This is a genomic window from Burkholderia sp. Tr-20390, from assembly GCF_017104595.1.
Classification (GTDB): Bacteria; Pseudomonadota; Gammaproteobacteria; order Burkholderiales; family Burkholderiaceae; genus Burkholderia.
The window spans coordinates 1-45,382 of the sequence record NZ_JAAGPC010000063.1 but is presented as its reverse complement, the minus strand read 5'-3'; the positions used below and the strand labels follow the sequence as shown (position 1 = coordinate 45,382).

General features: G+C 63.7%; 36 protein-coding genes and 2 pseudogenes. 13 read left to right on the top strand and 25 right to left on the bottom strand.

From position 1 onward, the window contains the following. The 4 genes and pseudogenes from G3N98_RS18940 to G3N98_RS18925 all read right to left on the bottom strand — a co-directional run. Positions 1–239 (bottom strand): annotated as a pseudogene (locus G3N98_RS18940) (multidrug transporter); the annotation flags it as partial. A 2-nt stretch (positions 240–241) separates the two neighbouring features. Further along, positions 242–3,433 carry an efflux RND transporter permease subunit gene (locus tag G3N98_RS18935; RefSeq protein ID WP_206148899.1) on the bottom strand — a complete coding sequence of 1,064 codons (3,192 nt, stop codon included), beginning with the start codon at positions 3,431–3,433 and terminating at the stop codon, positions 242–244. Positions 3,434–3,448: 15 nt separating this feature from the next. Next, positions 3,449–4,705 (bottom strand): efflux RND transporter periplasmic adaptor subunit, encoded by a 1,257-nt coding sequence (locus tag G3N98_RS18930; protein ID WP_206148898.1) that lies wholly within the window; start codon positions 4,703–4,705, stop codon positions 3,449–3,451. A gap of 229 nt (positions 4,706–4,934) precedes the next feature. After that, entirely contained in the window at positions 4,935–5,819 is an 885-nt protein-coding gene (locus tag G3N98_RS18925; RefSeq protein ID WP_175239072.1) for a LysR family transcriptional regulator, read from the bottom strand. A 596-nt stretch (positions 5,820–6,415) separates the two neighbouring features. On the opposite strand from G3N98_RS18925, the gene G3N98_RS18920 reads away from it, so the two are divergent. Further along, complete coding sequence (locus tag G3N98_RS18920) at positions 6,416–7,396, top strand: AraC family transcriptional regulator (protein ID WP_206148897.1); 981 nt, start codon at positions 6,416–6,418, stop codon at positions 7,394–7,396. 9 nt (positions 7,397–7,405) lie between these two features. Here the strand turns inward: G3N98_RS18920 and G3N98_RS18915 are convergent, their stop codons facing one another. From G3N98_RS18915 to G3N98_RS18890, 6 genes are all read right to left on the bottom strand, one after another. Further along, on the bottom strand, positions 7,406–8,353 hold the full coding sequence (locus G3N98_RS18915) for a LysR substrate-binding domain-containing protein (protein WP_206148896.1): 948 nt from the start codon (positions 8,351–8,353) through the stop codon (positions 7,406–7,408). A gap of 772 nt (positions 8,354–9,125) precedes the next feature. After that, complete coding sequence (locus G3N98_RS18910) at positions 9,126–10,169, bottom strand: SMP-30/gluconolactonase/LRE family protein (protein WP_089476483.1); 1,044 nt, start codon at positions 10,167–10,169, stop codon at positions 9,126–9,128. A gap of 245 nt (positions 10,170–10,414) precedes the next feature. Then, positions 10,415–11,341 (bottom strand): 3-keto-5-aminohexanoate cleavage protein, encoded by a 927-nt coding sequence (locus tag G3N98_RS18905; protein WP_206148895.1) that lies wholly within the window; start codon positions 11,339–11,341, stop codon positions 10,415–10,417. 39 nt (positions 11,342–11,380) lie between these two features. Continuing rightward, positions 11,381–12,187 (bottom strand): cyclase family protein, encoded by an 807-nt coding sequence (locus G3N98_RS18900; protein ID WP_089476481.1) that lies wholly within the window; start codon positions 12,185–12,187, stop codon positions 11,381–11,383. A 41-nt stretch (positions 12,188–12,228) separates the two neighbouring features. Further along, entirely contained in the window at positions 12,229–13,464 is a 1,236-nt protein-coding gene (locus G3N98_RS18895; protein WP_206148894.1) for an MFS transporter, read from the bottom strand. A 445-nt stretch (positions 13,465–13,909) separates the two neighbouring features. Beyond that, the gene (locus G3N98_RS18890) at positions 13,910–14,920 is read right to left on the bottom strand and encodes a porin (protein WP_089476479.1); all 1,011 of its coding nucleotides are present in this window, start codon (positions 14,918–14,920) and stop codon (positions 13,910–13,912) included. A 507-nt stretch (positions 14,921–15,427) separates the two neighbouring features. Here G3N98_RS18890 and G3N98_RS18885 point away from each other — a divergent pair. Then, positions 15,428–16,108, top strand: a complete 681-nt coding sequence (locus G3N98_RS18885) for a TetR/AcrR family transcriptional regulator (protein ID WP_241025972.1) — start codon at positions 15,428–15,430, stop codon at positions 16,106–16,108. A gap of 249 nt (positions 16,109–16,357) precedes the next feature. Here G3N98_RS18885 and G3N98_RS18880 read toward each other — a convergent pair whose 3' ends face one another. Further along, positions 16,358–16,693 (bottom strand): HNH endonuclease signature motif containing protein, encoded by a 336-nt coding sequence (locus G3N98_RS18880; protein ID WP_089476477.1) that lies wholly within the window; start codon positions 16,691–16,693, stop codon positions 16,358–16,360. Between the two features lie 451 nt (positions 16,694–17,144). Here G3N98_RS18880 and G3N98_RS18875 point away from each other — a divergent pair, with 451 nt between their 5' ends. From G3N98_RS18875 to G3N98_RS18865, 3 genes are all read left to right on the top strand, one after another. Next, positions 17,145–18,461 carry an MFS transporter gene (locus G3N98_RS18875; protein WP_241025971.1) on the top strand — a complete coding sequence of 439 codons (1,317 nt, stop codon included), beginning with the start codon at positions 17,145–17,147 and terminating at the stop codon, positions 18,459–18,461. 149 nt (positions 18,462–18,610) lie between these two features. After that, positions 18,611–19,666 carry a porin gene (locus G3N98_RS18870; protein ID WP_206148892.1) on the top strand — a complete coding sequence of 352 codons (1,056 nt, stop codon included), beginning with the start codon at positions 18,611–18,613 and terminating at the stop codon, positions 19,664–19,666. A 29-nt stretch (positions 19,667–19,695) separates the two neighbouring features. Further along, positions 19,696–21,114, top strand: a complete 1,419-nt coding sequence (locus G3N98_RS18865; protein ID WP_206148891.1) for a M20 family metallopeptidase — start codon at positions 19,696–19,698, stop codon at positions 21,112–21,114. 27 nt (positions 21,115–21,141) lie between these two features. Here G3N98_RS18865 and G3N98_RS18860 read toward each other — a convergent pair whose 3' ends face one another. From G3N98_RS18860 to G3N98_RS18850, 3 genes are all read right to left on the bottom strand, one after another. Continuing rightward, positions 21,142–22,113 carry an aliphatic sulfonate ABC transporter substrate-binding protein gene (locus G3N98_RS18860; RefSeq protein WP_089430039.1) on the bottom strand — a complete coding sequence of 324 codons (972 nt, stop codon included), beginning with the start codon at positions 22,111–22,113 and terminating at the stop codon, positions 21,142–21,144. Positions 22,114–22,380: 267 nt separating this feature from the next. Next, a complete protein-coding gene (locus tag G3N98_RS18855) occupies positions 22,381–23,322 on the bottom strand; it encodes a LysR family transcriptional regulator (protein ID WP_089430038.1) in 942 nt (313 codons plus the stop codon). Positions 23,323–23,621: 299 nt separating this feature from the next. Then, a complete protein-coding gene (locus G3N98_RS18850) occupies positions 23,622–24,920 on the bottom strand; it encodes an adenylosuccinate synthase (RefSeq protein WP_206148890.1) in 1,299 nt (432 codons plus the stop codon). A gap of 139 nt (positions 24,921–25,059) precedes the next feature. Between G3N98_RS18850 and gcvA the strand changes: the two genes are divergently transcribed. Continuing rightward, positions 25,060–25,965 (top strand): transcriptional regulator GcvA, encoded by a 906-nt coding sequence (gene gcvA, locus G3N98_RS18845; RefSeq protein WP_089476471.1) that lies wholly within the window; start codon positions 25,060–25,062, stop codon positions 25,963–25,965. A 179-nt stretch (positions 25,966–26,144) separates the two neighbouring features. On the opposite strand, the gene G3N98_RS18840 is transcribed toward gcvA, so the two are convergent. Beyond that, the gene (locus G3N98_RS18840; protein ID WP_046547226.1) at positions 26,145–26,453 is read right to left on the bottom strand and encodes a hypothetical protein; all 309 of its coding nucleotides are present in this window, start codon (positions 26,451–26,453) and stop codon (positions 26,145–26,147) included. A 2,290-nt stretch (positions 26,454–28,743) separates the two neighbouring features. On the opposite strand from G3N98_RS18840, the gene G3N98_RS18835 reads away from it, so the two are divergent. Next, on the top strand, positions 28,744–28,929 hold the full coding sequence (locus G3N98_RS18835; RefSeq protein WP_175239065.1) for a hypothetical protein: 186 nt from the start codon (positions 28,744–28,746) through the stop codon (positions 28,927–28,929). A gap of 131 nt (positions 28,930–29,060) precedes the next feature. Continuing rightward, on the top strand, positions 29,061–30,377 hold the full coding sequence (locus G3N98_RS18830; RefSeq protein ID WP_039369202.1) for a replication initiation protein: 1,317 nt from the start codon (positions 29,061–29,063) through the stop codon (positions 30,375–30,377). A 95-nt stretch (positions 30,378–30,472) separates the two neighbouring features. On the opposite strand, the gene G3N98_RS18825 is transcribed toward G3N98_RS18830, so the two are convergent. The 4 genes from G3N98_RS18825 to G3N98_RS18810 form a co-directional block, all read right to left on the bottom strand. Beyond that, positions 30,473–31,504, bottom strand: a complete 1,032-nt coding sequence (locus tag G3N98_RS18825; protein WP_175239064.1) for a ParB/RepB/Spo0J family partition protein — start codon at positions 31,502–31,504, stop codon at positions 30,473–30,475. Beyond that, positions 31,497–32,192, bottom strand: a complete 696-nt coding sequence (locus G3N98_RS18820) for a ParA family protein (protein WP_011350423.1) — start codon at positions 32,190–32,192, stop codon at positions 31,497–31,499. Before G3N98_RS18820 ends, G3N98_RS18825 begins: the two co-directional genes overlap by 8 nt. Before the next feature lie 1,796 nt (positions 32,193–33,988). Continuing rightward, positions 33,989–35,005: an AraC family transcriptional regulator gene (locus G3N98_RS18815; protein ID WP_206148889.1), complete on the bottom strand. Its 1,017-nt coding sequence runs from the start codon at positions 35,003–35,005 to the stop codon at positions 33,989–33,991. A 123-nt stretch (positions 35,006–35,128) separates the two neighbouring features. Further along, positions 35,129–36,253, bottom strand: a complete 1,125-nt coding sequence (locus G3N98_RS18810; RefSeq protein WP_206148888.1) for an MBL fold metallo-hydrolase — start codon at positions 36,251–36,253, stop codon at positions 35,129–35,131. Between the two features lie 83 nt (positions 36,254–36,336). Here G3N98_RS18810 and G3N98_RS18805 point away from each other — a divergent pair, with 83 nt between their 5' ends. Both G3N98_RS18805 and G3N98_RS18800 read left to right on the top strand, forming a co-directional pair. Then, positions 36,337–36,990: a TetR/AcrR family transcriptional regulator gene (locus tag G3N98_RS18805; RefSeq protein WP_089433973.1), complete on the top strand. Its 654-nt coding sequence runs from the start codon at positions 36,337–36,339 to the stop codon at positions 36,988–36,990. A gap of 207 nt (positions 36,991–37,197) precedes the next feature. After that, positions 37,198–37,689: an NAD(P)H-dependent oxidoreductase gene (locus tag G3N98_RS18800; protein ID WP_124578689.1), complete on the top strand. Its 492-nt coding sequence runs from the start codon at positions 37,198–37,200 to the stop codon at positions 37,687–37,689. 112 nt (positions 37,690–37,801) lie between these two features. On the opposite strand, the gene G3N98_RS18795 is transcribed toward G3N98_RS18800, so the two are convergent. Continuing rightward, positions 37,802–38,386: a DUF2889 domain-containing protein gene (locus G3N98_RS18795; protein ID WP_089476465.1), complete on the bottom strand. Its 585-nt coding sequence runs from the start codon at positions 38,384–38,386 to the stop codon at positions 37,802–37,804. A gap of 729 nt (positions 38,387–39,115) precedes the next feature. Between G3N98_RS18795 and G3N98_RS18790 the strand changes: the two genes are divergently transcribed. Further along, complete coding sequence (locus G3N98_RS18790; protein ID WP_089476464.1) at positions 39,116–39,781, top strand: ProQ/FinO family protein; 666 nt, start codon at positions 39,116–39,118, stop codon at positions 39,779–39,781. 489 nt (positions 39,782–40,270) lie between these two features. Next, a complete protein-coding gene (locus G3N98_RS18785) occupies positions 40,271–41,227 on the top strand; it encodes a DMT family transporter (protein ID WP_206148887.1) in 957 nt (318 codons plus the stop codon). A gap of 108 nt (positions 41,228–41,335) precedes the next feature. Here the strand turns inward: G3N98_RS18785 and G3N98_RS18780 are convergent, their stop codons facing one another. From G3N98_RS18780 to G3N98_RS18760, 5 genes are all read right to left on the bottom strand, one after another. Then, a complete protein-coding gene (locus tag G3N98_RS18780; protein ID WP_206148886.1) occupies positions 41,336–41,926 on the bottom strand; it encodes a nitrogen fixation protein NifQ in 591 nt (196 codons plus the stop codon). 84 nt (positions 41,927–42,010) lie between these two features. Then, positions 42,011–42,436: a TOBE domain-containing protein gene (locus G3N98_RS18775; protein ID WP_069249909.1), complete on the bottom strand. Its 426-nt coding sequence runs from the start codon at positions 42,434–42,436 to the stop codon at positions 42,011–42,013. Positions 42,437–42,625: 189 nt separating this feature from the next. After that, a complete protein-coding gene (locus tag G3N98_RS18770; protein WP_206148885.1) occupies positions 42,626–44,125 on the bottom strand; it encodes an efflux transporter outer membrane subunit in 1,500 nt (499 codons plus the stop codon). Beyond that, positions 44,122–45,081 carry an HlyD family secretion protein gene (locus G3N98_RS18765; protein ID WP_206148884.1) on the bottom strand — a complete coding sequence of 320 codons (960 nt, stop codon included), beginning with the start codon at positions 45,079–45,081 and terminating at the stop codon, positions 44,122–44,124. The genes G3N98_RS18770 and G3N98_RS18765 overlap by 4 nt, the downstream gene beginning before the upstream one ends. 1 nt (position 45,082) lies before the next feature. Next, on the bottom strand, positions 45,083–45,241 hold the full coding sequence (locus G3N98_RS18760; protein WP_206148900.1) for a DUF1656 domain-containing protein: 159 nt from the start codon (positions 45,239–45,241) through the stop codon (positions 45,083–45,085). Positions 45,242–45,250: 9 nt separating this feature from the next. Here G3N98_RS18760 and G3N98_RS39840 point away from each other — a divergent pair. Then, positions 45,251–45,382 (top strand): annotated as a pseudogene (locus G3N98_RS39840) (AraC family transcriptional regulator); the annotation flags it as partial.

Sequence of the window (45,382 nt, the reverse complement as noted above, 5' to 3'; positions counted from 1 at the left end):
ATCAGCCGCTGCAGGCGCGGATCGACGAAGAACTCGCGCCAGCCGATGGCGGTCGCAGCTTGCCCGTTCGCGCTGCGCGCGCCGGCCGCACCCGGCTGCGTCGCGTAGACGCCGCCGGCCGGGTACGCCTGCGCGACGGGTGCGTCGGGCCGCTTGTAATGCGGCGCCATCGTGCAGCCCGTGGCGAACAACGCGGCAGCCAGGGCAGCCGCGGTCGTAGTCAAAGCGTGTTTTTGCATCGTTACTGCCCCTTCGAATCGTGTGCGTCGTCGTGACCGCGCTGCAGGTCGCCCTGCACGAGACGCCATGCGTCGTCGACGTTTTCCGTCTCGCCGCTGAAGATCGCGCGAACCCGCACGAAGAACATGGGGATCATGAAGATCGCGAGGAACGTCGCCGTGATCATCCCGCCGATCACGCCCGTACCGATTGCGTGCTGGCTCGCCGAGCCCGCGCCGTTGCTGATCGCGAGCGGCAGCACGCCGAGCATGAACGCGAGCGACGTCATCAGGATCGGACGCAGCCGCAGGCGCGCCGCCTCGATCGCCGCGCGCACCGGCCCCATGTTTCCGCCAGCCTGCAACTCGCGCGCGAACTCGACGATCAGGATCGCGTTCTTCGCGGACAGGCCCACGGTCGTCAGCAGGCCGACCTGGAAGAACACGTCGTTCTCGAGACCGCGCAGCATCGTCGCGAGCAGCGCGCCGACCACGCCGAGCGGCACCACCATGATCACCGAGAACGGGATCGACCAGCTTTCATACAGCGCCGCGAGACACAGGAACACGACGAGGATCGAGATCGCGTACAGGATCGGCGCCTGCGAGCCGGACTGGATTTCCTGGAACGACAGGCCCGTCCACGAATAGCCGATCCCTTCCGGCAGCTTGCTCGCGAGCGCTTCCATCGCCGCCATCGCCTGCCCGGTCGACTTGCCTTGCGCGGCCTGCCCCTGGATCTCGATCGACGACACGCCGTTGTAGCGTTCGAGCTTCGGCGAACCGTAGCTCCAGTGGCCGGTCGCGAACGCGCTGAACGGCACCATGCCGCCCGTGCTGTTGCGCACGTACCAGATGTTCATGTCTTCCGGCGTCATCCGGAACGGCGCATCCGACTGCACATACACCTTCTTGATCCGGCCATCCGTATCCAGGAAGTTGTTCACGTACTGCGACGCCCACGCGATCGAGAACGTCTGGTCGATCGCAGCGGCCGTCACGCCGAGCGCATTCGCCTTCTCGCGGTCGATGTCGACCTTGTACTGCGGCGTATCGTTCAGGCCGTTCGGGCGCACGAGTGCCAGCGCGGGATCCTTCGCGGCCATCCCGAGCAGCTGCCCGCGCGCGGCCATCAGCGCTTCGTGGCCGAGACCGGCGTTGTCCGTCAGCTCGAAGTCGAAGCCGGCAGCGGTGCCGAGCTCGGGAATCGACGGCGGGTTGAACGGGATCACCATCGCGTCCTTGTACTGCGCGTAGTGCGCGAACGTCCGGCCGATCAGCGCCTGCACCTTCTGGTCCGAACGCTGGCGATGCTCGTACGGTTTCAGCTTCACGAACACGAGACCGGCGTTCTGGCCGCGGCCCGCAAAGCTGAAGCCGTTAACGGTGAACACCGAGTCGACCACATCCTTCTCGGTGGTGGTCAGGTACGTGTTGATGTTGTCTAGCGTCTTGCCGGTCGTTTCCTGCGTGGAGCCGGACGGCGTCTGCACGATCATGAACATGTAGCCCTGGTCTTCATCCGGCAGGAACGATTTCGGCAGGCGCACGAACATCACGCCGACCGCGATGAACACGGCCAGGTAGATCACGAGCCAGCGGCCCGAGCGCCGGATCACGTGGTGCACGCCGCTCGTGTAGCGATCGCGACTGCGGTCGAACGTCCGGTTGAACCAGCCGAAGAAGCCCTTCTTCTCTTCGTGATGCCCTTGCGGGATCGGCTTGAGGATCGTCGCACACAGGGCCGGCGTCAGAATCAACGCGACGAGCACCGACAGCACCATCGCCGACACGATCGTCAGCGAGAACTGACGATAGATCGCGCCGACCGACCCGCCGGAGAATGCCACCGGCACGAACACCGCCGACAGTACGAGCGCCACACCGACGAGTGCGCCGGTGATCTGGCCCATCGCCTTGCGGGTCGCCTCCTTCGGCGACAAGCCCTCCTCCGCCATCACGCGCTCGACGTTCTCCACCACCACGATCGCATCGTCCACCAGCAGGCCGATCGCGAGCACGAGGCCGAACATCGACAGCGTGTTGATCGAGAAACCGGCGACGCCCATGATCGCGAACGTGCCGAGCAGCACGACCGGCACCGCGATCGTCGGGATGATCGTCGCCCGCAGGTTCTGCAGGAACAGGTACATCACGAGGAACACGAGCACGATACCTTCGAGCAGCGTCTTGACCACTTCCTCGATCGACAGGCGCACGAACGGCGTCGTGTCGTACGGGTAGTGCACGACGAGACCGTGCGGAAAGTACTTCGACAGCTCCTGGACCTTGGCCCGCAGCGCGGTGGCGGTCGCCAGCGCGTTCGCGCCGGTCGCGAGCTGGATACCGAGGCCGGCCGTCGGCTGCCCCATGTACTTCGTGTCGAACGTGTAGTTCTCCGAACCCAGCGCCGCGCGGCCGACGTCCTTCAGGCGCACCTGTGAACCGTCCTGGTTGACCTTCAGCAGGATGTTGCCGAATTGCTCGGGCGTGCGCAGCAGCGTCGATTCGGTGATCGTCGCCTGCAGCATCGTGCCCGGCTTCGCCGGCGTGCCGCCGATCTGGCCGCCCGCGATCTGCACGTTCTGCTGCGTGATCGCGGCCGACACGTCGGTCGGCGTGAGGCTGTAGTTGGTCAGCTTGACCGGGTCGAGCCAGATGCGCATCGAGAACTGCGAACCGAGCAGCAGCGTCTGGCCGACGCCGTTCACGCGGCTGAGCGGATCGAGCACGTGCGACGCCACGTAGTTCGTCAGGTCCTCCTTCGACATGCTGCCGTCGTCGGAGTTGAACGCGAACCACATCAGCCAGTTGCTGCTCGACTTCGTGACCTGCATGCCGAGCTGCTGCACGACCTGCGGCAGGTTCGGCGTCGCGAGCGACAGCTTGTTCTGCACCTGCACCTGCGCGACGTCCGGATTCGTGCCCGGCGAGAAGGTCAGCGTGATCGTCGCGTTACCCGAGTCATCGCTCGTCGACGACATGTACAGGAAGTTGTCGAGACCGCTCATCTGCTGCTCGATCACCTGCGTCACCGTGTCTTCCACCGTTTTCGCGGAAGCGCCCGGATAGTTCGCCTGGATCTGGATCGTCGGCGGTGCGATCGTCGGATACTGCGCGATCGGCATCTTGAAGATCGATGCGACGCCGGCCAGCATCAGCACGATCGCGATCACCCACGCAAAGATCGGGCGATCGATAAAGAACTTGGCCATGAAACGGACTCCTTGTTATTGCGCGGACGACGCAGCGGTCGAACGCACGGCAGCATGGGCGACGGTGCTAGCCGGCGCGGCGCCGGACGCATTCGCGGCGCTTGCCGGTGTGCCGGACGCAGCGTCCGGCGCCGGTGCGAGCTGGGCCGCGACGGTCTTCACGGTCGCACCCGGGCGCACCTTGTCGACGCCCTGCACGATCACGTGATCGCCCGCTTGAAGACCGCCTTCGACGATCCAGTCCTGGCCGTACGTGCCGGCCGTCGTCAACGGACGTGTCTCGACCTTGTTGGCCGCGTTCACGACCAGTGCGATCGCCTGGCCCTTCTGGTCATGCGTGACGCCGATCTGCGGCACCAGGAACGCGTTCTCGTTCACGCCTTCCTCGATCCGCGCGCGCACGAACATGCCCGGCAGCAGCACGCGGCCCGGATTCCGGAAGATCGCGCGAATCGTCACCGAGCCGGTGGTCTGGTCGACCGTCACGTCCGAGAACTGCAGCTTGCCGGCTTCCGAATAGGTCTTGCCGTCCTCCAGGATCAGCGACACCTTCGCGGCGCCCGGGCCGCTCGTCTTCAGCTTGCCGCTCTGCACGTCCTGGCGCAGCTTCAGCCCGTCGAGGCTCGACTGCGTGAGGTCGACGTACACCGGATCGAGCTGCTGCACCGTCGACATCAGCGTCGCCTGGCTCGCCTGCACATACGCGCCCGGCGTCACCTGCGAGATGCCGACTCGGCCTGAAACCGGCGAGACGACATCGGTATAGCCGAGGTTGATCTGCGCGGTATCGACCGCCGCCTTGCCGGCCGCGACGTCCGCCGCGGCCTGGCCTTGCGTGGCCACCGCGTTGTCGTAGTCCTGCTTGCTGACCGCGTTCGCCGCCACCAGCACCTTGTAGCGTGCGACCAGCGCGTTCTGCGTGACGAGGTTCGCCTGTGCCCGCGCGAGCGTCGCTTTCGCGCTGTTCAGCGCGGCGACGTACGGTGCCGGGTCGATCTTGTACAGACGCTGGCCGGCCTTGACGTCGGTGCCTTCGGTGAATTCACGACGCAGCACGATGCCGTCGACCCGCGCGCGCACCTGCGCGACCAGAAACGCGCTGGTGCGGCCCGGCAGTTCGGTTACCGCCGGCACGGCCTGCGGCTGGACGGTGACGATGCCGACTTCCGGCGTTTGCGGCGGCGGTGCCGATTCTTTTTTTCCGCACGCGGCCAGGAAAACGGCAGCCGTTGCAGCAGTGATTAAGCGGTATGGAACCCGTTCGACGCGCATGGAGCGACCTCTCGCAAATAGACGACCTTCAATGGGAATCACCAGATCTCCTCGTGACCTGCACGCGCGGCCGGAATGCTGTCGCTTCCTGTTTGCCGCGAATGAGGTCACGTATTTCGGGCGTGCGTTGCGCCCTGCGGAGCGTTCGTTCGTCGAACTGCTTCCGTGGAAAAAACCATGAGCCCGCTGCCCTGGCGGGCGGGCATTGCCGCGGCTATCAACCGGGCCGCTAGCTCGCCGGCTGGAACGCGGCGCCGGCGAATTCGATGAATGCCCGTGCAGCGGCCGGCAGATGCGCGGTGCGCGCATGCGCGAGCTTCAGCGTGACGGGCGCGAGCGGACGAATCGGCGCGACGCGCACCAGCGTGCCGGCCACCAGATCGGCGTCGACGAGATACGCGGGCAGCACCGCAGCGCCCATGCCGGCCACAGCCAGCCGCCGTGCCATCTCGAGATGGCCGACACCCAAACTGCCGCCGGGCGCCGTGTCGGGTCGAAACGCAACCGCATCGTCATCGCCGGTCGCCGGCAGATCGAGCCGCACGGCCGTGATGTCCGGCCAGTCGCCCGACGCAGCCGCGCCGCCATGCGCGTCGACATAAGTCGGCGCCGCGACGCGCACGGATTCGTAGGCGGCCAGCGTGTGCAGCGCATGCGCACCTGTCACCGGCATGCCGTCGGTCAGAAACGCGACATCGATGTCTTCGGATGTCAGGTCGACATGGGCATCGGTCAGCGTGACGGTCGGCCGCACGTCCGGAAACCGGTTGACGAAACGATCGAGCAACGCGCTCAACTGGCTGAGCCCGAACGCGACCGGCGCAGCAATGCGCAACGCGCCTTCCGGCTTGCTGCCCATCGCGACGACGCGACCGTCGATCTCGTCGATCGCACCGAGAATCCGCTCGACGCGCGCGAGGTACAGCTCGCCGATTTCCGTCAGCGACTGGTGGCAGGTGCTGCGTTGAAGCAGGCGTGCGCCAAGGCGCGTCTCGAGCGCATCGACCAGCCGGCTCGCCATCGCCGTCGACACGCGCAGCCGGGTCGCCGCCCGGCGAAAGCCGCCTTCCCTTGCCACCGTCACGAATGCCCGAATCGATTGAAGTTGGTCCATTTGTCCGGATTCCCCTGCGCGGTCGACTGCGTTGACGCGCACCTCCGTCGCCGCATCGCGACCGACATGCAACGGCCCGGCCAATGCGGCTGCACCGACGCCAGCCACGCCGGGTCGGTCGGCACGCTCGCGCCAGACGCGAGCCGGCATGCAACGGACGCAAGCCGGCCTCGGCTGGCCCGATGCATGACTATTCGAATAGCAGTCCTGAGTCTTTTCCAGTGGTTCGCTGCGGCAATGCCGGCGGTATCCCCCGGCCATGCGACGGTCATACCCGTATCGCCGGAGTGCACTGGATCACGTTTGTTTCAGCAGGTGCAATGGTATGAAAACGGCCGGAAAATGGCTTGCCCGATCCTGCGATTGTTTTGCCTTAATTTCCGAATTTGTGCGCTGCACACCGCGCAGCGGCGAGCGATGCGGCCACCGGCCATGCAGATCCGGATGATCGGGCTAATTTCCCACAGGTTTAGGCAATCACGTGCAGGCGACTCGCCGTACGATGTGACCGCCGTGCCGGCACCCCTGCCGGGACACCAACCCGGAATCGCAGCCGCGCACCTTGCACTGACCACTCCGCCATCCGCTCACGCACCATGGAAATCGACGCCCGAACGCCGCCGCTACAGCGCATCACGCCCGATCACGACCCTCGGTTGCCGGCCCTGTTGCCCACGGCCCGGCTCGCCGCGCTGATCGCCGCTTATGCACCGCACGACGGCACGTTCGAGCTTCCGGTACGTGGCATGCGCATCGGACGGGCGTCCGCGTCACCGCCGCCCTGGAACCATGGCGTGCACCACGCGTGCCTGAGCATCGTCGGGCAAGGTGCGAAATCGACGCGGGTCGGCGATGAAACCTACGTGACCGACGAATCGCGGATGATGGTCGCGACAGCGGACCTGCCCGTCACCGGCCGCGTGATACGCGCGAACCCGGCCGAGCCGTTCCTTTACGTGCAACTCGATCTCGCCCCGGACCGCATCGCGGCACTCACGCCGCGCGTGTTTCCGCACGGGCTGCCGAAAGCCGCCGACTACAGCGCGCTCGACACGCACGATACGCCGCCTGAAATCGTCGACGCCGTCGTGCGCCTGATGCAATTGATCGCGCACCCCGACGACATCGACCTGCTCGCGCCGCTGATCGTCGACGAAATCCTCATCCGGCTGCTGCGGGGCCCGTCGGGCGCACGCGTCGCGCAGGTCGGCCAGGCCGATTCGACGACGCAGCGCATCTCGCGCGCCGTCGCCTGGATACGCGACCACTACCTCGACCCGATGACGGTCGAATCGCTTGCGCGGCAGGTGGACATGAGCCCGTCGACCTTCCATTACCACTTCCGTGCGGTCACGTCGATGAGCCCGTTGCAATGCCAGAAGGTGTTGCGGCTGCAGGAGGCACGCCGCCTGATGTGCCTGTCGGCGATGGATGCGCGGCAGGCGTGCCGCAGTGTCGGCTATGTGAGCGCGTCGCAGTTCAGCCGCGAATACGCGCGCCTGTTCGGCGATGCGCCGGGCCGCGATGTGCTGAAGCTGCGCGACGAAGCGGTGCCGTTATCGCGCGTCGCACCGTAGGCCGGCACCTCACGCGTGCGACGCACGCGAGCGCGTACCGCGTTTCTTCCCGCCGGCATTCGCACGCTCGGCCTGCACGGCTTCATCGATGCAGCGGACGAAGTACTCGGCCGACGACGTGAGCACCGCGCTGTCGCGGAACAACAGATAGAGGTTGCGCGCGGGCGGCTGCCCGACGAGATCGAGCGTCTTCAGCGTATCGGACGCATCTTCGCTGCGCAGTGCGAGCTGCGTCCACGCCGTCACCACGTCGCTGTTGACGGCCAGTGCGTAGAACAGCGTCTGCGATGCGCAGCGCGTCACGCGGCGCGGCACCGGCAGGCCGGCCTGCGCGAACAGCTCCGCGAGAAACGCGCGGAATTCGGCGGATGGCCCCGTATGCAGCCATTCCGCATCCTGCAGATCGGCCAGCGAAGTCGCGCCGGCCAGCTTGCCCTTGCGGCTCACCGCGAACCACATCGGAAAGGTGTCGAGATGCTCGCAGCGCACGGACGTGAAGTCCTGCGCATCCGCACCCGCACCGAGCGCGAAATCGAGCGCGCCGTTCTTCAACTGCTCGACCAGTTGCGACGGGCTGCCCTCGACGAATTCGAGCTGGACGTCGGGCATCGCGCGGCGAAAGCGGTTGTACGCAGCCGGCAGCACCGTGATGCCCGCCAGCGGTGTCATCCCGATGGCGAGCCGGCCCTGCCGGTTCTCGCGCAACTGCGCCATTTCCTCCTCGGTGCGCGCAACCTCATTGACGACCAGTTCGGCCCGCTGCAACATCGCGCGCCCCGCATCGGTCAGCGTCACGCCCGACGAACTGCGTGCGACCAGCATCAGCCCGAGTTCGTCCTCGAGATCGCGCAGCGAGCGCGTGACGGCCGGTTGCGTGAGGTGCAGGGTACGCGCGGCTTCATGGATGCTGCCCGAGCGGGCAACGGCCACGAGCGCGCGGAGCTGGTGAAGTTTCATGCGACGAATGCGGGCTATCACAAAAGGGGGCTTTCACCCGCTAGCCAGATCAAGGACTTGGACATCTTTCCGAGAAGACTGCCTGCCTTTCGCCTCGGAGAAGATGTCCTTGGTTACGGATATCCCCGGAAAAGTTGTCTTTGGGAATGTCGCAAGCCCTGCCTGCGTGTCTCCACGAAATTTGGCGACAAGCGGTGCCGTTGAAATGCGTTTCAGCGTCCAGCGGCATCCACGACGCTTGTGCCATCAATGTGCAAATCGTGTGCGCGGGCTAATCTACCATGGAACCCGAGCAGGCCCGCGGTTCAACGCCGCGTCGCGGTTTCGACCAGTTCATGGCACCTCTGAGGGAGCCGGAAAGCGCCACGCCCACCCTCCCTGCGCGACGCTTCGCTGCCGCCCTGCATATCGATATGCAAACGCTTGCTTGCCTGGCTCCGAAAGTGCGCAAAATTACCTTGGAGACGCAATCCGGATCATCCGGGCGGCGACCGACATTTCCGGAGACGTAAATAGCGCGTTCTATTGGCATCGCAATGGACCTGCTTCGCTACGTGGGTTCGCTCAACGCTGGTGCAGGAGGGTAAAGCGCGAAGTCCACGTTGCGAGCCTGCAACGCAGCGGTCATTCTCAAGTCAAAGCCGATCTATGGCCGGCGACAGAAAACAGGGAGCGGATCTTGCTGGACGTCGTCCACGGCAAGCTCCCTGCCCCACCTCTTCAAATGCCCGTTCGATGAGCGGGCATTTCCATTTTTCGCACGACGATACGATCATCGATTACACACGGCTTGGCGCCAGTGAATCATCGGCAGACCCGCGACCGGCGACCTGAAACTCGGAATCGTCGTACCCTTCAGGCTGCCGATATATACAGTCTTCAGATCCGGACCGCCGAACGTCACGCTGGCCATCCAGGGCGCGACAGTGCCGCCGCACGCGGAGAGCGTGTCATAACTCACGGCGCGGCCGGAGTGGAATTCGGACTCGAAGCGTTCGATCGCCGGCACGTTGCAATCGTCGAACAGTGTCATCAACTCGCCTTCGGGCGTGATCGCGATCAGTCGATCCGCGAATACCATTGCGCCCCACAGGTTGCCGTGCGCGTCAAACGCGATGCCGTCGATCAGGCCACGCCCGAGATCGCGTGGCCCGAAGACTTCGCGTCCGCTCAGTGAGCCGTCGTCGGCGACGCGCAATCGACTCACGCGATTGGCCGTTGTTTCCGCGACGTACAGATACGTCTCGCTTGCATTGAAACGAATCTCGTTGGTGAACGCGAAACCGTCCGCAACGACGCGCAGCCCCTTTTCATCCAGCAATGCGATGTAGCCGTCGGCAAGGTCAGTACGGATGGCGTCGGTCCACGGATTGATGCGGGTAGAGACGGTCAGCCAGACGCGATTCTTCGAATCGCGTAGCACGAAGTTCACCTTCCCGAGCGGCATGCCGTCGATCGAATTCCGCAGAATGCGTGTGTGGCCATCGCGCGTCATTGTCTCGAGCGCATCAGTGCCGAAGTTCGCGATGAGCAAATCGCCGTTGTGTGCGAATGCGAGACCGTTCGGCAGCGTACCTCCGAGAAGGCTGGATTGCTCGCCAGCACTGAAATCGAAACGCGCACCATGCTGCTCCGTGACGAGTGTCTGCCCGCCATCGGCGCCAATGCGCATCACGCCGCCGCGCGCATCGGCGCTCCATAACGTGCCGTCGCTCTCGGCGAGAACGCATTCCGGTCGGCGCAAATCCCGGCCAACCTGCCGGATGTCAGCGCGATCCAGCGTCCAGCCGGAAAGGGGATTCGCGGCGCGGCTCATGTTCGTTCTCCGTGTGCATGCTGCTCGGTACCGCTCTCTGTTTTCGGGGTGAATTTCCATTCACCGGAACCGCGCCAAGCGGAAACAGATTCATGTGATGCATGGCCGTCGCCGATCCGAGCCGCTACGACGAACTCGCGACCGATTCCATCGATTTCACTTCGATTGGCACTCCGTCCCGACACGAAGCTGACGGACGGATTCCAAACAGGGTCAGTCGGGAAAAATTCGTTCACTGCTGCCTCTCAAAAATTGACCTTGTCCCGCCCTTTCAGGCCCAACATCGCACGCGCCTCGTCCGGCGTGGCAATTTCCAGCCCCAGTTCGGTCAGGATGCGGCTGATCTTCGCTACCTGCTCGGCGTTCGACGTGGCGAGCCGGCCTCGTCCCATGAACAGGTTGTCCTCCAGGCCGACGCGCACGTTGGCGCCCATGACCGCGCCCATCGTCACGAACGGCATTTGCTGGCGGCCTGCGGCGAACAGCGACCAGACGTAGTCTTTGCCGAAAAGGCGATCGGCCGTCTGCTTCATCAGCAGCACGTTTTCCGGGTCGGCACCGATGCCGCCCATCACGCCGAACACAGACTGGATGAGGAATGGCGGCTTGACCAGGCCAATCTCGACGAAATAGGCCAGGTTATACAGGTGGCCAATGTCGTAGCACTCGAACTCGAACCTGGTGCCATGCGTCTTACCCAGCGTTTCCAGGATGTAGCGGATGTCACGAAAGGTGTTGCGGAAGATCCCGTCCTCCGTATTCTTCAGATAGGGCACCTCCCAGTCATGCTTCCACTCGCGGCTTTTTTCGGCCATGCGGAACATCGCGAAGTTGATCGACCCCATGTTCAGCGAAGCCATCTCCGACGAGGCGCGCAGTGCGCCTTCGAGTCGCTGCTCGAGCGTCATCGTCACGCTGCCGCCCGTGGTGATGTTGAGCACGGCATCCGTCTGCTCGGCGATGCGCGGCAGGAACTGCATGTATACGTCGGCCGACGATGAAGGGCTGCCGTCGACGGGGTTGCGCGCGTGCAGGTGAATGATGGCTGCGCCCGCCTGCGCGGCGGCGATGCTGTGCTCGGTGATCTGGTCCGGCGTGCAGGGCAGGTACGGCGACATCGTGGGCGTGTGCACGGAGCCGGTGATCGCGCAACTGATGATGGTCTTGCTCATGAGTGTTCCTCGTCGTGTGGTGGAGGGAAGGTGAATGGATCAGGCGGCTGCGGTCAGCCTGTCGTCGAAGATTGCGACTGCGCGCGTCCAACCGGCCGAGGCGTTACGGATCTTGTGTGGGAAGCAACTGATGAAGAAGCCGTCCGGTGGCAGCGCCTCCAGGTTGTGCAACTTCTCCAGGTGGCAGTAGCCGATGTCGCGGCCCGCCTTGTGGCCCTCCCAGATCAATCCGGCGTCGCGGCTCTCGGCATATTTTTCGGCGGTATGGACGAAGGGCGCGTCCCAACTCCACGCGTCGGTGCCGGTCAGGCGTACGCCGCGCTCGAGCAAATACATGGTGGCGTCGTAGCCCATGCCGCAGCCGGCCGACACGTAGTCGTTGTTGCCATAGCGACTGCCGGCACGAGTGTTGACGACCACGATCTCCAGCGGCTGCAACGTGTGGCCGATGCGCTTGAGTTCCGCATCGACGTCGGCGGCGTTGACCACGTAGCCATCGGCGAAGTGGCAAAAGTCCAGCTTCACGCCGGGCTGGAAGCACCACTCCAGCGGCACTTCGTCGATGGTCCACGCGCGTTTCTTCTCGCCCAGCGCCTTGTCCATCGTGCTGTGGAAGTGAAAGGGTGCGTCCAGGTGCGTGCCGTTGTGGGTGGAAAGCGTGACCTTCTCCACGGCCCAGCCCTCGCCGTCGGGCAGGTCCTCCTTCTTCAAGCCCGGAAAGAACGGTTCGATCTGGTCGACCGTGTGCTCATGGGTGAAGTACTGAATCTCGGGCCTGAAGGCCGGCGGATCGGAGACGATGTCATTTTCCAGGTAGATGGACAGATCAACGAATCGACGTGTCATAAAGATCCCTGTTCTTGAAGTACAAGTAGATTCGGCAGGATTCAATGCGCGGTGACGGCTTCTTCCGCGGAAAGCGCTTCTCCGGTCGGCAGCATCAGGACGGCCACGGCAGCCACCACGAACACGCCACCGCACACGGCAATGCTCGGGCCAAAGCCGAAGGCGCTGGACATCGAGCCCAACAGCAGAGGCGCGAATGCAGAAAAGCCGCGTCCCACGTTGAAGCAGAATCCCGTGCCTGTAGCGCGTACCTGGGTCGGAAACAGTTCCGCGAAATACGAGCCCATCAGCCCCGCGAAGGCCATGAAGAAGGCGAACACCGGGCCCAGCAACAGCAGGACCGTCCGGTCGGTGGCCTGGACATAGAAGGGCAGCAGCAGGCCGGTGCAGATCAGAGAAACTAGCAAGGCCTTTTTCTTGCCGATGCGGTCCGCGATGTAGCCGAAAACGTTGTAGCCAATGAACATGCCGACGTTGAGCAGGGCCAGGAAACGCGCCATCGTGCCCATTTCCAGTCCGCGCTCCTTCACCAGGAAAGTCGGCAGCCACGTGCTGGCGCCCCAGTACGCGGCAAGCGCGAGCGCCGACGTCAACGTTCCCAGTAACGTCACCCGCAGAAGGCCCGGGGCGAACAGTGACGCCACGCCACTGCCGTTGCCAGGGTGGTTCGGGCCGCTACCCTTGTGCTGCTGCTTCGCCTTCCACGCTTCGGACTCGGGCACTCGCAACCAAACGTAGGCCATGGCGATCGAGACTGCTGCACCGCAGACGAAGAACAGCACGCGCCAGCCGTGGGTCGGGATGACATAGGCAGCCGCGGCCGAGGCGACGACTGCGCCGATGGAAAACGAACTCAGCACAAAGGATGTGGCTCGCGCGCGTTGGTCCGTCGGCCATGTCTCGTTCACGTGCGATGCGGCAAGGCTCCAGACGCTGCCCAGACCCAATCCTGAGAGAAAGCGCAGTACGAGCACTTCGCGCCAATCTGTCGCTGCGGCAATCGCCATCGTGAGCAAGCCGAAGCTCCCGAGCGACAGCAACAGCACGCTGCGGCGCCCCCACCGGTCGGCCACGGGGCCCATGACCAGGCCGCTAATGCCGACACCGAGCAAGGTTGCAGTGACCAGCATCCCAGCTTGTGCCGGGCCGATCTGTAGCGATGCCCTGATTGCCGGCATCGCAATCGCCAGGATGATGATGTCCACGGCGTCGAACATGTAGCTCAAAAAGTATCCGATCAGCACGCGCCATTTCAGGTTGGGTGCGGAGTGAAGCATGGTGGTTGTCTCCTGGAGCCGCCGCCTTACGGCGTTGACTGTACAGTCGTACAGTTTTGTTTACGCCACGAACTATACGTCCAGTCAGTCGGTAATTTTCCTAGGGGAAACCACGAGATGCTGCCGCTCTCTAGGCCCCCCTCTCTTTGATAAATGGTCATGCCCGCACGACGTCAGATGAGCCCCGTTGCGACAAGGACGTGTGATCCGATGTCAGGCACGGCAAAATCGCTGCTTTCGAACGCCCGCGACAATGACCTGCCCGTGTGTCTGCCCAAGACATCGTTGTGCGGCATCGGCGTTGCAGCCCGGTTCGCTCACGTACAATCCGCGCCCGCATCGGACATCCAGGCGCAGGAAGGTCCACGCTTCACATTCGACAGCAACGCTTAAAATCAGTAATGCGAAATATATCGAGTGCAACCACTCGACATCAGCGCGCCTGTCAGAAGCGGTGACGAAGCCCGACTCCGAAGGTGTTGCCGGTGCCTGCGGTGCTGAGCTTGTCGTACAGGTAGCTCAGATAGGTGTCGGTGCGCTTGGAAAGTGGATAGTTGTAAGTCAGGCCAGCGGTGTCGCGGTGCTGATGCGTCGTCGCCGCGGACAAGTCCGTACGAGCCCAGGAGGCACCGATGCTCGAGACGCCAATTGGAATTGAGAAACCGGTTTGCCATGTTTTGGTTGAGCGCCCCGAGGGATAAGTCAGCGTGCGGTCGAACGACGCAGACAGCGACAGGTATTGGAACTTGTAGGTGACACCGACAAAGTAGACGTTCTGATGCGAGGTCACCGGGGTGAAGCCGGGCCCATACCCCGTCCGCTGCGCAACGGCGGACGCATAAAGCGGCCCCTGATCGTAGACAACGGCCGCGGAGATATCGTGCGCGCCACTCCCGGGGATGCCGTATTGCACCGTGACCTTCGTGCCGGCTATGGCGGGCGACTCATAGGAAACAGCGCTGTCCCAACTGGTATCACCGGCCACTGCTCGCCCGAAGTCGGCTATCCAAGTCTGGACCATGAGCGGGCTAAAGCGCGTGGACCCACCCAATGAATTCGTTCGGGCAGTGATGAAGAAAAGAGGATTGATTAGCCGCCCCGCTCGGATTTCACCCCATTGACCCGACAGCCCGACATAGGTGTTTCGTGAATATGCGTTGTCCCCTGCGAACCGACCGGACTGCCCGGAATTCAAGAGCAGGTAGCCCTCTACGGCAAAGTTGGCGCGGAGACCGCCGCCGAGATCTTCAGAGCCCCGGATGCCGTAGAAGGAGGTCGTTTGACCGCCACTCAGCATCGCCAGACTGCTACCGCTTGCGCCACTTGGTTTGAAGGATCCGACGACAGCATCGAGAATCCCGTAGAGCTGCACCGAAGACTGCTGTGCTATCGCCGCAGTAGAAATGCAGCTGCCAAGAAGGAATGCGGCTCTCTTAAATTTCGCAATCCTGATCATAATGTTGTCTCCTATTCCAATATGTCCGTTGAGTCAGACTATGGCGCCCGGGCGGCTGTCGATTGTTTTGTTGGTCAATCCCGGCCCACTATCGCAATGGTTTGCTTGAAGCCAGCGGCCGTCACCCGAAGCTTGGGAGACGGGCGGGGGAAGGTCTTCGCGCCACGCTTCTCGGGGGCTTTGAAATTCCCACGGTCGCCTTGCGCGCTTTCGAGCGCTGGCTTGATACCCGTCACGAATGGAAAGGCACGAGCCGGGTACGGATCGCACCGGATGTCGGGCACGAGTCAAAGACCTTGCTTCTCGTGAAAGCACCGGCCAAAAAGAATGCTGCGTCGGGAAATTCATCGTCCCATGATCAGCACGGAGCTGACTGTACGTATGTCTAGTTTTTAGTGTCACGTAGGATTAATACCTATGTGGCGGGTGTGCCCACCGCCTGACTGAGCGTTCGTTTTCTACGCTGCAGTACAATCGAAGCCGATAGCAATAATGGGACAAATACGTATGACTCAGACGACGTCGCGCGATACGCAACGTGGGCGTGGCAAATCCGACAAGAAGCCGGAAATAGACAAGCGGGAACGCGCGATTCTTGCGGCCGAGCGGCTTTTCGCTCGCGAGGGATATCACGGAGTTTCAATGCGTGATATAGCAAAGGAAGCAGAAGTAGGTCTTCCGCTTATTGTCTACCACTTCGAAACGAAGCTTGGACTGTATAAATCAATTTTTGAATACAGAAAGGGACTGGTTGAAGAGCGTCTGGCTCAGCTTGAGCAAATCTCCGATTTCGATCAACCCGACATCTTGCTGAAAATCGCGATGGCCTGGGTATCGCCGATCGTTATGAGCTATGCAACTCCAGAGGGCCGGGAGTATGCGCAACTCGTTGCGCGAGAGGCATCTGATCCGCAGGAGGCAACGCGCGGCATCGTTGAAGAATATTACGACCCACTTGCCAAAGCATACATCTCGGCACTGCGACGAGCGTTGCCAAAGGCCTCGGAAGAGTACCTGTGCTGGAGTTACTTGTTTGCGGTTGGCGCGCTTGTTATGGGCGCATTCGATCATCGAATTGGACGGCTTTCTGAAAATAAAATTGAAGAAACCGATGTTGAGACAAAGACAAAAATGCTTGCCACATTCATTTCCAATGGAATTGGAGGCGGCGCAGATCAGTTCAAATGATTGGCAGCCTATGAATTGGTTGGAAACGTCGGTCGTACTGCACTACTCGCGCAGCATGCTCGTGCCGTCACACTTTCGGCGCGAGCGACTGTCTTAAAAGGCGAGATTGGGAATATGCCGCTGTCGTATCCGGACGCTCGACCGGTAAGAGGCCGACCTCAGTCCGCCATCGCCGAAAACCCTGAAGACGGCGGTACTTGGCCTGATATTTCCTCATACCCTTCGTGATCTTTTTCGAGTCCGCGATCTTCATACCCGCTTGACTGCGACCACCTGCTTCGTCCGTAGCGCCAGATCGTTACTCGTAAGCATCATCCCATCGTCGGCGAACGAGATTAGGCCTTGGTCGAAGAGCCTGTCGATGGGGGAGGACAGCAGCAGACCGTGACCAACGTCCGTCTTTGCCGTCGGGTTGGACCGTGCCCGCCGGTAGATGTGTGACGCAATCAACAGTCCACGGCGGCCATCGCAGTCGTGATCCGCGACGGCGCACTTGCCTTCGCAATGCTGATCCACGGGGTCACGGAATTCGACGTGATTCTTCCGCACCCAGACGAGGCGTTCCACCATCATGCCTTCCGGCATGGATATAACGGTGGCGTTCGGCCCGTTCGATACGGACTCCCGATCGTCGGGAGCTCCCGCCCTTGCCTCGCCAGTTCTCCGATTCTGCACCCACGCCTGCCCTGCTTCTCAAGTTCCTACATGGCTTTGCCGACGACATCATGAGGCCGGTCGCGCGGGACGAGCAGGTTCATATCGACTATCTGACGTCCGCGCAGTTCGCCCGGGACCTGCGACACGCCACGTCTTCTTCAAAGACGACTGATTGAGACTGCGGACATCTTTTCTGCAAGACAACGACCCGAATGGAACGAGGCAGACGAAAGGCATCAGGGGATAAGCAAATGTTATCAGGATAAAAATTTGCGCGTATCGCGATGTTTTGCCCGGTTTTAACATGCGGCCAGCTCTCGCAGGATGCCTGACGATCCATGCGGCGCTCACGATACCGATACCCATGGAGACAACCCCGATGCAAGACGCCGCCACGCCGCTCATCGACGCGCCGCCGGCCCCGCGCCGCCGCTCGGCGCAGACCCGGACGATCATCGCCACCTCGGCCGGCAACGCGCTCGAGATGTTCGACTTCACCGTGTTCAGCTACTTCGCCGCGCTGATCGGCAAGACCTTCTTTCCGGTCGATTCGGGCGCCGGCCCGTTGCTGCTCGCGATGGCGACGTTCGGCGTCGGCTTCGTGATGCGCCCGCTCGGTGGCGTGCTGATCGGCAACTACGCCGATCGCGCGGGCCGGCGCGCGGCGCTGACGCTGACGATCCAGCTGATGATCGCGGGCACCGCGCTGATCGCGCTGACGCCGTCCTATGCACGCATCGGCGTCATCGCACCGGTACTGGTCGTGATCGGCCGGCTGCTGCAGGGCCTGTCGGCCGGCGGTGAAATCGGTGCGTCGACCACGTTCCTGATGGAATCGGGCCCGCTGTCCGGCCGCGGATTCATGGTGAGCTGGCAAATGATCAGCCAGGGCGTCGCGGCGCTGCTCGGCGCGCTCAGCGGTGCGCTGCTGTCGGCCGTGCTGTCGGCGGACGCGCTCGAAAGCTGGGGCTGGCGCGTGCCGTTCCTGCTCGGCCTGCTGCTCGGCCCGGTCGGCTTCTACATCCGCCGGCATCTCGACGAAACGCATGTGTCGATGCGTGACGCCGACGGCAGCGCGGTACGCGAAGTGTTCACGCGCTACCTCGGCCGCGTCGTGCTCGGCACGCTGATGATCATCGGCGGCACGTCGACGCTCTACATCTTCGTGTTCTACATGCCGGCCTATGCGGTACGCACGCTTCACCTGCCGATGGCGACGTCGCTGCTGGCGGGCTGCGCGTCGGGGCTGGCGATGATCGTCGCCGCGCTCGTGTCGGGCCTGTGGATCATCGATCGCCTGCCGCGCCGCAAGCCGCTGATCGCCGTCACGTGGCTGCTGTCGCTCGCGTGCGTGTATCCCGCCTTCCGGCTGCTGATCGCCGCGCCGTCGGCGGGGCTGATGGTCGCGATCGTCACTGTCGTGATGGCCTTCGCCACTGCAGGCAGTTCCGCATTCCTGCTGCTGATCATGGAGGCGTTCCCGCCGCGCGTGCGCGCCACCGCGCTCGCGACGATCTACAGCTTCGGCGTGACGATCTTCGGCGGCTTCGCGCAGTTCAACGTCACGTGGCTGCTGCATCGCACCGGCGACCCGATGTCGCCCGCTTGGTACGTGCTCGCGTGCGGCGCCGTCAGCATGATCGCGCTGTGGCGCTTCCGCGAACGCCCGGCCGATTCGCATCACGACGGCCGCTGAGCGGCGCACCGCTTCATTCACGGCGACGCCGGACACCGGCCGCGCCCCCCTCAATCAGACAACAGAATCCGCGACGTCGACGCGTGCGCGGGCGGGCCCCTGCAAGCCTGCGATTCGCGCGCCGACGATCGCGACATCACGAGACAAACGTGCGCAATTCAACCCTGATGGCCGCGTGCTGCGCGGCAACCTGCATGTGGGCCGCGCCGGCCCGCGCCAACGTACAGATCTACGGCGCGCTCGACAGCTTCCTGCAATACGCGCGCATCGGCAGCCAGACGAGCGTCGGCCTGATGAGCGGCGGTGCATCGACGTCGCGCTTCGGCTTCATCGGCAGCGAGGATCTCGGCGGCGGCCTGCGCGCGAGCTTCCGCCTCGAAAGCGGCTTCGACCTGATGTCCGGCCGCCCGCAAAGCGCGGCATCGTTCTACAACCGCGAAGCCAACGTGGCGATCGGCTCCGCGGACTGGGGGACGATCAAGCTCGGCAAGCAGTATCCGGCGATCGTGCCGGAAGCGGCCGATCCGTTTTATCTCGTCGGCCAGTTGTCGCCGTTCGCCAGCACCGCGCTGATCGGCAGCGATCTCGGGCGCGGTGCCGCTTCGCTGCCCGGGCGCATCGAGAACGCGATCAGCTACAAGACGCCGACCTACGGCGGGCTCGACGTCACCGTGCTCTACGCGTTCCGCAACGCGGCAGGCGCGAGCCCGATCGCCAGCAACGCAGGTGCCGTCGCCAATTTCGCGCGTGGCCCGGTAATGCTGAGCGGTGCGTACAACGCGATGTGGGCCGCCACGTCGTCAACGCCGGGCGGCGCTCCGGACGGTGCGCGCACCGACTCGGTGATGGCCAGCGCGTCGTATGCGTTCGGCCCGACGCTCGCGTCGTTCGCGTACACGCTGATGCGCCCCACCGCGCCCGGCACGCTCGTCGCGCAGGTCTATTCGCTCGGCGCGATCTGGCAGCGCGGCCCGCACGCGATCCGCGCCGACCTCGCGTATCGCACGATCGCCGGCCAGGCGAGCCATGCGCTCGGTGCGCTGCTCGGCTACGACTACCAGTTTTCGAAACTCACCGGTGTGTACATACGGCTCGGCGGCTTCAGGAACACCGGACAGTCAGCGCTGTCGTTCGGCTCCGCGCCCATATTCGCGCCCGGCATGAGCAGCACCGTCTTCGCCCTTGGCCTCCGGCAGAAATTCTGACCGCGCCAGTCTCTTCACAGGAGCAATTCATGACTTCACTCGCCCTCGATTTCATCGACAGCCAGCGTGCGCAATTCACCGAGCTGTCCGACCGGATCTGGAACCTCGCCGAGTTGCGCTACGAGGAATTCGCGTCGACCGACCTGCACATCCGGATGCTGGAAGAAGCCGGCTTTCGCGTGACGCGCGGCGTGGCCGACATTCCGACCGCGTTCATCGCCGAAGCCGGTCACGGCGGCCCCGTGATCGGCATCCTCGGTGAATACGATGCGCTGTCCGGACTCAGCCAGGAAGCCGGTGCATTCACCTGCCAGCCGTCGGGCGAGATCTCGAACGGCAACGGCCACGGCTGCGGCCACCATCTGCTTGGCACCGCAGCGCATCTCGCCGCGGCAGCGGTGAAGTCGCATCTCGAACGCACGGGCCAGCCCGGCACCGTGCGCTTCTACGGCTGCCCGGCCGAGGAAGGCGGATCCGGCAAGACGTTCATGGCACGTGCCGGCGTGTTCGACGATCTCGACGCCGCACTGTCGTGGCACCCGCACGTGTACACGGGCATCTTTCCGGCCGGTTCGCTCGCGAACATCCAGGCGTACTTCCGCTTCACGGGCAAGGCATCACACGCCGCCGCGTCGCCGCACCTCGGCCGCAGTGCACTGGATGCCGTGGAGCTGATGAACGTCGGCGTCAACTACCTGCGCGAACACATGCTGCCCGAAGCGCGCGTGCACTACGCAGTGACAAGCACGGGCGGCCTGTCGCCGAACGTGGTGCAGGCCAATGCGGAAGTGCTGTACCTCGTGCGCGCGGCCCGCAACGATCAGGCGGCCGAGCTGTTCGAGCGCGTGAAGAACGTCGCGCGCGGTGCGGCGATGATGACCGATTGCCGGCTCGAGATCGTGTTCGACAAAGCCTGCTCGAACCTGCTGGAAAATGCCGTGCTGAACCAGGTCATGTACCGGCATCTGCAGTCGATCGGCACCGCCGGCTTCGACGCGGACGACGCAGCGCTCGCCGATGCGTATCAGCGCCAGACGCTCACTGCTCAGGATATCGAAACGTCGTCACGTTCGCTGAACCAGGCGTGGCGCGATCCGAAGGCGTTGTTCGACGGGATCGATCCGTACGAGCCCGGCAAGGGCCGCCCGATCTGCGGATCGACCGACGTCGGCGACGTGAGCTGGGTCACGCCGACCGCGCAATGCCATACGAGCTGCTACGCATTCGGCACGCCGCCGCACTCGTGGCAGTGGGTCGCGCAAGGCAAGACACCGCTTGCACACAAGGGGATGCTGCTGGCAGCGAAGACGATGGCCGCGACCGCGATCGACCTGTTCGGCGCGCCGGACACGCTTGCGCAGGCGAAGGCGGAACTGCTCGAGCGGCGTGGCGGCCGGCCGTACGTGTGCCCGATTCCGGACGATGTGGCGCTGCCGTTCCGCCGCTGAGCCCGACATTCCGGGCCGGCTGCGCGGTCACGCGAGTGCAGGTGGCGCGGCCAGACTGACGTCGACGCGCTTCGGCAGGACGCCAGTCTGGTAGAACACATCGGCGATGCGCTGCTGATACGCGAGCGTGTCACGCGTGACGGGCTCGACACCGAAGCGCGCGCGGCGAAATGCGAGCGCCACCGCAGGCTCCGGAATCCCCCACAGCTTCGAGAACTCGGCCGCACCCTGCGCGCGGTTCGCATCAAGCCATCGCTGGACCGTCGTCAACTCCGACACGGCCGCGTCCAGCACGTCGGCATTACGCTGCGCATAGGTGCGCGACGCAAAGTAATAGCTGCGATTCTCGACGAGCCCGGTGCCGTCCGCGACGATGCGCGCGCCGAACGCCTGCTGGACCACCGCGAGAAACGGATCCCAGATGATCCATGCATCGACCGAGCGGTTCTCGAACGCGGCCCGCGCGTCGGACGGCGACAACCAGACTGGCGAAATGTCGGTGTAATTGAGCTTCGCGGACTGCAGCAGCCGGACCAGCAGGAAGTGCGTGTTCGATCCCTTCACCAGCGCGATGCGCTTGCCACGCAGGTCCGCGAAGGTCTTCACCGGCGAATCCTTCGCAACTATCAATGCCTCGGCCGCGGGGCCGGCCGGCGTTTGCGCGTAATAGACGAGCGGCGCGCCGGCCGCGAGCGCGAAGATCGGCGGTGCCTCACCGACATCGCCGAAGTCGATCGATCCCGCGTTCAGTGCCTCGAGCTGCGGCGGCCCCGACGGAAACTCGGTCCACGTGACGGTCACGCCGAGTGTCGCAAGCTTGCTCTGCAGCGTACCGCGTGCCTTCAACAGGCTGAGCGGCCCTTTCTGATAGCCGATGCGCAACGTACGCGCTCCGGCGGTGCTCGCCAGCGCGAAGCCCGGATGCGCGGCGGCGCCCGCCGCGATCGCCAGGCCGGCATGCAGGAGCCGGCGGCGGGTTGTCGAGTGTTGGTCTGCCATGTCGTATCGGGTTCGATGAAGAGGATGCAGCTTCGCGCACGCATGCGATGAAGCCGGTCGAACCGATTCTAGGGGGTTGGCACCACGCACCGAACCAACGATGTTCGATATCGAAAGCAAGCGCTTTCATAAGGGCACGCCGGTCACCCGGACGTCATTGCCCGGGTCGGTCGTGGGGATGCGGCCGATATCCGCGTCAAATACAGGACTGCGTATTATTTGCGCGATCGAAGCACAACGTCGTACTCACATGCGGAAGGTTCGACTTCAGGACTTGCAGGAAGCGGCCAGCGCAGCCTCGTCGGCAGCCAGCAACTCTGGCACGCATTCGCGCAGGAAATCGACGAACGTGCGGATCTTCGCGTCGAGATACTGACGCGACGCGTACAGCGTATAGACCGTCAGCTTCTGCAACCGGTAGTCGGGCAGCACGCGCACCAGCGCGCCGCTCGCGAGCCCGGGCAGGGCGGCCGACATCGGCAGCGAACCGATGCCGAGTCCGGCACGCAGCGCGGCGCCGAGCGCATCGGCGATGTTCACCTGGAAATCCGGCAATGGCAGTTCGAACGTTTCGCGTCCGTTGGGGCCATCGAGATGCCAACGGTCGCGCGGAAAGAGCGGCGTGACGATCTGCAGGCACGCATGCCCGTCGAGGTCGCTCACCGTGTGCGGCGTGCCGCGCGCCTTCAGGTATGCGGGTGACGCGCACAGCACGCTGCCCACTTCGCCGAGCCGCTGCGACACGAGCCCGGAATCGGGCAACTCGGTCGTGCTCAACTGCAGCGATACGTCGTAGCCTTCGTCGATGATGTCTGGCACATGCTGCGACAGCGTCAGTTCGACCGCAACCGACGGATAGCGCTCACGGTAGCGCACGACTGCGGGCACCACGTAGGACTGGCCAAAACTCGTCGTCGCGTGAACGTGCAGCCGTCCCGACGGCTTTGCCTGTGCGTCGGCCGCCTCGGCTTCCGCTTCGTCGATATAACCGAGGATGCGCTGGCAGCGGTCGAGATAGCGCTGCCCGGCGTCGGTCAGCGCGATGCGGCGCGTGCTGCGGTTGAGCAGGCGCGTGCGCAGGTGCGTTTCGAGCTGCGCGACCGACCGCGATGCGTAAGCCGTCGTGATATCCAGGCGCTGGGCTGCGCTCGTGAAGCTGCCCTCTTCCGCCACCCGGACGAAAATGCGCATCATCTGTAACGTGTCCATCGACCTGTCCCCGGGATTGAGATCACGTCGCGCCACCGCACGGCCATGGTGCCGGCAGCGCCGGCGCAGGCCGGTCTGGCGCGAATTGTGCGGAACAGTACAGCAGCAGTGCAGACGTGTCCAGTTCGCCGTATGCGGCGTGATCCGGACGCCGAATCGTGTCGCCGAGCCGCCGTGCGCACGGTGTATGGACCGCGCGCATACGCGCCCCGTCGCACCGGCACACGACCGGCATCGGATCGGCAAAAACTACCCGGCAACCCCGATGCCGCCGCGCGATTCACGGCATGTCCGACGTATCAGGCGCCGGCGGCCGCATCGAACGGATTACGCAACACGATCGTGTCGTCGCGCTCCGCGCCGGTCGTGATCATCGATACCGGTGCGCCGGCGACCGCTTCGACGCGCGCAATGAAATCCTGCGCGGCGCGCGGCAGCGCCGCACGTTCACGTACCCCCTTCACGGTGCCGCGCCAGCCGTCGAACCGCTCGTACACGGGGTTCGCGCGCGACTGCGCATCGAGGCTCGCCGGCAGATGATCGACCCGCACGCCATCGAGTTCGTAGCCGACGCACAGCTCGATCGACTCGAAACCGTCGAGCACGTCGAGCTTGGTGAGCGCCAGCGAATCGATGCCCGAGATCCTGACGGCCTGACGCAACTGCGCGGCGTCGAGCCATCCGCAGCGGCGCGGCCGGCCGGTATTCACGCCGAACTCCTGCCCGCGCGCACGCAGCGTTTCGCCGGTCGCGTCGGACAGCTCGGTGAGGAACGGGCCGCCGCCCACCCGCGTCGCATACGCCTTCGTGACGCCCAGCACGTGGCCGAGCTTCGACGCACCGAGCCCTGTACCGGCCGCCGCCGCCGAGGCAACGGTGCCGGACGACGTCACGAACGGGTACGTGCCCCAGTCGATATCCAGCATCACGGCTTGAGACCCTTCGAACAGGATGCGCTCACCGCGGTCGGTCGCGTCGTTGAGATCGGCCCAGACGGGGCGCACGAACGGCAGGATCCGCGGCGCAAGGTCGACCAGCGTCGCCAGCATCGCGTCGCGGGAATATTCGTCGAGCCCCAGGCCGCGGAACCACGCGTTGTGATGGTCGACGAGCACATCCAGTTTGGCGGCGAGCTGGCCCGGTTCCGCGAGATCGCCGACCCGCAGCCCGCGACGCCCGACCTTGTCCTCGTAGGCCGGCCCGATCCCGCGCAGCGTGGTGCCGATCGGCTCGCGGCGCAGACGCTCCTGAGCCTGGTCGATCGCGCGGTGGATCGGCAGCACCAACGTTGCGTTCTCGGCAATCGACAGGTTATCCGGCGTCACCGGCAGCCCGAGCTCGGCCATCCGCCCGATTTCCGCGAGCAGCGCTTCCGGATCGAGCGCCACGCCGTTGCCGATCACGCCGCGCTTGCCGCGCACGACACCGCTCGGCAGCAGCGCGAGCTTGTACGTCTTGCCGCCCACGACCAGCGTATGACCCGCGTTGTGGCCACCGTTGTAGCGTGCAACGAGATCGGCCTGTGCCGCCAGCCAGTCCACGACGCGCCCCTTACCTTCGTCGCCCCATTGGGCGCCCACGACCACCACGTTCGGCATGCTCCGCACTCCATGTGAGAAATTCAGACAACCGTTCGGCCGAGCCGGACGTTTGTGTGCCATATTGGCGGAGCTTGAGTACCCGATCAAACGATTAAACCTGAACCATCGTGTGAGCAAATATCACACGAACGATGCAATGGCCCGACGACTCCCTCCGCTGAATTCGCTGCGTGCGTTCGAAGCCGCCGCGCGCCTCGGCAGCTTCACGCTGGCCGCGGACGAACTGTGCGTGACCCACGGCGCGATCAGCCGGCACGTGCAACAGCTGGAAGCCTGGCTCGGGCGGCCGCTGTTCGAACGCCATAACCGGCGGGTCGAGCTGACCGATTCGGGCCGCGCGTATCTCGCCGAGGTCGGCGCGTCGTTCGACCGAATCGCGCTCGCCACCGCGCAGCATTTCGGCCACGCGCAGCAGCGCGTGTTGCGCGTAAGCGCACCCGCGACGTTTTCGTTGCGCTGGCTGGTGCCGAAGCTGTCGTCGTTCCAGGTCGCCCATCCGGCCATCGAGGTGCGGCTGTCGACGTCGAACGAGCCGATCGACAAACTGCGCGACAAGGTCGACCTGATCGTTCGCGGCGGCCCGCAGGCCATCGACGGTTACGTTGCCGAGGAATTCCTGTCCGAAGTCCGGCTGCCGGTGTGTGCGCCGAAGCTGCTGGAGGGCCGGCCGTTGCATACGCCTGCCGACCTGGCCGGCTTCACGCTGCTGCACGCTGCCACCTATCCCGGCATGTGGCCTGAATGGCTTGCGGCAGCCGGACAGCCGAATCTCGTGCCGCGCCACTCGCTCACGCTCGAGCATTTCTACCTGACGCTGCAAGGCGCGCTCGACGGGCTCGGCGTCGCGATGGGACCGATCGCGCTCGTCGCGGACGACATCGCAGAAGGTCGGCTGGTACAGCCGTTCAGCGAACCGGCACTGCCGCCGTGGCGCTACTTCACGTACGTGGCCTCGGCACGCGCGAACGACGAAGCGGTGCGGGCATTCAAGGATTGGTTGAAGGTGGCGGGAAATACGGCCGCGCCGGGCGTGCGGAACTGACTGCGTCGGTGTGCGGAGCGCGCGCGCCGAGACATACAGGAATGCGAAACAAATAACGCAAGCGCCTGGATCGCGTTTGCCTTCGTCGGTGCCGGGAATGCTGTTTTCGATGTGCGCCGCGGAGCCGCGACGCACGTGGCAAGCCGCGGATCGAACCGTGGCTTGCCGCCGGACGGCGCTTACTGACTAGCGCCGGCGGCTTTCTTCTCCGCGTTCTGCAGGTTCTGCGGATAGTTCGGATCATTGGCCGCGGGCTTGTAACCGGCGTCTTCGAGTTTCTTCAGCTCGGCGTTGTTCTTCGCACGCGCTGCCTTGTGCTCTGCCTTGCGTTGGGCCCGGGCCGCCTTGCGTGCCTGGCTCTTCGCTGCCTTCGCGTCCTGTGCCGCGGGTGCGCTGGCGTCGGTCTGCGCAAACGCAGGAACTGCCGAGCCGAACAGGAACGCGGCTGCGGTAGCAGCCAGCGTGAGTTTTCTGATCTGGATTTGCATCGCTGAACTCTCTTATCTGGTTTATCACGGATTGAAAGACCATCGAGATACCGCCCCTGCCCCGATCGGTTGTCATGCCGCGTTCGGGACCTGTGCATCATAACCGCGCCGCGAAAAATGTGGCGCCAACGTGAGAACGGAATTGGGGATACACGTATGGGAGAAAACGTGGATGCCGGCCGACGGTCACGGACAGGACGACCTGTGTCGCACGTATCGTTGCGTGTGCCGATCGCGCTGCGGCGGCGACAGGAAGCGGTCGATGTACCCGCGATTCAGCGACGAGGATGGGCGATGTACGCGCGGCACAGTGCGAGGTGAAATAGCCAGGACTGTTTCATAGGTGGTGTCGCCGGCATGCTCACGTCTGATGTGACTGTTATCAGGCCAGTCGCGATCACAGCATCAGCAGTCGAACTGTGTGCCGCGTTGCCGGTCGACGCGGCTCAAGCGGCGGTTCCTCCCATAAACGACCACGATTCGGTTTTGCAGCGATCAAGGCATGCACGATTGCATCGCCACGGCGCGCAGCATTCGATCCGGCAACCCATCGCCGCACTGTGATGCCGAGCGTCACCTGAACCGGTACAACGCGTCACCGCGTAGGCCTGTGGTCCGTATGACGAATGGTGTGAACACATTGCGTGCGGTGAAGACATCGGAGGCATTTACTTCACGGCTGCGCCGACGGTGCCGCACTGATGTCGCGGCGCTCGTCTGGTGACCGTGGCACGTTGGGTTGCGGTGTCGCGGCCACGCTTGTGAACCGTCCGATTCTGCTCAGGAACGCATCGCGCGACGTGCGCGAGTCACGGGCTTTTCATTTCGCAGCCTGGGTTGCCCGGCATCCCAGGCGGGTGTCGGTGCCTGCACAGCACGCCGATTCCCGGTGCCTTGCCCGGTTGGTGAGCTTTTACAGGATTCGAAACTGTCGGAAGGTGAGCATGTTCGGGATCATCGCTCGAATTCGATTACGGTGAGCTTCGTGGCCTCCCGCATCTTCACGTTGGTTCGCGGTGTGCCCTAGATCGACCCAGGAGCCGACGATGCGTGCCGGCAGTGCGGGCCAACCAATTCGTCTGCGGGAAGCCGTTCTAGGGCCTCTCCTTGCGACCGTGGCGCACAGCATCGAAATTCGGTTGCTGGCTCCAAAGGTAGAAAGTTGGACGACCACAGAGACAGCCAAGCGAACGGCATCGATTTCCTCTGTACACAGTCCACAGGCTAAATTTGACGAGAGACGCGCGCGGGCGAACGGAAAAACTTGTCCATGGACAGCGAAGCATGAGTGCAAAAAAACCCTTCGGCTGCCGTCCGGGATGATTTGAAACTGCTGTGAACGAAGCCAGAGAGATTCATGTTTCCGGATCGTTCGTCTGCTTTGCAAGTCGACAACCGGCGCCGTCGAGGTCACTGAGCTGCTTTTTTGATCCCATAAATGGGAACCTGTGCCTGGAAGCGGGGCTTTCTTCCCGTTTTTCTCCCATAGGTTTCTACTTTTCAGGCTCATGTGAGTGGGTACTCACCTCTTTCGGAAGCCTTGTCGAGCCTGGAGCCTGTGTAGAACAGGGCGCCAAGTCACTGTTTCCAGGTGTGAATCGATGGTTTGAGATGCCGGCAACACCATAGACGGCTCCCATTGGTAGCGGTTTATGGGGTTCGTCTTTCTGCGGAGACGCACGTGTGTTTACATCTTTTGTAAACCACGTTTACTTCTTTAACTACTTTTAGACGGCTCTCAGCCTTACCTGACAAGGGTTTGATGGGTGTTCGGTACCCATTTATGGGAGCACAGGTGTAAGGGATTGGGAGTAAAGGTCTGTGGATTTGGGGATTCGGGTACCCCGTTGTGGGGAAGCGGGGTTGTGGATATGGGGCAAGCGTACCCGGTTATGGGAAATCGGCCCGGAAACGCATTGGGTAGCCGTCTATGGGGATGCTGGTAGGTAGCCTTTTATGGGGCGCCTTTCGGGATCCGTGGACCGCCGCGTCGCACAGTGATTTTTCTCGGGTAGCCGGTTATGGGGCACCTCAAAGGTAGCCAGTTATGGGTCACATTTGGGACTGCTCGATTGCCTTTCTCCAGGATTTCCCGGGGCTGGCTCCCATGGACAGGATCGACGGGATCGACAGGTAACCTTTTATGGGGAAAGCAATGGGTTGCCGTTTATGGGGGCGATGGTTGCCTTCAGCGCTGAAATCAGCGCTGCCAACGCGGCCGGAGCCTGTCGAAAGGTACCCTCCTGTGGGAATCGGTGAAGGTAGCAAGTTATGGGAGGAAAGCCGGTCTGTGCTGCAGGGCACCACGAATTTCCCCAATGATCCCGATTCTCCTCATTTGCTTCCCATGGATGGTTACCTTGCCAAGGGCAAATCCCATGCCGGGTTTCCACGTCCGGGCATGAAAGGTAGCGGCTTGTGGGAAGCATTTTTGTCGAAAGGTAGCTGGATATGGGGTTCCGCACCGATCTTCTGATTGTGAATTTTCCTTTTATATCTGCAGGTTAGCGGAGATAGTGCAAGTAAAGCCGGAACAAGAACGTTGCTCCGCGGCGCGAAAAGGTATAAAGTCCGCTCTCAACAAGGTCACCTTATCCGGACATTACGATGCCGCGCAAGCCCGCAAGCAAAGGCTCAGACAAACAGGTTTCACTGTTTCAGACACCCGAGCCTCCCGACTTGCTGCGCAAGGCGGTCCAGGCGATTCATATCGCGCCGAAGTCCGGAAAGATCGGCCTGCAGCAGCGCAAGATGTTCAGCTCGCTGATCAAGAACGCGCTTCGACAGGAGGCGTTCGAGCCAGGCCGGACGAGCTTCTCGATTTCGCTTGCGTCGCTTTCGCACGAGAGCGGGTTGAACAGCAACAATACGAAGTACGTGAAGGACACGGTCAACTCGCTGATCAGTACCGTCGTCAACTGGGACTATCTGGCCGCGGATCGGTCGACCGTCTGGAAAGCGTCGGGCCTGCTCGCCGGCGCGGAGCTCGAGCAATCGGTGCTGAAGTACAGCTTCTCCGACCAGATTCGCAGCGAGTTGCTCAACCCCGAGATCTACGCACTGATCGATATGCGGATCGCCCGCGAGTTCCGGCGGTCGCACTCGCTCGCGTTGTGGGAAAACACGGTGCGCTACGAGGGGATCGGCATCACCGCGAAGATCCCGCTGCCGAAATTTCGTGACCTCATTCTCGGCCAGGACAAGGCGTCGCAGTCGTACAAGGAATACAAGCTGTTCAAGAGCAAGGTCCTGGTGCCGTGCATTCAGGAGGTGAACGAAGTTTCGGATCACACGCTCGAGTTGATCGAACACAAGTCCGGCCGGAGCGTGGAGGCGGTTCAGTTCAAGGTGACGCGCAAGCAGAGCACCGATACGGTGGAGGATGGCGACGTCAAGAACGAAGCGCTGGTCGAGGAGGTTGCCAAGTTCGGCATCCCGCGCTCGGAAGCGCGCCGGCTGATCACGCAATATGGCGTGCAGCGCATCAAGGCGGCGATTGCCTATACGCTCAATCGGACTACGAAGAAGAATGCGGCCCCGGTCGACAACGTGGCCGCGTATTTCCGCAAGGCGCTGACGCACGGCTACACGCTGTCCGACGGGCAGGGAACGGAAGCGGCGGCCCCGGCCAAGGAATCCGCGCAGAGCAAGCAGGAACAGATTCGCGACAAATATCTGGCGGCGAAGGTCGAGGAAGCCGGCGCGTATTTCCGCGAACTGGAGATCGACGACCAGACCAAGCTGATCGAGCGTTACAACGAGACGGTGGCAGGCTCGAAGGACCTGACGCTGTCGCCGAAGAAGAAGGCGAGCAAGCTCGCGCAGACCAGCTTCTTCCGATGGCTCGCACTGGATACGTGGGGCGAACCGACCTCGGACGACTTGCTGGAATTCCTGCTGAAAAGCAGTCTCGCCGGCAACTGAACGAAGGCCTCGCAGCCGGATGTGCGTCGCGCGCCGGACGTCGTCGTCCGGCTTCGCGGTGCACCGCGGATGCGAGGCCTTCTGCTTTTCGCGCGTTACTGTTGCGTGGCGGTTGCCAGTTCGGCAACGTACGCGTCGATGACGGTCTTGAGCTTGTCGGCGAGCGCTTCCTGATGCGATGCGTCGACGCCCTTGAGCTGCAGATCCAGACGTCCGTCCGGATAGGTTTTCAACTGGCCGATCGCTCGCGATTCGAGCGCGAAGTCATGGCGAACGCTGTAACGCGTACGTCCCGCTTTCTTGCTGCCGTCGCTTTGCGCACGCAGGAAATTCTCCAGATCACGAACCGACTTTTTCCGGTCGATCACGGCCGTCAACAGCCGATCGGCAGTCGGCTCGCCCAGGCGTTCGAAGATCAGCTTCAGGAAGTACGCCGCCTGCAGGCCGACCACGTCGTTCGCGCTCGCCATCCGTTCCAGCAGTGTGTTCGGGAGTGCGTTGAGCGACAGCGTCTTGCTGATCGATGCCTTGTCCTTGCCGATCTTTTCCGCGAGCGTGTTCTGGTCGGAAAAGACTTTCTCGTCGAGGAGACGCTTCCACGCGACCGCATCATCGAAGATCGTCTGGCGTTCGTGGTCGTGGTTCGCGCGATACGCGATCGTGTAGAGCTGCTCAGGCGTGTGATCCGTGCGGAACGTGGCGTTGATGGTTTCATCGCCGTTGATGCTCGTCGCGCGGAGCCGGCGTTGCCCGTCGATCACCACGAGCTTGCCGGGAAACTCCGGGAGCCGCGTAACCTTGATCGGCTCGATCTGCCCTTCCCGTTTCAGTGTCAGGGCGAGCTCGTGCAGGCTCGACTCCGAGTAGAACACGCGCGGGTTGAACGGGTTCGGAATGCAATCCTTGACCAATACCTTCTGGGGCGCGCCAAGATCCGGTGTGCTGGCCGGCGCGGCCGCGGCCGGAGCGCCGGCGGGTGCGGCTTCGCCGACGACGTTCGGTGCAGCCGCCGGTTCGGGCAGCCGCGTTTCGAGTGCCGCATTCTCCTGCGCAAGTCCGCGCAGCAGGCCGGCTGCGAGATGCAGGTTGCCGGTCGGCTTCTTGTCTTTCGATGTGTCCTTAGCCATGGGCGGCTCCGGTAGCGCGCGTCGACGCGATGTATTGGGCCATTTCCGTGACCAGCTTTTCGATTTCCGCACGGGCTTCTTTCAGGCCCTTCAGATAGCGATTGTGGTGATGGATCGTGGTGCCGAGCGCAAACGTCTGACGGTAGACCTCGCGCTGCGCGATCTGGCTGTCGAGCAGATGCTCCCCTATTTCTTCAGCCCGTAGAATTTTTAAAATTTCTTCACGCATTTTAGTTTTTCCATTAACACTATTCAGCATTAATGCGGAAGAAAGATTCGGGTTACGAACGGACCGCATCGACTCGATCATGCGGATCATCGCGACCGTGCTGTAGAGATCGGCTGGCGACGGTGACAGCGGCACGAGGCAGAAGTCGGCGACCTCGAGCACGGAGGCGATTCGCGGGTCTTCGAGGTTGCCAGGACAGTCGACAACGATCACGTCGAAGTTCGCGTCCTGTTTCTTGATCTCGCCGCCGATGCCGCGGCCGGCAGGGGCCAGAGAGAGAACCGTCATCGGCAGCGTGTTCTCACCGCTCGTCACCCACCGGACGGACGTGCCTTGAGGGTCGGCATCGATCAGGGCGACCTTGTTGCCGCCGGCTTCGAATGCAGCGGCGATATTGACGGAGATGGTTGTCTTTCCAGTCCCACCTTTTTGATTACTGACGGCGATCTTGAAAGCCATTAAATTCCTCCACGGAGTTTTGCGTAATATATGCAGTTATTGTCGAAATGTCCAGAAAAGCCTTTGACACGATGTATGCCTTAAGGATCGGTGTGGTTGTCACGTAACAAGTGTGCCGAATGGCTAATGAGTCAGTCGTGATTGATGGTCGAGTAAAAATAAAATTGACGACCGAGATTGAAACGTAAGTACGAAGCTCGAGCAAAACTTCGATCAATCCCAATGTCGACGGCAGTGTTGGCAAATGGAGACGAGGACCTCGAGGTCGCGGTGTTCGCGGTAAAAATCGCCACGGTTTCCGTTAGTCAGTTCATAGGCGTCGCAAGGAAACTTGGTTGTCACGTGACAAGTAGCAGGCATTTGTTCCTTCTCGACGTAATCCGGCGCCAGGAAATCTCTCCTTCGACTGCACTTAAAGCTATGGCGAGATCATTCGACGCTCGAAATCTGGTTCTATTTTTTTGCATGATCGCTTCTCGTGCGATGAGTTGTCACGTGACAATCGGTTCGGAGCGGGAGGTCGCGTCGGTGCCGAGTCGCCCCTCCGGACGAGTTTTGATCGAACTTCATAGAGCGTGAGCAGCTGGATCGCCAAAGAAGAGATTCGCATCGCGGTGTCGTCGCGACTGCAGTTTCTTGGCTCAATTCGCCGCGGCGTTGTCACGTGACAACTGGAGTGTTGTATCGGGGAGCTTGCTTGTCGAAGCGGCGGGTTGCGCCGCATATCGGGCGGGGCGCCTATGTCGAAGAGTCCTAGTCATTAATAGGTCTGCAGACGCGGAGGCTACATCGCTGACTATTTGCAGTCACGTGCGAAAGGAAAGACGCCGGTCAGCTTGCTGGGTCGCGCCCACGAGGGAGTGTCATGGGCGCTAATGATATGGCCCCATTTAATTGGAGTGGTCAGGCCAACATTGCGAGAGTGTTGTACGGAAGGGGAGGGTACGGGCTTTGCCGCGCGTACCCTCGAGTTCCGGGACCTCTGCGCGCCAGCCATGCAAATGGGCTTCGGTTTGCGACGAACTTCAGTGTTGATGGCCACATAACAACTCAAACGGGCCGGATCGTGAAACATTTCCAAGAAATTCGGTGTTCGCGGAAGTCCTTATCTGGCAATCGGTTGCGCGATATTCTTCATGTTGTTTCACGCAAAATCGCCGAGTTCAACCTCGTAAATAGGGGCGTATGGCCATTTCGCATTCTTCGAGCCAGGGGCGGTGTGAATACGGCTCAATATGTAATTTATGATACGTTATTCGTAGTATTCAAAATGCAATCAGTCGATCTGATGCCAAGATGAATCGAACTGAGGTGAATCAGATGCATCTCGACAAGGCGTCGAGCGCCTTCTTAGGTGTCTGCGCCGATCTATCAGCGAGAGTTGTCACGTGACAACGCACACGCTCACCGCGCAAATCGGCGGTTCGAAGCATGGCGCGACACTCCTCACACTGCAGAGTTTATGGCCGAGCCTCCGGAGGGCACTGAGACGACTTGGTTGCGGAGACGGCAAAGTCCTCATCAATTCAAGAGGTCGGCATGAGGCGACTGCCTCTAGCCGATGAACACTTGCGATTTTGGATAAAGGTCCGACGCCGCGAGGCGCCCACGCACCGCTCGATACCTAATTTGAATTCGCGGCGGGCTGCCGAGCAATCAATTCGGGGAAAACAACAAGTGCGCATCTGCGCTCGTTGGGCTCAAGCGGGTCGCCCCCTCCCGTGAAGGGGGCGCCCCAAGCATTCTGCGGATACCACCAAACGCGGCATCTCATATCTCCGGTACCGTTCCGATGATCAATACGTCGCCGCAATCGAAAGAACGACATCTGCTCCGCTTCGCAGGCTATCGATATCTCTCCGCGGAGAATTACCGAATAAACGGCTGTATTCGCGATTGAACTGAGTCGGGCTCGCATATCCGACCCTGAACGAAGCCGATGCGGCGTCGAGCCGCTCGGACAACATCAGTCGACGCGCCTCATTGAGCCGTATCCATTTCTGGTACTGCAGCGGACTCATGCCGGTGAGCTGGCGGAAGTGGTGGTGGAAGGTCGAACTGCTCATTTGTACCTGCGCCGCCAGATCGTCGACCCGAAGCGACTCGTCGTAATGGGTCCGCAACCACTGGATCGCCCGCGACACGCGGTTGCCCTGACTGCCGGCGGACGCAATCTGACGCAGACGGGCACCCTGGTCGCTCGTCAGCAGCCGGTAATAGATTTCCCGCTCGACGTACGGTGCGAGAACTGCGATGGCGTTTGGGTCATCCAGCAATGCCAGCAAGCGATTCACCGCGTCGTAGAGCGGTTCGTTCATATCGCCGACGACGAGGCCGCGGCCTGCCGGGGCTTCCTCGTGATCCGCTGCGACCTGCGCCATCAGTTCAGCCATGACGCGAAAATCAAGCTTGAGCCCGATTCCGAGAAACGGCCTTTCGCGGCTGGCCTCGATGACCTGCGTCGAACCGGGCAAGTCGAGGGACGTGATCAGAAAGCGGTTGGCGTCGCAGAGATACACATCGCCGCTCTGAATGAGCCGCTTCGTGCCCTGGACGACGAGACCGAAGCTCGGCTCGACCATGCAATCCATCGGCTGCGTTGTCACCTCCCTTCGATGGAGGCTCAGGTTCGGAATGGCCGTGGTGAGGTGATCGACGTCTTTCGTCCATCTCGAGACGCGCTCTGCGAGCGTCTGCCGCAGGTCGTTCTCCCGGCTGCGGCTCGTCGATCGGGGGGCAACGGGGTTGAATGCGGCGAGGGTGGCGTCGTCGACGGGGTGGCCGGGTGCGTATCGGACGGGTGCCGGATGCATGACTCTCTACTCAGGTAATCGGGTCTACAGACAGCCCGTCGACGTGCGGGTACGCCGGCAACGCGCCTGCCGGAGTCGCGGCATTGCCGCGCTCCGGGAAAAATGTACGACGATCGGCGGGTTTTACTTCGTGGCCTGCGACGCGCAAAGCGTCCAGCGGCGCGATTTCGCGGCAACGGACGTCGCGCGCTCGTCGACCGTGCGCCACCACCGCTCGCCGCGATGCGGTTCGTCGAGTGAGAGGCGCTCGCCCATCCTGGGCGTCGATAGATCGACGCCTCGTACGATCGCCAGTGCCGTGACGCGCTCGAACGGTTCCTGCCAGCGATGCATCGCGAGATCGAACGTGCCGTTGTGAATCGGGACCAGCCAGCGTCCGCGCAAATCGATGTGCGCCTGCACGGTCTCTTCCGGCTGCATGTGCACATACGGCCATTGCGCGTCGTATGCGCCTGTTTCGATCAGCGTGACATCGAACGGCCCGAGGCGCTCGCCGATCGTCCGGAACCCGTCGAAGTAGCCGGTGTCGCCGCTGAAGAACACGCGCAAGTCGTCGTCGACGATGACCCAGGACGCCCACAGCGTGCTGTTGCCGTCGAACAGGCTGCGCCCGGAAAAGTGCTGGGCTGGTGTCGCGGTCAGCGTCAGGCCGGCCACGTCGACGCTTTGCCACCAGTCGAGCTGGCGGACTTTCTTCGCGTCGATGCCCCATTCGATCAGGCGGTCGCCGACCCCCAGCGTCGTCACGAACACACCGGTGGTGGCCGCGAGCGCGAGCACCGTGTCGCGGTCGAGATGATCGTAGTGATCGTGCGACAGGATCACGCCGCGCAGCGGCGGGAGATCTTCAAGCGCGATCGGCGGCGCATGGAAGCGCTTCGGGCCGACGCGCCGAAACGGCGACGCGCGCTCGGCAAACACGGGATCGGTCAGCCAGAATTCGCCGCGCAGCTTGAGCAGCAGCGTCGAATGGCCAAGCCGGTACAGGCTGCGATCGGGGGCCGCGTCGAGCTCCGCGCGCGTCAACGAATCGACGGGTAGCTGCCCTGCGGGCACGGTATTGCGCGGCTTGTTGAACAGCACGTTCCAGGCGATCCCGAACGTTTTGCCCAATCCCTCGACCGGACGGGGCGCGACATTGCTGAAGCGCTCGCCATTGTGCTGCGGCGAGCCGCCGGACAGCGCGCGGCCGCGCCGGGCGGCCGCCAAACCCAGAATGCGATGAATCAAAACGAGAGGCGATGCCATGTCGGTTCGTCCGGAAGATAAAGTACACTAAACAGTGTAGTTTATTTCTGGGATAAGTAAACTACCCGGTGTAAAATTTCTGGATGGATACCAGCACTCCCCCTCAGCGCCTGACCGATCGAAAGCGCGCGGCCATCGTCGACGCGGCCATCGAGGAATTTCTCGCGTCGGGTTACGACGCGACCAGCATGGATCGCATCGCCGCGCGTGCGGACGTGTCGAAACGCACGGTCTATAACCACTTCCCGGGCAAGGAAACGTTGTTCGCCGCCATCCTGCAAAAATTGTGGGACGCGACCCGGACAGGCAGTTCGCCAACCTATCGTGCCGATGTGCCGCTGCGCGAGCAATTGCTCGCATTGCTGGATCGCAAAATGCGCCTGCTCAGCGACGAGGCATTTCTGTCGCTCGCACGCGTCGCGATCGGTGCGGCCATCCATTCGCCGGAACGTGCGCGTGACATGGTCGAGCGCCTCGGCGAACGCGAGGAAGACATGACGGTCTGGGTGCGGACGGCCGCGGCGGCCGGACGCCTGTCCGTCACCGATCCGGTGTTTGCCGCGCATCAGTTGCACGGTGTCGTGAAGGCATTCGCGTTCTGGCCGCAGATAACGATGGGCCAGCCGCCGCTCGCGGAGCCGGAGCAACAGAAAGTCGCTGAATCCGCCGCCGACATGTTTCTCGCGTACTACGCGCAGCCGGAACATACCGACGCGTCGCGCGGCGTAACGGACTGATCGTGTATCCGGTCGAACTTGCGCGAATCGAACCTGGCGCAACGTGCATGATCGGAACGTGCATGATCGGAACGTGCTTCGTAACGACGCGCCGTCAAACCGGCAGATCCGGGAAAGCGACCGCGGGATGTCTTATCGGATCTCCGGCCATTCAGCGGAAATCGGCGATGCCGTCAGCACACCTGAACCGAACGTGAGTCACGACGAATGAAGACGCTGTTGATCGTCTATCACACGATGACCGGAGGCACGCAACAGATGGCCGAAGCGGCCGCCGGCGCTGCGCGCGAGCAAACTGGCGTCGACGTGAGGCTGCAGCGCGCCGATGCGACGAGCGCGGACGACGTGCTGGCCGCCGACGCCTATCTGTTCGCCACGCCGGAGAATCTCGCGGCAATGTCCGGGCTGATGAAGGATTTCTTCGACCGCTGCTACTACGCGGCGCTCGATCGCGTGAACGGCCGCCCGTATGCGGTGATGATCTGCGCGGGAAGCGACGGGCAGAACGCGCTGCGCCAGATCGACCGGATCGCGACCGGATGGCGGTTGAAGAACGTGGCGCCGGGCCTGATCGTCTGTACGCACGCGCAGACGCCGGAACGCATCCTCGCGGCGAAGACGATCGACGGCGACGATCTCGCGCGCTGCGCCGAATTGGGCGCTGGGCTTGCAGCGGGACTCTCACTGGGCGTTTTTTGATCGCCAGCGCTGCAACTTCGATGGCCGGTCGACGCACGTTCATGCATGCGACGCGCGCCTCCTCCAGCAGCACCGATCGTGCGATGCACGGTACTGGCCGAATGCCCGGCCCTTAGCTGCCCTTTGTCGCCTCGGAAGGCCGGTGATATTCGGGCCAAAGACGTTTCACGAGATCGCGCGAAGCGCCATAGGCATGGCAACTGTCGATCTTGAGCGGTTTTCCGTTGCCATCGCGCGCCTCGAGCGACGACTTCCGCATGCCGACCATCGTCTGATAGGCCGTGGTGGCGATCGGGCCGAGCAACTCCTTCAGGTGCGTGCACGTATCGCAGGACGGCAGTCGCTTGCGAATCTCGCTGTTCCAGCCCGCGCCGATGCTCAGTCCGACGAGCGCCTGCAGCGAGTCGCCGCCGCCCGGGCACTGCGCATACGGATGCGACCGGAGGAACGTGGACACGGCGCGGACGACCATGTCGGCGTCGAAGACCAGCGTCACACCGAGGTCATGGATCGGCGACAGCGCAGCGACCGTCCGCGTGCCGCCCGGCGGCGTGAAATCAAAGGTTTTGCGGTCCGCGAGGCAGGCCGTTACTTCGAACCGGCCGTCGCTGCGCCGATAGCCGCGCATGTCGATTTGCCGATGGTGAATCTCCTCGCGCGTGATGCCGTCGTGCGGGATGTCGTGTGGGGGAACCATGTCTCTGCTCCGTTTCGTACAACCGGTTCGTTCTTTTGGCTGGCAAGCGGGATGTCGGCGGCTCGCCGGCGGGGCGCGGCGAAACGGGCCGAGGTATGCTGCCGACGTCATCGATCCGGCCATACTACGCACTTTTCTGGCTCTTCGTGCGCCACGGAATGGATGCGGACGCAACGAGTTGCGTGCGGGCATCGATGCTGTCGAATGGGTACGGGAATTGCGCCGATCGATTGCCGTGATCGTTGATTCGCACGCAGCCGACGCCGCTACCCGGATTGCAGAATCGCAGCCGGGGCCGAGACGCACCGATGCCGCTGGATCGCGTTCGACGTCCCGAGGCGGAATACCCCGTGTCGGGCGTCGATCGGTGCCGCCGGGGCAATCGCAGCACGGAAAATGGCCCCGATTTCCGCCAACGAGAGCGAACGGCGTGACTTCCGGAAACGTATCCATATAATGCGCAACACGACCGCATGGACGCATTTCCGGTACCCCGAATCGGGCCAACGCAGACCAGTGAGTCAACCGGCCGCCGCGCGTACCGGTATACTTCCACTCCTGCCTTGTCCGGCATCGTGGCCGGGTGCCTGAAAACAGAGTGGCGTGCGCGATGCGGCCCCGTAGTGTTCCGCATCAGCGGCAGACGGGTCGCACGCATGGCGGCGAAGCTTGTGCGCCGCGCGGCATGACCGCACGAACCACACCTTATATTCCTGGTGGATTGAATTTATGGGTTTTGAACAACTTGCCGAATTGCGGGCGCAGCTCGCAGCGAAGGCCAAGCAGGAGCGCAACGCGAAGCGGCCGGCAGCGCCGGCGGACACCGGCGCGAAGCCGAAGTCCGGCGACCAGCCGCAGCGTGGCGCCAAGCCGGCTGCGGCCGGCGGCAAAGCGGCGCACCGCGCGAAGCCGGCTTCGGCGAAGCCGGCGGCGCCGGTCGATCCGGTCATCGTTGCGATCGGTAAGCTGCAGCGCAAGTTTCCGCGTGCGTTCCCGAAGAATCCGGCCCCCAAAGTGCCGCTCAAGGTCGGTATCTGGGACGACCTCGCACGTGAAGCACAGGCCGTCGGGCTCAGCGAAGCCGAACTGCGTGAAGCGATGTCGACGTGGTGCCGTGGCAACCGTTACTGGTCGTGCCTCGTCGAAGACGCCGTGCGGGTCGATCTGCAGGGTAACGAAGCAGGGCGTGTCACGCATGACGATGCGGCTCGGGCTCGCCGCCTGAAGGCTCGTCGCCCTGGCAACAAGGGCGCGGGGCAAGCGGCCAAGGGCGCGCCGCAGCAGCCGAAGGCAGAGCAGCAGGCCGAGGCCGCCGCCGAGCCGCAACCGGCAAACGTGGAAGCGCAAGCCGACGCAGCGCCGCAGGTCGAGCAGCAAACGGCCGGAAACGCGTAATCCGCACCGCGCCGCTGCATACCGCACGGCGCCGTCCCGCAGGCACATCGCCTGCGGTGAATGACCCGACAGACTGACCTGCCTTGACCGAGGCAGGTCAGGACTGCTCCCACCGGCGCTCGACGTGCCGGGCTCTCACCTATCCCACCTCGAACAGACCACGCGACCGGACGAAGAAAGTTTGCCGATCGATGCTGCACGCGCGTTGTTTCGACTTTGTCGTTTGCGCATGAACGGTACGCCTACACCGAACACGGCAACGCTTCGTTCGATTAATTCGTTTTCCTAAAATAGAGGCATGCCGAAGCCATCGACCGACGCGTGGACGATCGCGCCCGGTCATCGTGACATGACGGCGCGCGATAATCTCGCCGAGGTCGTCAGGTCGCGCGCAAGCTGGCCGGCTGCGATGCAGCTTGCATTGCGAAAGGTATGACGAGCCCACCGCTGCGACGACCAGCGCCTTTCAACGTCAATTCGAACCGGATCATGCACTCGAGACATTCCGCGATTCTCGTCGCGCTCACCGCTGCCGCGTTGTTCGGCGCCGCGACACCGCTCGCCAAGGCGCTGATCGGTGCGATGTCGCCGTTCATGGTCGCCGGTCTGTTCTATCTCGGCAGCGGCGTCGGGCTCGGTATCGGGATCCTGCTTCGCCGCCTGCACAACCGGCATGCAACGACCGGCGGCGCCGCGCCGAGTGCATTGCTGCTCAATCTCGAGGGCGTGCTGACGGCTGTCATCGCGTGGGTCGTGTTTCGCGAGAACGTGGATTCGCAGGTGTTCCTCGGAATGGTCGCGATCGTCGCCGGCGGCACGCTGCTGTCGTGGACGCCGGGCCAGGCAGGCGTGCCGGTCGGCGCGTTGTTGATCGTCGGCGCATGCCTGTGCTGGGCGGTCGACAACAACCTGACCCGCAAGGTGGCCGCAAACGATGCGATGGTCATCGCGTGCGCGAAGGGGCTGATCGCCGGCCCCGTGAACATCGGTATCGCGCTGGCGACTGGCGCGACGCTGCCGGCTGTCCCGGTCACGGCTGCCGCGATGCTGACGGGGCTCGGCGGTTACGGGATCAGCCTCGTGCTGTTCGTCGTCGCACTGCGTCATCTCGGCAGCGCGCGCACGGGCGCATATTTCTCGATCGCGCCGCTGTTCGGCGTCGTGCTGTCGCTGCTGATCTGGCCCGCGCTGCCGCCCGCGACGTTCTGGATCGCGGCCGTGCTGATGGCGCTCGGGATCTGGCTGCACGTTCGCGAACGGCATGAACACACGCACACGCACGAGCCACTCGAGCACACGCATCGGCATCGGCACGACGAACATCACCAGCATGCGCACGATTTTGCGTACGACGGCAACGAGCCGCACACGCATCCGCACGTGCATCTGCCGATCACGCACAGCCATGCGCATTTTCCGGACATCCATCACCGGCACCGGCATTGACCGCGTCATGAACAGCAGGCGATACGGTTCACAAGGTAACCGTTTATGGGGCGGGTTCTCCGGATGGGGAGGCGACGACTCGAATGGGCAGCCCGGCCGCCGCGGTGGTTATCGCGCGTGAGGAAAGCAGAAGCCGAAATCCTCGCAGCTCGGGCATCCGGGGGCGGGGCCGGGCGGCACATCGAGCGCGGCGGCCACTTCCTGTGCAAGGAATTTCTTCCAGCGCAGGTGAGCGACGTTACGCGCGGCAAGCGCGGGGAAATAGCGATCGAGCATCGCGGATACCGCGTCGCGCCCGTCGAGCCCGAGATCGCGCCATAGATGATCGGGGCGCAGGCAGGCGTGCGCGATGATCGACGCGAGACAGCCGGCGTCGTCGCGGTCGGCGGCGGGATTCGCGTCGTTCATCAGCCGCGTGTGCAGCGTGGTGACGAACGCCGCGTGAGTGGATGGCAGCACGGCCATCGCGGCAGTTGGCGCGAGCGCTGCGACCTCGGCCGCAGGCAGGTGCGGAAACTGCCGCGTCAGCAGGCCAGCCAGTTGACGACGAGACAGGCCGAGCAGCCCGAGTTCATTGCGGCGCGCGCGTGCCGCAACGAGTGCGCCGAACAGGCGTGCATCGGGTGTATCGGCACTGGCCGCCGCGGACAGCAACGACTGCAGCGCCCGTTGCCGAGCGTGATCGAACGCGGTTGTCATCGCACGCATCCGACCGGCAGTCGCACGGCGCGATTCGTGTGAATGCGCCGTGCCAAACGGATCGCCATCGCGATCGTCACGCGTTCACTCGACGCCGACGATCACGCTCGATGCCTTGAAGATCGCGGACGCAGCCGTGCCGCTCGCGAGGCCGAGACGATCGACGCTGTCGTTGGTGACGATCGCGACGATTTCGGCGCCGCCCGCGGCCTTGATCACGACTTCCGAATTGACCGCGCCTTTCGCAACCGACGATACGGTGCCTGCGACGCAGTTGCGGGCCGACACCTTGCTGCTGTCGACGTCGACCATCACGATCACCGACGACGCCTTCACGAGCGCGAATGCCTTCGAGCCGGCCGCGAGGCCCAGCGAAGCCGCGCTGCCGTGGGTGATCACGGCGACGATGTCGAGGCCGTCCTGCGTGCGGAGCGTGATTTCGTCGTTGACGGCACCGGTCTTGACGGCGCTGACCTGGCCGGCGAAATGGTTGCGGGCGCTGGTTCGCATGATGGATCTCCGGGTGGATGCCGCTGGGAGTGCAGCGGCGAAAGATGAATGGAAATGCATTTGCCAGTTTACCGTCAACGTGGGTGTTCGTCGTCCTTCCGGCGCTATGGCGCGAATCAGGAAAGCCCGCCGCCGCCGAGCGCTTCGCCAGGTGCGCGTGATGTACTGAAGATGACAGCGCTGCCGTGATTACTCGCTGGTCGCGGGTGTCGCGGCGGTGCGTGTCGCGGCGGGACGGGCGTCCGCTGCGGCCGTCGTACCGTCGGATTCCCACCCCCCGCCGAGCGCGAGGAAGAGCCGCACCTGGTCGGTCGCGACCTGGCCTTCGGCTGCCGCCACCTGCGCCTGCGCGCTCGTCAGCGTGCGCGTCGCGTCGAGATCGGAGATGAACGACTCGCGGCCGGCCAGATAGAGGCGATGCGTTTCGTCGGCGGAATTGCGTGCCGATTCATACGCCGTGCGCAGCGCTTCCGTGCGCTGCACGTCGGCCGCATAGGTCGCGAGGCTCGACTGCGTTTCCCGCAGCGCGTTCAGCACGACGCCGTCGAAGTGCGCGAGCGCGCCACCTGTGGCAGCTTCGGCCTCGCGTACGCGCGCACGCTGGCCGTTGACGGGGAACGACCAGCTGATCAGCGGGCCGAACGACCAGCGATTCGTCGTGGACGAGAACAGGTCGGCGGCGACACCGACCGAGCCGGCCGACGCGCCGATGCTGATCGACGGGTACAGCGCGGCGGTCGCCACGCCGATCCGCGCGGTCGCGGCCGCGAGTTGCCGCTCGGCTGCGCGCACGTCGGGGCGGCGGCGCAGCAGCGCGGCGCCGTCGCCGATCGGAATCGGCTGGCGCAGCTTCGGCAGGCGCTCGCATTCGGCAACGGCCTTCGGCAAGTCGGCCGGCGAACGTGCGAGCAGCGCGGCGAGCTGGTATTGCGCGACCTTGCGGCGGCCTTCGAAGCGCGGGATATCGGCGGCGAGGGTGCGCACCTGCGTCACGCCGCGCGTCACGTCGGTCTGGTTGCCGCGCCCGGCATCGCGCAGCCGCTGCGACAGCGCGACGCGCTGCTTCTGCAGCGCGAGCGACTGCTTCGCGACGGCCAGCTCGTCGCCGGCCGAGCACGACTCGACGTACGCCCGCACGACGTCGGCGACGACCGTGATGCGCGCCAGGTCGCCGGCGGCCCTGACGGCTTCGCTGTCCGCGCGCGCGGCTTCGACGCCGCGCCGCAGCTTGCCGAACAGGTCGATCTCGTACGACACGTTGATGCCGACCGTGCCTTCGTTGACGATCGGCAGCTTGTTCTCGAGCAGGTATTGCTCGGCCGATTCCTGGGCGCGCTGCACGGCGGCCTCCGCGCCGCCCGAGAAGCCACCCTGCTGGCTTGCCACTTCCAGCGCCGCGCGCGAGCGCGCGAGGTTGGCCGCGGCGACGCGCAGGTCGGTGTTCGACTTCAGTGCATCGCGCACGAGCCCGTTGAGCACGGGGTCGTCGTAGAGCTGCCACCAGTTGCCGGGCACGGCGTCGCGCGACACGAGCGTACCGTTCGCATCGTCGAGCGCATGGTTCGCGAGCGGCGCATTCACGTACGCCTGCTGCGGCAGCGTGTAATCGGGGCCGACGGACTTGCACGCGCCGAGTGCGAGTGCAAGCGGCGCGAGCGTCGCGGCGAGGCGCAGACCGTGCCGCTTCATTGCGATGCTCCTGCCGCGCTGGCGGCCGTGCCGGAAGCCGTCGATACCGGTGCGGCGACCGCCGACTTTGCCTGGTCGTTGCGGCGCGTGTCGGCTTCGCGCATCGAGACGGTCGCGGTACGGCCCGCGATCATCCGGAAATCGTCGGGCACCTCGTCGAGCACGACGCGCACCGGCACGCGCTGCGCGAGCCGCACCCAGCTGAATGCGGGGTTCACGTTCGGCAGCAGGTTCGCGCCCTGCGTGCGGTCGCGATCCTCGATTGCCGCGACGATGCTCTGCACGTGGCCGCGCAGCGCACGCGGCTCGCCCATCACGATGATGTCGACTTGTTGGCCGATGTGGATGCCGCGCAGCTTGGTTTCCTCGAAGTAGCCGTCGACGCGGAACGAATTGCGGTCGACGACCGACAGCACCGCGCGGCCGGCCGGCACGTATTCGCCGACGCGCGGCGCGCGGTCGTTCAGGTAGCCGTCCACGGGACTGACGATCGTCGTGCGCTGCAGGTTCAGCTTCGCGGTGTCGAGCGACACCTGCGCATCGGCGACGGCGGCTTCGCCCTGTTCGACGCGCGTGCGGCTTTCCTCGACCTGCTCGCTCGCGACCAGGTTGCCGAGCTGCAGGTTGCGGGCGTACTCGCGCTTCGCCTGCGCGAGCGTCGCGCGGCGCTGCGCAAGCGTGGCTTCGGCGAGCCGTTCCGCGAGCGCGTAGCGCGCCTGGTCGATCACGAACAGCACCTGGCCGCGCTTGACCTCCTGGTTGTCGGCGACCTGCACCGACGTGATGAGGCCCGCCACGTCCGGCGCGACCTGGATCACGTCGGCGCGCACGTGACCGTCGCGGGTCCACGGCGAGAACATGTAGTAGTTGACGATGCGCCACAGCACGACGGCAGCCACGACGACGACGATCAGGGTGAGCAGGATTTGCCCTGCCGAGAGCCAGGTTTTTTTCACGTTAGGTAGCCACGAGATGGTGGGACACGATCACGACGGCGGCAAATACGAATACGTAGATGCCGAGGTCGAAGATCGAACGGTGCCAGACGAGGCGGTAGAAGCCGACGCGCTCGAGCACGGCGCGCACGACGATGTTGATCAGGTAGGCGATCAGCATCAGCACGAGCGGGGCCGGCACGATACGGGCTGGGTCGCGAAGACGCGCGCGCAGTTGAAGGCGCTACCGGCCGCGGAGTGGCCCGACTTCGATACGCTGGCCGTGCGCCTCGGCACGACGCCCGCGACGCTGCGGCGGCGT

Excerpts from the sequence above, each read along its gene's own strand:
- G3N98_RS18935 (WP_206148899.1), bottom strand. The coding sequence starts at position 3,433 with ATGGCCAAGTTCTTTATCGATCGCCCGATCTTTGCGTGGGTGATCGCG.
- G3N98_RS18930 (WP_206148898.1), bottom strand. The coding sequence starts at position 4,705 with ATGCGCGTCGAACGGGTTCCATACCGCTTAATCACTGCTGCAACGGCT.
- G3N98_RS18925 (WP_175239072.1), bottom strand. The coding sequence starts at position 5,819 with ATGGACCAACTTCAATCGATTCGGGCATTCGTGACGGTGGCAAGGGAA.
- G3N98_RS18920 (WP_206148897.1), top strand. The coding sequence starts at position 6,416 with ATGGAAATCGACGCCCGAACGCCGCCGCTACAGCGCATCACGCCCGAT.
- G3N98_RS18915 (WP_206148896.1), bottom strand. The coding sequence starts at position 8,353 with ATGAAACTTCACCAGCTCCGCGCGCTCGTGGCCGTTGCCCGCTCGGGC.
- G3N98_RS18910 (WP_089476483.1), bottom strand. The coding sequence starts at position 10,169 with ATGAGCCGCGCCGCGAATCCCCTTTCCGGCTGGACGCTGGATCGCGCT.
- G3N98_RS18905 (WP_206148895.1), bottom strand. The coding sequence starts at position 11,341 with ATGAGCAAGACCATCATCAGTTGCGCGATCACCGGCTCCGTGCACACG.
- G3N98_RS18900 (WP_089476481.1), bottom strand. The coding sequence starts at position 12,187 with ATGACACGTCGATTCGTTGATCTGTCCATCTACCTGGAAAATGACATC.
- G3N98_RS18895 (WP_206148894.1), bottom strand. The coding sequence starts at position 13,464 with ATGCTTCACTCCGCACCCAACCTGAAATGGCGCGTGCTGATCGGATAC.
- G3N98_RS18890 (WP_089476479.1), bottom strand. The coding sequence starts at position 14,920 with ATGATCAGGATTGCGAAATTTAAGAGAGCCGCATTCCTTCTTGGCAGC.
- G3N98_RS18885 (WP_241025972.1), top strand. The coding sequence starts at position 15,428 with ATGACTCAGACGACGTCGCGCGATACGCAACGTGGGCGTGGCAAATCC.
- G3N98_RS18880 (WP_089476477.1), bottom strand. The coding sequence starts at position 16,693 with ATGCCGGAAGGCATGATGGTGGAACGCCTCGTCTGGGTGCGGAAGAAT.
- G3N98_RS18875 (WP_241025971.1), top strand. The coding sequence starts at position 17,145 with ATGCAAGACGCCGCCACGCCGCTCATCGACGCGCCGCCGGCCCCGCGC.
- G3N98_RS18865 (WP_206148891.1), top strand. The coding sequence starts at position 19,696 with ATGACTTCACTCGCCCTCGATTTCATCGACAGCCAGCGTGCGCAATTC.
- G3N98_RS18860 (WP_089430039.1), bottom strand. The coding sequence starts at position 22,113 with ATGGCAGACCAACACTCGACAACCCGCCGCCGGCTCCTGCATGCCGGC.
- G3N98_RS18855 (WP_089430038.1), bottom strand. The coding sequence starts at position 23,322 with ATGGACACGTTACAGATGATGCGCATTTTCGTCCGGGTGGCGGAAGAG.
- G3N98_RS18850 (WP_206148890.1), bottom strand. The coding sequence starts at position 24,920 with ATGCCGAACGTGGTGGTCGTGGGCGCCCAATGGGGCGACGAAGGTAAG.
- gcvA (WP_089476471.1), top strand. The coding sequence starts at position 25,060 with ATGGCCCGACGACTCCCTCCGCTGAATTCGCTGCGTGCGTTCGAAGCC.
- G3N98_RS18840 (WP_046547226.1), bottom strand. The coding sequence starts at position 26,453 with ATGCAAATCCAGATCAGAAAACTCACGCTGGCTGCTACCGCAGCCGCG.
- G3N98_RS18830 (WP_039369202.1), top strand. The coding sequence starts at position 29,061 with ATGCCGCGCAAGCCCGCAAGCAAAGGCTCAGACAAACAGGTTTCACTG.
- G3N98_RS18825 (WP_175239064.1), bottom strand. The coding sequence starts at position 31,504 with ATGGCTAAGGACACATCGAAAGACAAGAAGCCGACCGGCAACCTGCAT.
- G3N98_RS18820 (WP_011350423.1), bottom strand. The coding sequence starts at position 32,192 with ATGGCTTTCAAGATCGCCGTCAGTAATCAAAAAGGTGGGACTGGAAAG.
- G3N98_RS18815 (WP_206148889.1), bottom strand. The coding sequence starts at position 35,005 with ATGCATCCGGCACCCGTCCGATACGCACCCGGCCACCCCGTCGACGAC.
- G3N98_RS18810 (WP_206148888.1), bottom strand. The coding sequence starts at position 36,253 with ATGGCATCGCCTCTCGTTTTGATTCATCGCATTCTGGGTTTGGCGGCC.
- G3N98_RS18805 (WP_089433973.1), top strand. The coding sequence starts at position 36,337 with ATGGATACCAGCACTCCCCCTCAGCGCCTGACCGATCGAAAGCGCGCG.
- G3N98_RS18800 (WP_124578689.1), top strand. The coding sequence starts at position 37,198 with ATGAAGACGCTGTTGATCGTCTATCACACGATGACCGGAGGCACGCAA.
- G3N98_RS18795 (WP_089476465.1), bottom strand. The coding sequence starts at position 38,386 with ATGGTTCCCCCACACGACATCCCGCACGACGGCATCACGCGCGAGGAG.
- G3N98_RS18790 (WP_089476464.1), top strand. The coding sequence starts at position 39,116 with ATGGGTTTTGAACAACTTGCCGAATTGCGGGCGCAGCTCGCAGCGAAG.
- G3N98_RS18785 (WP_206148887.1), top strand. The coding sequence starts at position 40,271 with ATGCACTCGAGACATTCCGCGATTCTCGTCGCGCTCACCGCTGCCGCG.
- G3N98_RS18780 (WP_206148886.1), bottom strand. The coding sequence starts at position 41,926 with ATGACAACCGCGTTCGATCACGCTCGGCAACGGGCGCTGCAGTCGTTG.
- G3N98_RS18775 (WP_069249909.1), bottom strand. The coding sequence starts at position 42,436 with ATGCGAACCAGCGCCCGCAACCATTTCGCCGGCCAGGTCAGCGCCGTC.
- G3N98_RS18770 (WP_206148885.1), bottom strand. The coding sequence starts at position 44,125 with ATGAAGCGGCACGGTCTGCGCCTCGCCGCGACGCTCGCGCCGCTTGCA.
- G3N98_RS18760 (WP_206148900.1), bottom strand. The coding sequence starts at position 45,241 with ATGCTGATCGCCTACCTGATCAACATCGTCGTGCGCGCCGTGCTCGAG.